Source organism: Amaricoccus sp., from assembly GCF_017993425.1.
Taxonomy (GTDB): domain Bacteria; phylum Pseudomonadota; class Alphaproteobacteria; order Rhodobacterales; family Rhodobacteraceae; genus Amaricoccus.
This window is the reverse complement of record NZ_JAGOMQ010000004.1, coordinates 112,527-168,083: the sequence shown is the minus strand read 5'-3', so window position 1 is coordinate 168,083 and position 55,557 is coordinate 112,527. Positions and strand designations below refer to the sequence as shown.

55 protein-coding genes, 2 tRNA genes and 1 pseudogene (2 of these 58 running past the window's edge) are annotated in these 55,557 nt (G+C 73.2%); 36 read left to right on the top strand and 22 right to left on the bottom strand.

Annotated features, from left to right (window positions below):
* Positions 1-1,222, top strand: partial view of a PhoX family phosphatase gene (locus KBB57_RS03560; RefSeq protein WP_290746889.1) — the 3' portion only. 773 nt of this gene lie to the left of the window's left edge; only the last 1,222 of its 1,995 coding nucleotides appear in the window; its start codon lies beyond the left edge, outside the window; the stop codon is at positions 1,220-1,222.
* Positions 1,223-1,585: 363 nt separating this feature from the next.
* Positions 1,586-2,731, top strand: coding sequence for a deoxyguanosinetriphosphate triphosphohydrolase (locus KBB57_RS03555; RefSeq protein WP_290746886.1), 1,146 nt, complete (start codon positions 1,586-1,588; stop codon positions 2,729-2,731).
* Between the two features lie 82 nt (positions 2,732-2,813).
* Here KBB57_RS03555 and aqpZ read toward each other — a convergent pair whose 3' ends face one another.
* Entirely contained in the window at positions 2,814-3,518 is a 705-nt protein-coding gene (gene aqpZ, locus KBB57_RS03550) for an aquaporin Z (protein WP_290746883.1), read from the bottom strand.
* 157 nt (positions 3,519-3,675) lie between these two features.
* On the opposite strand from aqpZ, the pseudogene KBB57_RS03545 reads away from it, so the two are divergent.
* Together KBB57_RS03545 and KBB57_RS03540 are read left to right on the top strand one after the other, a co-directional pair.
* Positions 3,676-4,873, top strand: a pseudogene (locus tag KBB57_RS03545) (ISAs1 family transposase).
* Positions 4,874-5,164: 291 nt separating this feature from the next.
* Entirely contained in the window at positions 5,165-7,459 is a 2,295-nt protein-coding gene (locus tag KBB57_RS03540; protein ID WP_290746880.1) for a xanthine dehydrogenase family protein molybdopterin-binding subunit, read from the top strand.
* A 290-nt stretch (positions 7,460-7,749) separates the two neighbouring features.
* Here KBB57_RS03540 and argF read toward each other — a convergent pair whose 3' ends face one another.
* From argF to KBB57_RS03525, 3 genes are all read right to left on the bottom strand, one after another.
* Positions 7,750-8,676: an ornithine carbamoyltransferase gene (gene argF, locus KBB57_RS03535; RefSeq protein ID WP_290746876.1), complete on the bottom strand. Its 927-nt coding sequence runs from the start codon at positions 8,674-8,676 to the stop codon at positions 7,750-7,752.
* A complete protein-coding gene (locus KBB57_RS03530; RefSeq protein WP_290746874.1) occupies positions 8,673-9,851 on the bottom strand; it encodes an aspartate aminotransferase family protein in 1,179 nt (392 codons plus the stop codon). Before KBB57_RS03530 ends, argF begins: the two co-directional genes overlap by 4 nt.
* Positions 9,852-10,260: 409 nt before the next feature.
* Positions 10,261-13,116, bottom strand: a complete 2,856-nt coding sequence (locus tag KBB57_RS03525; protein WP_290746872.1) for a M10 family metallopeptidase — start codon at positions 13,114-13,116, stop codon at positions 10,261-10,263.
* 165 nt (positions 13,117-13,281) lie between these two features.
* Here KBB57_RS03525 and KBB57_RS03520 point away from each other — a divergent pair, with 165 nt between their 5' ends.
* Complete coding sequence (locus KBB57_RS03520; protein ID WP_290746869.1) at positions 13,282-13,659, top strand: hypothetical protein; 378 nt, start codon at positions 13,282-13,284, stop codon at positions 13,657-13,659.
* A gap of 1 nt (position 13,660) precedes the next feature.
* Here KBB57_RS03520 and KBB57_RS03515 read toward each other — a convergent pair whose 3' ends face one another.
* A complete protein-coding gene (locus KBB57_RS03515) occupies positions 13,661-15,184 on the bottom strand; it encodes a Ppx/GppA family phosphatase (protein WP_290746866.1) in 1,524 nt (507 codons plus the stop codon).
* A 419-nt stretch (positions 15,185-15,603) separates the two neighbouring features.
* Between KBB57_RS03515 and KBB57_RS03510 the strand changes: the two genes are divergently transcribed.
* Positions 15,604-16,773 (top strand): fumarylacetoacetate hydrolase family protein, encoded by a 1,170-nt coding sequence (locus KBB57_RS03510; protein WP_290746901.1) that lies wholly within the window; start codon positions 15,604-15,606, stop codon positions 16,771-16,773.
* 168 nt (positions 16,774-16,941) lie between these two features.
* On the opposite strand, the gene KBB57_RS03505 is transcribed toward KBB57_RS03510, so the two are convergent.
* Positions 16,942-18,489 (bottom strand): winged helix-turn-helix domain-containing protein, encoded by a 1,548-nt coding sequence (locus tag KBB57_RS03505; RefSeq protein WP_290746863.1) that lies wholly within the window; start codon positions 18,487-18,489, stop codon positions 16,942-16,944.
* A 247-nt stretch (positions 18,490-18,736) separates the two neighbouring features.
* On the opposite strand from KBB57_RS03505, the gene KBB57_RS03500 reads away from it, so the two are divergent.
* On the top strand, positions 18,737-19,219 hold the full coding sequence (locus tag KBB57_RS03500; protein WP_290746858.1) for a hypothetical protein: 483 nt from the start codon (positions 18,737-18,739) through the stop codon (positions 19,217-19,219).
* A gap of 429 nt (positions 19,220-19,648) precedes the next feature.
* Here KBB57_RS03500 and KBB57_RS03495 read toward each other — a convergent pair whose 3' ends face one another.
* The gene (locus tag KBB57_RS03495) at positions 19,649-20,266 is read right to left on the bottom strand and encodes a riboflavin synthase (RefSeq protein WP_290746853.1); all 618 of its coding nucleotides are present in this window, start codon (positions 20,264-20,266) and stop codon (positions 19,649-19,651) included.
* 378 nt (positions 20,267-20,644) lie between these two features.
* Between KBB57_RS03495 and KBB57_RS03490 the strand changes: the two genes are divergently transcribed.
* Genes KBB57_RS03490 through KBB57_RS03475 form a run of 4 tightly spaced genes read left to right on the top strand, consistent with a single transcriptional unit; the run spans position 20,645 to position 23,481 of the window.
* A complete protein-coding gene (locus tag KBB57_RS03490) occupies positions 20,645-21,451 on the top strand; it encodes an NAD(P)-dependent oxidoreductase (protein WP_290746847.1) in 807 nt (268 codons plus the stop codon).
* A complete protein-coding gene (locus KBB57_RS03485) occupies positions 21,444-22,595 on the top strand; it encodes an FAD-binding oxidoreductase (RefSeq protein ID WP_290746844.1) in 1,152 nt (383 codons plus the stop codon). Before KBB57_RS03490 ends, KBB57_RS03485 begins: the two co-directional genes overlap by 8 nt.
* Positions 22,595-23,290, top strand: coding sequence for an N-acetyltransferase (locus KBB57_RS03480; protein ID WP_290746841.1), 696 nt, complete (start codon positions 22,595-22,597; stop codon positions 23,288-23,290). The genes KBB57_RS03485 and KBB57_RS03480 overlap by 1 nt, the downstream gene beginning before the upstream one ends.
* Before the next feature lie 17 nt (positions 23,291-23,307).
* A complete protein-coding gene (locus tag KBB57_RS03475) occupies positions 23,308-23,481 on the top strand; it encodes a hypothetical protein (RefSeq protein ID WP_290746838.1) in 174 nt (57 codons plus the stop codon).
* Positions 23,482-23,609: 128 nt separating this feature from the next.
* Here the strand turns inward: KBB57_RS03475 and mtaB are convergent, their stop codons facing one another.
* A complete protein-coding gene (gene mtaB / locus KBB57_RS03470) occupies positions 23,610-24,863 on the bottom strand; it encodes a tRNA (N(6)-L-threonylcarbamoyladenosine(37)-C(2))-methylthiotransferase MtaB (protein ID WP_290746835.1) in 1,254 nt (417 codons plus the stop codon).
* A gap of 413 nt (positions 24,864-25,276) precedes the next feature.
* Positions 25,277-26,125: a diaminopimelate epimerase gene (dapF, locus tag KBB57_RS03465; RefSeq protein WP_290746832.1), complete on the bottom strand. Its 849-nt coding sequence runs from the start codon at positions 26,123-26,125 to the stop codon at positions 25,277-25,279.
* Positions 26,126-26,232: 107 nt separating this feature from the next.
* Here dapF and KBB57_RS03460 point away from each other — a divergent pair.
* The 3 genes from KBB57_RS03460 to KBB57_RS03450 all read left to right on the top strand — a co-directional run bounded on the left by KBB57_RS03460 (position 26,233) and on the right by KBB57_RS03450 (position 27,008).
* A tRNA-Lys gene (locus KBB57_RS03460) sits at positions 26,233-26,308 on the top strand.
* 92 nt (positions 26,309-26,400) lie between these two features.
* Positions 26,401-26,475 (top strand) — tRNA-Lys (locus tag KBB57_RS03455).
* Positions 26,476-26,750: 275 nt separating this feature from the next.
* Positions 26,751-27,008 (top strand): PilZ domain-containing protein, encoded by a 258-nt coding sequence (locus KBB57_RS03450; RefSeq protein ID WP_290746829.1) that lies wholly within the window; start codon positions 26,751-26,753, stop codon positions 27,006-27,008.
* A 14-nt stretch (positions 27,009-27,022) separates the two neighbouring features.
* Here KBB57_RS03450 and KBB57_RS03445 read toward each other — a convergent pair whose 3' ends face one another.
* The 6 genes from KBB57_RS03445 to KBB57_RS03420 all read right to left on the bottom strand — a co-directional run bounded on the left by KBB57_RS03445 (position 27,023) and on the right by KBB57_RS03420 (position 31,852).
* Positions 27,023-27,541: a prepilin peptidase gene (locus tag KBB57_RS03445; RefSeq protein ID WP_290746827.1), complete on the bottom strand. Its 519-nt coding sequence runs from the start codon at positions 27,539-27,541 to the stop codon at positions 27,023-27,025.
* 163 nt (positions 27,542-27,704) lie between these two features.
* Positions 27,705-28,250, bottom strand: a complete 546-nt coding sequence (gene moaB, locus KBB57_RS03440) for a molybdenum cofactor biosynthesis protein B (RefSeq protein ID WP_290746824.1) — start codon at positions 28,248-28,250, stop codon at positions 27,705-27,707.
* On the bottom strand, positions 28,247-29,017 hold the full coding sequence (locus tag KBB57_RS03435; RefSeq protein ID WP_290746821.1) for a uracil-DNA glycosylase: 771 nt from the start codon (positions 29,015-29,017) through the stop codon (positions 28,247-28,249). The genes moaB and KBB57_RS03435 overlap by 4 nt, the downstream gene beginning before the upstream one ends.
* A 41-nt stretch (positions 29,018-29,058) precedes the next feature.
* Positions 29,059-29,640, bottom strand: coding sequence for a glycerol-3-phosphate 1-O-acyltransferase PlsY (plsY, locus tag KBB57_RS03430; protein ID WP_290746818.1), 582 nt, complete (start codon positions 29,638-29,640; stop codon positions 29,059-29,061).
* Positions 29,637-30,899 carry a dihydroorotase gene (gene pyrC, locus KBB57_RS03425; RefSeq protein ID WP_290746815.1) on the bottom strand — a complete coding sequence of 421 codons (1,263 nt, stop codon included), beginning with the start codon at positions 30,897-30,899 and terminating at the stop codon, positions 29,637-29,639. The genes plsY and pyrC overlap by 4 nt, the downstream gene beginning before the upstream one ends.
* Complete coding sequence (locus KBB57_RS03420) at positions 30,893-31,852, bottom strand: aspartate carbamoyltransferase catalytic subunit (protein WP_290746898.1); 960 nt, start codon at positions 31,850-31,852, stop codon at positions 30,893-30,895. The genes pyrC and KBB57_RS03420 overlap by 7 nt, the downstream gene beginning before the upstream one ends.
* 206 nt (positions 31,853-32,058) lie before the next feature.
* Here KBB57_RS03420 and KBB57_RS03415 point away from each other — a divergent pair, with 206 nt between their 5' ends.
* Both KBB57_RS03415 and KBB57_RS03410 read left to right on the top strand, forming a co-directional pair.
* The gene (locus tag KBB57_RS03415; RefSeq protein ID WP_290746812.1) at positions 32,059-32,304 is read left to right on the top strand and encodes a type II toxin-antitoxin system ParD family antitoxin; all 246 of its coding nucleotides are present in this window, start codon (positions 32,059-32,061) and stop codon (positions 32,302-32,304) included.
* Positions 32,304-32,636, top strand: a complete 333-nt coding sequence (locus KBB57_RS03410; RefSeq protein ID WP_290746809.1) for a type II toxin-antitoxin system RelE/ParE family toxin — start codon at positions 32,304-32,306, stop codon at positions 32,634-32,636. Before KBB57_RS03415 ends, KBB57_RS03410 begins: the two co-directional genes overlap by 1 nt.
* A gap of 143 nt (positions 32,637-32,779) precedes the next feature.
* On the opposite strand, the gene KBB57_RS03405 is transcribed toward KBB57_RS03410, so the two are convergent.
* The 3 genes from KBB57_RS03405 to KBB57_RS03395 form a co-directional block, all read right to left on the bottom strand.
* Positions 32,780-33,001, bottom strand: a complete 222-nt coding sequence (locus KBB57_RS03405; RefSeq protein WP_290746806.1) for a hypothetical protein — start codon at positions 32,999-33,001, stop codon at positions 32,780-32,782.
* A 128-nt stretch (positions 33,002-33,129) separates the two neighbouring features.
* Positions 33,130-34,074: a lipid kinase gene (locus KBB57_RS03400; protein ID WP_290746803.1), complete on the bottom strand. Its 945-nt coding sequence runs from the start codon at positions 34,072-34,074 to the stop codon at positions 33,130-33,132.
* Between the two features lie 67 nt (positions 34,075-34,141).
* On the bottom strand, positions 34,142-34,369 hold the full coding sequence (locus KBB57_RS03395; protein WP_290746800.1) for a hypothetical protein: 228 nt from the start codon (positions 34,367-34,369) through the stop codon (positions 34,142-34,144).
* Positions 34,370-34,515: 146 nt separating this feature from the next.
* On the opposite strand from KBB57_RS03395, the gene KBB57_RS03390 reads away from it, so the two are divergent.
* The 8 genes from KBB57_RS03390 (at position 34,516) to KBB57_RS03355 (ending at position 41,804) form a co-directional block, all read left to right on the top strand.
* Entirely contained in the window at positions 34,516-34,869 is a 354-nt protein-coding gene (locus tag KBB57_RS03390) for a CidA/LrgA family protein (RefSeq protein ID WP_290746797.1), read from the top strand.
* The gene (locus tag KBB57_RS03385; RefSeq protein ID WP_290746794.1) at positions 34,866-35,588 is read left to right on the top strand and encodes an LrgB family protein; all 723 of its coding nucleotides are present in this window, start codon (positions 34,866-34,868) and stop codon (positions 35,586-35,588) included. The genes KBB57_RS03390 and KBB57_RS03385 overlap by 4 nt, the downstream gene beginning before the upstream one ends.
* Entirely contained in the window at positions 35,588-36,316 is a 729-nt protein-coding gene (locus KBB57_RS03380) for a sulfotransferase family 2 domain-containing protein (protein ID WP_290746791.1), read from the top strand. The genes KBB57_RS03385 and KBB57_RS03380 overlap by 1 nt, the downstream gene beginning before the upstream one ends.
* 589 nt (positions 36,317-36,905) lie before the next feature.
* Complete coding sequence (locus tag KBB57_RS03375) at positions 36,906-37,328, top strand: globin domain-containing protein (RefSeq protein ID WP_290746788.1); 423 nt, start codon at positions 36,906-36,908, stop codon at positions 37,326-37,328.
* Positions 37,329-37,466: 138 nt separating this feature from the next.
* Positions 37,467-38,051 carry a lytic transglycosylase gene (locus KBB57_RS03370; RefSeq protein WP_290746785.1) on the top strand — a complete coding sequence of 195 codons (585 nt, stop codon included), beginning with the start codon at positions 37,467-37,469 and terminating at the stop codon, positions 38,049-38,051.
* Between the two features lie 37 nt (positions 38,052-38,088).
* Positions 38,089-38,994 (top strand): LysR family transcriptional regulator, encoded by a 906-nt coding sequence (locus KBB57_RS03365; RefSeq protein WP_290746782.1) that lies wholly within the window; start codon positions 38,089-38,091, stop codon positions 38,992-38,994.
* Positions 38,995-39,070: 76 nt separating this feature from the next.
* Positions 39,071-39,919: a type I methionyl aminopeptidase gene (gene map / locus KBB57_RS03360; protein ID WP_290746779.1), complete on the top strand. Its 849-nt coding sequence runs from the start codon at positions 39,071-39,073 to the stop codon at positions 39,917-39,919.
* A 124-nt stretch (positions 39,920-40,043) separates the two neighbouring features.
* Positions 40,044-41,804 (top strand): ATP-binding protein, encoded by a 1,761-nt coding sequence (locus tag KBB57_RS03355; protein ID WP_290746776.1) that lies wholly within the window; start codon positions 40,044-40,046, stop codon positions 41,802-41,804.
* Here KBB57_RS03355 and KBB57_RS03350 read toward each other — a convergent pair.
* Positions 41,786-42,370, bottom strand: coding sequence for a hypothetical protein (locus KBB57_RS03350; RefSeq protein ID WP_290746774.1), 585 nt, complete (start codon positions 42,368-42,370; stop codon positions 41,786-41,788). The genes KBB57_RS03355 and KBB57_RS03350 overlap by 19 nt on opposite strands.
* A gap of 103 nt (positions 42,371-42,473) precedes the next feature.
* Here KBB57_RS03350 and KBB57_RS03345 point away from each other — a divergent pair, with 103 nt between their 5' ends.
* The 11 genes from KBB57_RS03345 to KBB57_RS03295 all read left to right on the top strand — a co-directional run bounded on the left by KBB57_RS03345 (position 42,474) and on the right by KBB57_RS03295 (position 50,607).
* Positions 42,474-43,586 carry an ABC transporter ATP-binding protein gene (locus KBB57_RS03345; protein WP_290746895.1) on the top strand — a complete coding sequence of 371 codons (1,113 nt, stop codon included), beginning with the start codon at positions 42,474-42,476 and terminating at the stop codon, positions 43,584-43,586.
* Positions 43,587-43,717: 131 nt separating this feature from the next.
* Complete coding sequence (locus tag KBB57_RS03340) at positions 43,718-43,939, top strand: twin-arginine translocase TatA/TatE family subunit (protein ID WP_290746771.1); 222 nt, start codon at positions 43,718-43,720, stop codon at positions 43,937-43,939.
* A 23-nt stretch (positions 43,940-43,962) separates the two neighbouring features.
* A complete protein-coding gene (gene tatB, locus KBB57_RS03335; protein WP_290746768.1) occupies positions 43,963-44,469 on the top strand; it encodes a Sec-independent protein translocase protein TatB in 507 nt (168 codons plus the stop codon).
* A complete protein-coding gene (gene tatC, locus KBB57_RS03330; protein ID WP_290746765.1) occupies positions 44,466-45,314 on the top strand; it encodes a twin-arginine translocase subunit TatC in 849 nt (282 codons plus the stop codon). The genes tatB and tatC overlap by 4 nt, the downstream gene beginning before the upstream one ends.
* Positions 45,311-46,159, top strand: a complete 849-nt coding sequence (locus KBB57_RS03325) for an ATP-binding protein (protein ID WP_290746762.1) — start codon at positions 45,311-45,313, stop codon at positions 46,157-46,159. The genes tatC and KBB57_RS03325 overlap by 4 nt, the downstream gene beginning before the upstream one ends.
* Before the next feature lie 41 nt (positions 46,160-46,200).
* Positions 46,201-46,860 carry a sulfotransferase family 2 domain-containing protein gene (locus KBB57_RS03320; RefSeq protein WP_290746759.1) on the top strand — a complete coding sequence of 220 codons (660 nt, stop codon included), beginning with the start codon at positions 46,201-46,203 and terminating at the stop codon, positions 46,858-46,860.
* A 3-nt stretch (positions 46,861-46,863) separates the two neighbouring features.
* Positions 46,864-47,709 carry a D-glucuronyl C5-epimerase family protein gene (locus KBB57_RS03315; protein ID WP_290746756.1) on the top strand — a complete coding sequence of 282 codons (846 nt, stop codon included), beginning with the start codon at positions 46,864-46,866 and terminating at the stop codon, positions 47,707-47,709.
* A 98-nt stretch (positions 47,710-47,807) separates the two neighbouring features.
* Entirely contained in the window at positions 47,808-48,296 is a 489-nt protein-coding gene (locus KBB57_RS03310) for an acyloxyacyl hydrolase (RefSeq protein ID WP_290746753.1), read from the top strand.
* 532 nt (positions 48,297-48,828) lie between these two features.
* Positions 48,829-49,317: a pyridoxamine 5'-phosphate oxidase family protein gene (locus tag KBB57_RS03305; RefSeq protein ID WP_290746750.1), complete on the top strand. Its 489-nt coding sequence runs from the start codon at positions 48,829-48,831 to the stop codon at positions 49,315-49,317.
* A 76-nt stretch (positions 49,318-49,393) separates the two neighbouring features.
* Complete coding sequence (locus KBB57_RS03300) at positions 49,394-49,972, top strand: DUF4202 domain-containing protein (RefSeq protein WP_290746747.1); 579 nt, start codon at positions 49,394-49,396, stop codon at positions 49,970-49,972.
* Positions 49,969-50,607, top strand: coding sequence for an MT-A70 family methyltransferase (locus KBB57_RS03295; protein ID WP_290746744.1), 639 nt, complete (start codon positions 49,969-49,971; stop codon positions 50,605-50,607). The genes KBB57_RS03300 and KBB57_RS03295 overlap by 4 nt, the downstream gene beginning before the upstream one ends.
* 106 nt (positions 50,608-50,713) lie before the next feature.
* Here KBB57_RS03295 and aspS read toward each other — a convergent pair whose 3' ends face one another.
* The gene (gene aspS, locus KBB57_RS03290) at positions 50,714-52,495 is read right to left on the bottom strand and encodes an aspartate--tRNA ligase (protein ID WP_290746742.1); all 1,782 of its coding nucleotides are present in this window, start codon (positions 52,493-52,495) and stop codon (positions 50,714-50,716) included.
* A gap of 923 nt (positions 52,496-53,418) precedes the next feature.
* On the bottom strand, positions 53,419-54,657 hold the full coding sequence (locus KBB57_RS03285) for an SLC13 family permease (RefSeq protein WP_290746739.1): 1,239 nt from the start codon (positions 54,655-54,657) through the stop codon (positions 53,419-53,421).
* Positions 54,658-54,891: 234 nt separating this feature from the next.
* Here KBB57_RS03285 and KBB57_RS03280 point away from each other — a divergent pair, with 234 nt between their 5' ends.
* Positions 54,892-55,497, top strand: coding sequence for a glycoside hydrolase family 19 protein (locus KBB57_RS03280; protein ID WP_290746736.1), 606 nt, complete (start codon positions 54,892-54,894; stop codon positions 55,495-55,497).
* A gap of 4 nt (positions 55,498-55,501) precedes the next feature.
* Here KBB57_RS03280 and KBB57_RS03275 read toward each other — a convergent pair whose 3' ends face one another.
* A protein-coding gene (locus tag KBB57_RS03275) for a class I adenylate-forming enzyme family protein (protein WP_290746733.1) crosses the window boundary here: on the bottom strand, positions 55,502-55,557 show its 3' portion. The gene runs 1,690 nt beyond the window's last position; the window shows 56 of its 1,746 coding nt (coding positions 1,691-1,746); its start codon lies beyond the right edge, outside the window; it ends in the stop codon at positions 55,502-55,504.

Sequence of the window (55,557 nt, the reverse complement as noted above, 5' to 3'; positions counted from 1 at the left end):
CGGGGTGACGCCCTGGGGCACCTACGTGATGGCCGAGGAGAACATCCACGGCTACTTCATGGGCGCGCTGCCGGAGGGGAGCCCGGAGGCGGCGAACTACGAGAGGCTCGGCCTGCCGGAGGGAACCTACGAGTGGGGCGTCTTCCACCCGCGCTTCGACGTCGGCAAGGAGCCGAACGAGGCCAACCGCTTCGGCTGGGTGGTCGAGGTCGACGTGCTGGACCCGGCCTCGACGCCGAGGAAGCGCACCGCCCTCGGCCGCTTCAAGCACGAGGGCGCCGAGTCGGTCGTCGCCCCGGGCGGGCAGGTGGTCTTCTACCTCGGCGACGACGAGCGCTTCGACTACGTCTACAAGTTCGTCACCGCGGGCCGCCTCGACCCGGCGGACCGCGCCGCCAACATGGACCTGCTCGACGAAGGGAAGCTCTACGTCGCGCGCTTCGAGGCGGACGGCACGATGCGCTGGATGCCGCTCGTCCACGGCGAGGGGCCGCTGACCGAGGCGAACGGCTTCGCCGGGCAGGCCGACGTGCTGATCGAGACCCGCCGCGCCGCCGATCTCCTCGGCGCGACGCCGATGGACCGGCCGGAGGACATCGAGCCGAACCCGGTGAACGGCCACGTCTACGTCATGCTGACCAACAACAGCCGCCGCAAGGAGGACCAGGTCGACGCCGCCAACCCGCGGGCCGAGAACAGGTTCGGCCACATCATCGAGATCGCCGAGAAGGACGGGGACTTCGCCGCGACGGAGGGGACCTGGGAGGTGCTGCTGAAATGCGGCGACCCGGCCGTCGCCGAGGTGGGCGCGACCTTCTCGACCGCGACGACGGCCAACGGCTGGTTCGGGATGCCGGACAACTGCTCGGTCGACGCCGAGGGGCGGCTCTGGGTGGCCACCGACGGCAACTCCCCCTCCGCCACCGGCCGCACCGACGGCGTCTGGGCGGTCGACACCGGCCCGGCCGCCCGCGGCACGTCGCGGCTGTTCTTCCGGGTGCCGGTCGGGGCCGAGATGTGCGGGCCGCGGGTGCTCGCCGATCTCGAGACGATGTTCGTGGCGGTGCAGCACCCGGGCGACGGCGGCGACGACTGGGACGGCTTCGGCCGGCTCTCCTACTTCGAGGATCCCTCGACCCGCTGGCCGGACTTCGACGACGGGATGCCGCCCCGCCCCGCCGTGGTGGCGATCACCCGCCAGGGCGGCGGCCGCATCGGCTGACACGCTCTCGGGTTGACTTCCGCGCACGCCCCGCGTGCGCCCGGCCGCTGTCCCCCGGTCCGTCGGGCCTCGCCGAAGCGAGGCCCGAGAGGGGTTCAGATGTCCCGGACGCAGCAATCGCGCCGCGCCTGCCCGGCTGGCGCGCCCAGGCGCGTCTGCCCCGGGCGGGCAGGCGCGGCGCGATTTGTCGCTGGCCAGATCGCGCGGGGAAATCCGTGGGGGCGGCGCGCTGACCACGACACGAACGGATCAACCGGATTCGTATCGGGCGCCGCCCGGGGGCGGGGCGCTTTTCGTCCCGCCCGCGATGGTCTAAGCCTCGTCGCGACGCGCCAGCCCCGCGCGCCGCGACGAGGAGCCCGCATGACCGCCGCCTTCGCGACCCGGCCGGACGAGAGCCGCGGGCGGCTGTTTCCCGAGGAGGGCTCGACCCACCGCTCGCCGTTCCAGCGCGACCGCGACCGGATCATCCACTCCTCGGCCTTCCGCCGGCTGAAGCACAAGACCCAGGTCTTCGTCGAGCACGAGGGCGACTACTACCGCACCCGGCTCACCCACTCGATCGAGGTGGCGCAGGTCGCGCGCACGCTGGCGCGCACCCTCGACGTCAACGAGGAGCTGGCCGAGGCGGTGGCGCTCGCCCACGACCTCGGCCACCCGCCCTTCGGCCATACCGGCGAGGACGAGCTCGCGCGGCTGATGGAGCCCTTCGGCGGCTTCGACCACAACGCCCAGGCGATCAAGATCGTCACCCGGCTGGAGGCGCACTACGCCGACTTCGACGGGCTGAACCTGACCTGGGAGACGCTGGAGGGCCTCGCCAAGCATAACGGCCCGGTGACCGGCGACATCCCCTACGGCCTCGCGGAATACGTCGCCCGCCACGACCTCGAGCTCGGCACCCACGCGAGCGTCGAGGCGCAGGTGGCGGCGATCTCCGACGACATCGCCTACAACAACCACGACCTCGCCGACGGCCTGCGCGCCGGGCTCTTCACGCTCGACGACCTGCGCGCCCTGCCGCTGATCGGCCCCTGCGTGGCGGTGGTCGACGCCCGCTGGCCCGGGCTCGCCCCGGGGCGGCGCGAGCACGAGGCGCTGCGGCGGTTCTTCGGGCTCCTCGTCGAGGACGTGCTGGCGACGAGCCGCGCCCGCCTCGCCGAGGCCGTCCCGCGCTCGGCCGCCGAGGTGCGCCACGCCGGCCGGCCGATGGTGCGCTTCTCCGACGCGAGCTTCGCCGAGCTGAAGGAGATCCGCGCCTTCCTCTACGCGCGCATGTACCGGCACTGGACGGTGCAGCGGATGCGGCGCAAGGCCAAGCGGGTGGTGCGCGAGCTCTTCGAGACCTTCCTCGCGGCGCCCGAGCTGATGCCGGACGACTGGAACGCCTGCGCGGCGCTCGACGAGACCGGCCGCGCCCGGGTGGTCTCCGACTACATCGCCGGCATGACCGACCGCTTCGCGCTGCAGGAGCACGGCCGCCTGACCGACCCGCTGGTCAAGGGCTGAGGGCCCGCGGGCGCCGACCGGCGCGGCGGGCGTCCGCCCGGGCCGGCCGCGGGGGCCGGCCCGGGCAGGGCCCGGTCGGGGCTCAGTCGTTCTCGAGCAGGTTGTCCCAGATCAGCGCGCCGATGCCGGCGCCGACGAGGGGGGCGAGCCAGAACACCCAGAGCTGCGACAGGAAGGTCGGGTTGCCCTCGGGCGCCTGGGCGAAGAGCACCACCGCGGTGGCGCGGGCCGGGTTCACCGCGGTGTTGGTGACCGGGATGGCGATCAGGTGGATGAGCGTCAGCGCGAGGCCGATGGCGATCGGCGCGAAGCCCGCCGGGGCGCCGGGCCGGGTGACGCCGAGGATGACGACGAGGAAGAACGCCGTCAGCACCACCTCGATCGTGAAGGCCGGCACGAGGCCGTAGCCGCCCGGCGAGTTCGCGCCGAAGCCGTTCGCCGCGAAGCCGCCCGGGCCGGTCCAGCCCGCCTGGCCGGAGGCGATGACGTAGAGGATGACCGCGGCGACGACGCCGCCCGCCACCTGCGCCACCCAGTAGGGGATGACCTCGGACCACTCGAAGCGGTTGGCGACGGCGAGGCCGAGCGTCACCGCGGGGTTGAAATGGCCGCCCGAGATGCCGCCGACCGCATAGGCCATCGTCAGCACGGTGAGGCCGAAGGCGAGCGAGACGCCGACGAAGCCGATCCCGAGATCCGGGAAGCCCGCCGCGAGCACGGCGCTGCCGCAGCCGCCGAAGACGAGCACGAAGGTGCCGAGCGCCTCCGCGGTCAGTTTCTTGAACATGATGTCCCTCGATGATTCGCAACCAGCCGAAGTCTCTAGCGACTTCCCGGCGCGCGAAAAGCGCAATGCGCGCCCGAGCAGGGCTCCGAACTCATGTGACAGGTGACAGGGGCGGATTTCTCTGAATCGATGCGGCGCCGCTGAATCGGAGCCGCCCATGATCCTGTCCGCCGAAGGCCTGCCCCGGAAGTCGCGTCTCGCGGCGCTGCTCGCCCACTTCGCGGACGTGGAGGACCCCCGCGACGTGCGACGCATCCTGCATCCGCTGCCGGAGGTGCTGCTCCTCGTGGTCTGCGGCACGATCGCCGACTGCGACGACTACGAGGACATCGCCGGCTGGGGCGCCGCGCACCTCGACTTCCTCCGCCGGCATCTGCCCTACGCCAACGGCGTGCCGGGCGAGCGCTGGCTCACCATCCTGATGAACCGCATCGACCCGGGCCTCTTCTCCGCCGCCTTCGCCGCCTGGGTGCGCGAGAGCTGGCCGGAGAAGGCGTCCCTCGTCGCCATCGACGGCAAGACCTCGCGCCGCAGCCACGACCGGGCCGCCGGCGCCGGCCCCCTGCACCTCGTCTCGGCCTTCGCCACCACCGCCCGCCTGGTGCTGGCCCAGGAGGCCGTCCCCGACAAGGCGAGCGAGCTCGCCGCCATCCCGCCGCTCGCCGCTCCTCGAGCGCCTCGGCGCCGACGGCGGCCTCGAGGGCGCCCTCGTCTCGATCGACGCCGTCGCCACCAACCCCGGGATCGCCACCGCCATCGCCGCCCAGGGCGCCGACTGGCTGCTCGCGGTCAAGGCCAACCAGCCGACGCTGCGCGCCGAGGTCGAGGCCGCCTTCGCCGAGGCCGCGGCCCGGGCCGAGGCCGGCGCGGGCGCCGCCCTCGACACCCACCTCGACCTCGACAAGGGCCACGGCCGCGTCGAGGCGCGCCGGATCGCGGTCCTCCGCGAGATCGACTGGCTCGACGGCGCCCGCCGCTTCCCGGGCGAGCTCCGCCTGCCCGGCGCCGCCTGCCTCGTCCGCGCCGAGACCCGGGTCGAGAGCGGCGGCAGGACCCGCACCGAGACCCGGCTCTTCGTCTCCTCCCGCGCCCTCTCCGCCGCCGACGCAGCCGCCGCGATCCGCGGCCACTGGGCGATCGAGAACCGGCTGCACTGGGTGCTCGACGTCACCTTCGCCGACGACCAGTCCCGCCTGCGCAAGGGCCACGGAGCCCGGAACATGGCCACCGTCCGCCACTTCGCCCTCAACCTCGTCCGAACCCACGTCGACAAGCGGTCGATCAAGACCCGACGCAAGATCGCCGGGTGGGACCCGACCTACCTCGACGAAATCCTCGCGTCGCGGCAAGCGTGATTTGGATTCGGAGCCCTGCGCGCCCGAGGCGGCCAGGGCGGCCGCCCGAAGGCCCCGCATGTCGGCTCCCGCCGCGGCGCCGTCCCTCGATCCCCTTCGTCGTTCTGGCGGCGGGCGGGGGAGGGCGCGCGCGGGGAGAGCGGCTCCGGGCGCGCAAGGCGGCCCCGTCGCTGCCGCGGGACGGGTCAAGGCCTTCGGCCGACCGCCCCGGATCCCGCCCTTGCCGGCTCGACACCGGCGCCGAAAGCGCTACTCTCCCGCGCCAAAGACTGCCCAGGGAGGCTCGCAGCCATGCCGAAATTCGGCCTCAGCCAGTCCGTGCGCCGCAAGGAGGACAAGCGCTTCCTCACCGGCACGGGCGACTATCTCGACGACAACGCCCCCGAGGGCGCGCTCCACGCCATGTTCTTCCGCAGCCCCGTCGGGCATGGCCGCATCGCGGGCCTCGATGTCGCCGCCGCCCGCGCCGTGCCCGGGGTCGCGGCGGTCTACACCGCCGCCGACCTCGCCGGGAAGCTCGACAACGGCATGGACTTCGAGGTCGTGCCCAACCGCGACGGCAGCAAGGGCGCTTCCCCCCGCCGGCCCATCCTCGCCGAGGACGTCGTCCGCTACGCCGGCGAGGCGATCGCCGTCGTGGTCGCCGAGACCCGCGCCGCGGCGCTCGACGCCATCGACGCCATCGCCTGCGACTTCGAGGATCTGCCCGTCCATGTCGAGACGGCGGTCGGCGGCGAGACCATCCACCCGGAGGCCCCGGGCAATCTCGCCTACGACTGGGTCTTCGGCGACGAGGCGGCGACCGACGCCGCCTTCGCCGCGGCCGCCCACACCACCCGGCTCGAGCTCGTCAACAACCGCGTCATGGGCATGTCGCTGGAGCCGCGCGGGGCCTGGGCGGAATGGAACGGCACGCGCCTCCACGTCGCCTATTCCGGCCAGGGCGTCTGGATGCTGAAGGACGAGCTCGCCAAGCGCTTCGCCCTCCCCAAGGCCGACGTGCGCGTCACCACGCCCGACGTCGGCGGCGGCTTCGGCATCAAGACCTTCAACTACCCCGAATATTTCGCCGTCGCCTTCGCCGCCCGCGAGCTCGGCCGCCCCGTCCGCTGGGCCTCCGGCCGCGGCGAGGCGATGCTGACCGACAACGGCGGCCGCGACCACGTCACCACCGCCGAGGCCGCCTTCGACAAGGACCTGAAGCTCGTCGCCATGCGGGTGAACTGCGTCTCGAACCTCGGCGCCTACAATTCCTGCTTCGGGCAGTGGATCGCCTCGGACGTGGCGCTGAAGGTCATGCCGGGGGTCTACGACTTCCAGACCGCCTTCGTGAACGTCAAGGGCGTCTACACCAACACCACGCCCGTCGACGCCTATCGCGGCGCCGGCCGGCCGGAATCGATCTACACGATCGAGCGGCTGATGGACTGGTCCGCCCGCCAGCTCGGCGTCGACGCGCTGGAGCTGCGGCGCAAGAGCTTCATCCCGCGCAAGAGCTTCCCCTACCGCACCGTGGTCGGCGAGCTCTACGACGTCGGCGACTTCGAGCGCGTGCTCGACCGCGCCGTCGCCGAGGCCGACCTCGCCGGCTTCGCCGCCCGCAAGGCCGCCTCCGCCGCCGAGGGCCGGCTGCGCGGGCTCGGGCTCTGCTACTACATCGAGTCGATCCTCGGCGACGACCGCGAGGGCGCGACCATCGCCTTCGCCGAGGACGGCATGGTCGAGATCTACGCCGGCACCCAGTCGAACGGCCAGGGCCACGAGACGGTGTTCGCGCAGTTCCTGCACGAGCGGGCGGGCATCCCCTTCGACCGCATCCGCTACGTCCAGGGCGACAGCGACCGCATCGCCTGGGGCGGCGGCACCGGCGGCTCGCGCTCGGTGACGCTCCAGGGCAACGCCATCAACCAGGCGGCCGACGAGGTGATCGCCAAGTTCCGCCCGCTCGCCGAGGAGGAGCTGGAGGTCGCCCGCGCCGACCTCGTCTTCGAGGAGGGCGCCTTCCGCGTCGCCGGCACCGACCGCGCCGTCGGTCTCCTGGAGCTCGCCGGCACGGCGCGCGCCCGGGGGCTGACCGGCCTCCTCGTCACCGAGACGAAGTACAAGGTGCCCGGCCGCTCCTACCCGAACGGGGCGCATTTCGCCGAGGTCGAGGTCGACCCGGAGACCGGCCGCGTGCGGGTCGAGCGCTACACCGTGGTCGACGATTTCGGCTTCCTGGTGAACCCGATGCTCGCCGAGGGCCAGGTCCATGGCGGCGTGGCGCAGGGCTACGGCCAGGCGGTGGCGGAGCGGGTGGTCTACTCGCCCGAGGGCCAGCTCCTGTCGGGCTCGTTCATGGACTACGCCATGCCGCGCGCCGACGACCTGCCGAACATCGCCTTCTCGACCGAGCTTGTGCCCTCGACGGCCAACGAGACCGGCATGAAGGGCTGCGGCGAGGCCGGCACGGTGGGCGCGCTCGCCGCGATCACCAACGCCGCCCTCGACGCCCTCTGGCCCGCCGGCGTCCGCCATGTCGATATGCCGCTGACCCCCGGCCGCGTCTGGAGCTGGATCGACGGCGCCCGCCACGCCGCGGAGTAGCGCGCGGGCCCCGGGGGGCCTCGCCTCGGACGGCCGGCCCGCCCGGCCATCCCGTCGCCGCTCGCGGCCCGGCCCGGCGACATCTCAAGAGAGCATCGGCGGGGACAGGGGCGCCCGTGCGCCCGCCCTGCCGCGGAGCGGTCAGCCGGAGAGCGCCGGACTCCGCTCCGGGGCGCGAGCGCAGGGATCGCCTGCCCCGCGGCGCCGTTGCGAGGCGAGGCCTCGCCGCTGGTCGACCCTTGCCGCCTCCGTCGGCAGTGTGAGGAACCCCCGCCTCCGGCGGTCGGGGATCAGGCTCCGAGGCACCAGCGCATGATCGCCTTCTGGGCGTGCAGCCGGTTCTCCGCCTCGTCGAAGACCGCGGAGGCCGGGCCGTCCATCACCTCGCTCGTCACCTCCTCGCCGCGATGCGCCGGCAGGCAGTGCATGAAGAGCGCATCCGCCTTCGCCCGCCCCATCAGCCGCGCGTCGACCTGATAGGGCCGGAGCTGGTTGTGCCGCCGCTCGCGCGTCGAGACGGCGTCGTGCATCGAGACCCAGGTGTCCGTCACCACGAGATCCGCCCCCTCGACCGCCCGCCCCGGATCGCGCTCGATCGCCACCCTCGCCCCGCGCTCGCGGGCGAAGGCCAGCGCCGAGGGCGCGGGATCGAGCGTCGGCGGCCCGGCGAAGGTGAAGTCGAAGCCGAGCTGCCCCGCGGCGTGCAGGAACGAGGCGCAGACGTTGTTGCCGTCCCCGAGCCACACCACCTTGCGCCCGGCGATCGGCCCGCGCTTCTCCTCGAAGGTCATCACGTCCGCCATGATCTGGCAGGGATGGCTCGCGTCGGTCAGCCCGTTGATCACCGGCACCGTGGCGTGCTCGGCCAGCTCGACCAGCGAGGCCTCGTCGAAGGTGCGGATCATGATCAGGTCGACGTAGCGCGACAGCACCCGGGCGGTGTCGGCGATCGTCTCGCCGTGGCCGAGCTGCATCTCCTTGCCGGTCAGCACCAGCGTCTCGCCGCCCATCTGCCGGACGCCGACGTCGAAGCTCGCCCGCGTCCGCGTCGAGGGCTTCTCGAAGATCAGCGCGACGACGTGGTCCTTCAGCGGCTGCGCGTCGTCGCGCGCCCCCTTGGGCCGTCCCGCCCGCGCGGCCTTTATCGCGGCCGCCTGCGCGAGCATCCCGCGGATGTCCTCCGGCGCGGTGTCGCGCAGGTCGAGGAAGCTCCTCATGCCGCCGCTTCGAGCCGGCTCGCCGCCGCGTCGAGGCGCTTCAGCCCCTCGTCGATCTCGGCGTCGGTCAGGTTCAGCGGCGGCAGGAGCCGCACCACGTTGTCGGCCGCCGGCACCGCGATCACCCGCTCGGCATAGCCCGCCGCCACCACGTCGGCCGGGGCCTTGCGGCAGCGCAGCCCGAGCATCAGCCCCTCGCCGCGCACGCCCTCGAAGACGTCCGGATGCGCCGCGACCAGCCCCTCGAGCCCCTGGCGGAACCGCCCCGCCGCACGGCTCACCCCGTCGAGGAAGCCCGGCGCCGTCACCACGTCCATCACCGCCGCCCCGATCGCGCAGGCGAGCGGGTTGCCGCCATAGGTCGAGCCGTGCGTGCCGAGCCCCATGCCGGAGGCGGCCTTCTCCGTGGCGAGGCAGGCGCCGAGCGGGAAGCCCCCGCCGATCCCCTTCGCCACCGTCATGATGTCCGGCGTGATCCCCGCCCATTCGTGGTGGAAGAGCTTGCCGGTCCGGCCCATGCCGCACTGGATCTCGTCGAGGATCAGCAGCACGCCCGTCTCGTCGCAGAGCGCCCGCAGGCCGCGCAGGTCCTCGCGCGACAGCGCCCGGATGCCGCCCTCGCCCTGGATCGGCTCGACCAGCACCGCGGCCGTCTCCGGTCCGATGGCGGCGCGCACCTCGGCGAGGTCGAAGAACGGCAGGTGGTCGAAGCCCGGCACCACCGGCCCGAAGCCCTTGACCATCTTCTCCGACCCCGCCGCCGAGATCGCGCCGTAGCTGCGGCCGTGGAACGAGCCCTCGAAGGCGATGATCCGGGTGCGCTGCGGCTCGCCCTCGTGGTCGAAATGCTTGCGCGCCATCTTGATCGCGCACTCGATCGCCTCGGTGCCCGAGTTGGTCACGAACACCGTGTCGGCGAAGGTATGCGCCACCAGCCGCTCCGCCAGCGCCTCCTGCTGGGGGATGCGGTAGAGGTTCGAGGTGTGCCAGAGCTTGCGCCCCTGCGCCTCCAACGCCGCGACCAGCGCGGGATGGGCATGGCCGAGCAGCGTCACCGCGATGCCGGCGCCGAGGTCGAGATATCGCTCGCCGTCGTCCGCGACGAGCCACGGACCCGCGCCCTCGACGAAGGCCATCGGCGCGCGGTTGTAGGTCGGCAGGACAGGCGGGATCACGGGTGTCGCCCTCTCTCGCGCGGCCGTCTGAACGCGAAAGCCCCACCGGCGGCCGCGGCGGTGGGGCGGCTCCGTCTTAGCCGCAGCCCGCCGCGCAAGTCAATTCGGCCGCCATGCGCCAGCGGCGCCCGCGCGGGGGCGTTTCGGGCCGGAACCGGTCGCGCAAGTCCGGCGCCAAGCGGTGAATACGGTTGCACGAGCGACAAAATGCTGCATATGGTTCGGTCGCCGAAGAAGGGGACGGTGACAGGGGTGGCGACGCCGCGGCACGATGGCCGCGAAGCGAAGCCTTGACAACCCGTACTGAAGCCCCGCTGGCGCTGGCCCAAGTCTTGGGAGGAAACGGGAAGCGGTCTGCAAGCAGGCCGCTTCCCACTGCTGCCCCGGGGGCGTCCCCGGCCGCCCGTCGTCAGAGCACGAAGTCGCCCTGGAAGTAGTCGGCCGCGACGGTCGCGCCGTCGTGGATGTCGATGCGGAACTCGAAGCCGCTCGCGCCCGAGATGTTGCCGCGCACCCGGGTCACGTCGCCGACGTCGATCAGCGACAGGCCGCCCACCGCCGTCGAGTTCCAGACGAAGGCCTGGTTGCCGGCGACGTTGTCGTTCGCGTCCATCGTCGACAGGTCGATGACGTCGCCGCCGGCGACGCCCGCGCCCTGGAACGCGCTCGCCGCGCCGTCGGCGACGATGACGTCGAACGCCGTCCACGACGAATGCGCGGCGACGTTGAAGTCGAACCGGTCGGCGCCGAGCCCGCCGCGCAGCTCGTCCGCGCCGACGTCGCCGGCGAGGAAGTCGTTGCCGTCGAGTCCGCGCAGCACGTCCGACCCGCCGTAGCCGATCAGCGTGTTGTTCGAGGCGTTGCCGACCAGCTGGTTGGCGAGCGTGTTGCCGCGCCCGTCGATCGCCGTGCCGGTCAGCGTCAGGTTCTCGATGTTCGCGCCGAGCACGTGGTTGACCGAGGCGAGCACCCGGTCGACGCCGCCGCCGCCGGCCGCCTCGGCCGCCACGTCGCCGATCGCGTCGACGACATAGGTGTCGTTGCCCGTCCCGCCGTTCATCGAGTCGATGCCGGCGCCCCCGTCGAGATTGTCGGCCCCGCTGCCGCCGAGGAGCGTGTCGGCCCCGTCCTCGCCGCGCAGCTGGTCGTTGCCGCCGCCGCCGTTGATCACGTCGTTCCCGGCGCCGCCGCGGATGACGTTGGCCCCGGACGTGCCGGTCAGCGTGTCGTTGCCGACGCCGGAGATCAGGTTCTCCATGTTGAGGAAGGACTCGCCGATCCAGTTGGTCAGGCCGGTGGCGAGGTTCACCACGTAGTCGAAGCTGTAGTAGGCCGTGTCGAGCGTATCGACGCCGGAGCCGCCGTCGATGGTCTCCGGCGTCCCGAGCACGGCGTAGATGTAGTCGTCGCCGCCCTCGCCATAGGCGGCGTCCGAGCCGCCGCCGCCGTCGAGGACGTCGTTGCCGTCGCCGCCGACCAGCACGTCGTCGCCGTCGCCGCCGTTGAGGTAGTCGGCGCCCGCCTCGCCGTAGAGGGTGTCGTTCCCCGTGGCGCCGTAGATCGAATCGGCGCCGGAGTTGCCCTGCACCACGTCGTTGCCCGCGCCGGCATAGAGGTAGTTCGCCCCCGCTGTGCCGTAGAGCGTGTCGTTGCCGGCCCCGCAGACGATGTTCTCCATCTCGGTGAAGCTCTCGCCGGCGTAGTTGGTGGCGCCGGTGACGAGGTTGACGACGTAGTCGAAGCCCCAGCTCGTGGTGTCGAGCGTGTCGACGCCCGCGCCGCCGACGATGGTCTCGGGCGTGCCGACCGAGGCGTAGATGTAGTCGTTGCCGTTGCCGCCGTAGCAGGTGTCCGAGCCGCCGCCGCCGTTCAGCGTGTCGTCGCCGTCGCCGCCGGACAGGAAGTCGTTGCCGCCCGAGCCGCCCCACAGGTAGTCGTTGCCGGCGTTGCCGTAGAGCGCGTTGTTGGCGGCGTTGCCGTAGATGGTGTCGTGGCCGGAGCCGCCGATCGCCGCCTCGATCAGCGAGCGGGCGTCGCCGGCGTATTGCAGCGCGTTGAAGACGTTGCCGCGGGCGTAGACGCCGTCGCCGAGATAGGCGAGCTGCGCCGAGGAGAAGGTCGAGTTGCCGCCCGGCGACAGGTCGATCCTGAGGTTGGTGGCGTAGTTCGACAGGTCGTAGGTGTCGTAGCCGCCGCCGTCCCAGATCGTCGAGAAGATGCGGTTGCCGCCCGGGTCGATCGCCAGCGCGCCGTTGACGTAGGATTCGCCCGACGTCGCGCTCCAGGTGTAGGTGGTGTTGCCGGAGTTGATGCTGAAGTTCGCGCCGTAGATGTGCTGGAGCGCCGGGATGTCGAGCATCATGAAGCTCTGCGCGTAGCCCCAGGTCTCGTTGGTGTAGCCCGACAGCGCCGAGCCCACGTGCGAGCGGTAGGTCATGACCGAGAACTCCATCGAGTCCCAGTCGTAGGGCAGGGCGCCGTAGACCCCGGTCTCCTGCCCGTGCTTGAGCCCGAGCGCGTGGCCGAGCTCGTGGATCACCGTGTGGTAGTCGTAGTTGCCGGCGGTCGGGAAGCGTCCCGAGTTGCCGAAGAAGGCGTCGCCCCCCTGCGGCGAGGTCGACGGGTAATAGGCGTAGGCGGTGCCCGGGTTCGAGGTGTTGGCCACCCGGATCGTGCCGGCGCCGCTGCCCGAGCCCGCATAGTCGAGCGTCAGGTTGGTGAACCCCTCGACCGAGAAGCCCGCCCCGCCGATCGGCTGGCCATAGCTGACGCTGTTGAGCGCGGCGTGGACAGCGAGCATCTGCTGGGCCGAGACCTGCCCGAAGTTCGAGAAGGCCTCCGGGTGGTTCGACTGGTAGTCGAAGCGGCTGTCGGGGTCGGAATAGGTGATGTAGCCGCCGGACCAGCCGACGCCGGCGAGGATGCCGTCGATCGCTTGGTTGCCGGTGGCCCCGACCGAGAACGTGCCGGTCCCGCTGCCGTTCTCGACCGGCCCGGGATCGACGGCGACGGGCCCGTCCGCCGCGTCGGGCAACGCCGTCGCCGGCGCGGCGACACGCGTCGCGCCGGCCATCGCCGTCGCGGCCACGCCGGCGACGGCGGCGCGCGCCGCCTCCTCGTCCGGCGCGCCGAGGCCGAGGTCCAGCCCCGCCCCGTCGTCCTCCGCCTCGTCGTCGGCCTCGGCCGCGGCGATGGGCTGGTCGTCGGGAAGGGTGGGGTCGAGCGGATCGGGAAGGGAAGGTACGGACGTGTACTGCAAAGACATCGCACAAGCTCCTACTCGGGACATTTACGGACAGCCGAAGTCGTTCGCGAAACTTCGCGCCTCGGCATGTGGGTCACTGGGATCGCGCGAAATTGCGCCCGGCTAGTTCGAATCGGAAGTACGAATCGTCCTATGGGCGTTAACCATACCACAGCCGAATCGGTCTTGTCTCGCGCGGCGCGCGCCGCCCTGCGCCTCGGCCTCGCCGCGCTGGCGACGGCGGCCGCCGCGGAATCGGCGCCCCCGCCGCCCCCGGGCGCCGCGCTCGCCGAGGAGCTGGCGCTCGCCGAGGCGGCGGGGACCAGCGCCGCGCTGATCCTCTTCGTCGCCCGCCACCCCGACGAAGCCGACGCGGCCCGCGCCCGCCTCGCCGCCCGCCATGCGCCCGACCCCGCGCCGGCCGCCGGCCCCGACGCCGACATGATCGCCGCCTTCGACGCCGCGCGGCGGAGCGGCGATCCGGCGGCGCTCGCCGCCTTCGCCGCCCGCTACCCGGGACACCCCCTCGCCGCCGAGGCGCTGCGCCCGGAATGGTCGCGCTGAGCTATTCCTGGACGAGCGCCGGATCGAGCGCCAGGCGCGAGGCCAGCGCCGCCAGCCGCCGCTCCACCGCCTCGCCGGCGAAGTTCCGCGCGCTCGCCGCCAGCGTCAGCGTCAGCCGCCGCCCGACGATCGCCAGCCGCGCATGCTCGAGCACCCCCGGCACCGAGCCCGACAGCATCGCCCCGAGCCGCATCGCCCGCCCGAGCACCACCGCCTCGGCGATCCGCTCCGCGGAGAGCAGCCCCGCATAGCGCCCGAAATCCTCGTTCGTCGCCGACGCCTTGTAGCGGTGCAGCATCGCCACTCCGAGGAACACCCGCTCGGAATGGTTCACCCCGGCGGCGTTCGAATGCACCACCGCCTCGAAGGCCAACTCGCCGCGATAGTCGGGATGCGCCCGCCAGAAGGCGTCGTGCAGCAGGCAGGCGGCATGGACCAGCCGCCGCTCCTCGCGGGGCCGCTCCGGGTAGAGCGGCGCCAGCCACTCGAAGAGCGCGTCCCCGAAGCCCGGCCAGCGCGCCCCCTGCGCCTCCTGGTGCCGGCAGGCCTCGATCAGCGGGTCGAGCGCGCGCATCTCCTCCGGCATCTGCCGGTAGAGCATGCCCTCGCGCAGCCCGTAGCCGGAGATCGTCACCTTGCCCGGCTCGATCCGCCGCAGAAGCTCCGCCAGCACCTGCGAGGCGAGCGGCACGAGGCTCAGCCGCGCCGTCGAGGTCCCGGTCAGCGCCGACATCCGCGCCTGGTCCTGCTCGCGGATCCAGCCGAGCGTCTCGAGGAGCTGCGGCAGCGGCGGGGCATAGCCGTGCAGCACCCGGAGCGGATAGCCCACCCGCTCCATGTCGAGCTTGGCGATCGCCCGCCACGAGCCGCCGACGAGGAAGAGCCGCGGCGCCGGCCCCGGCACGGCCTTCCGCAGCGCCTTCACCTCCTGCTTGATCGTCTTGGCGAGCGCCTTCGGGTCGGCGATGTCGGCGATGGTCAGCGGCCCGAGCGGCGAGGTCGCGCAGTCGCCGATCTCGCCGCGCACGAGATGGGCGAGCTCCATCGAGGCGCCGCCCATGTCGCAGACGAGCCCGTCCGCCCGCGGCCAGCCGAGCAGCACGCCGTTCGCGGCGAGCCGCGCCTCCTCGCCGCCGCTCGCCACGTGCAGGATCAGCCCGGTCTCGCGCTGGACCTGCTCGCAGAACGCCGGCCCGTCGCGCGCCTCGCGCACCGCCGCCGTCGCCACCGCCACGAGGCCGGAGAGCTCCATCCGCCGCGCCAGCGTCACGAAGCGGTGCAGCGCGGCCAGCGCCCGCACCCATCCCTCGGGGCTCAGCCGCCCGGTCTCCGACAGGCCGGCCCCGAGCCCGGCCAGCACCTTCTCGTTGTAGAAATAGGCCGGGCTGCGCGCCATGCCGTCGAAGACCACCAGCCGGATCGAGTTCGATCCGACGTCGATCACCCCGATGCGCTTCAACCGCGCCTTGGCGAGCTCGCCGAGCTGGAACCGGGGAACCTTGCCGCTGCGCCTTGCCTCGCTCACGCTCCGCCCCCGCGCCGTGGTCGCGCACCCCGTGTCGCATCCCGCGCGCGCCCGCGTCAACCGTCGAGAGCGTCGCCGCGCCGCCGTCGGGTGGCGGTGGAGAGGGACGGCCCGCGGCGACGTCCCGCCTTGCGACGTCTCCCGCAGGTTGACATGCGCCCGTCAACCTGCTCGGCGCGGAGCGGTTCGGGCAGGGGAGGGCGCAAGCTCAAGTGAGTCGAGCGGCGCCGCGAAATGCGGCGCTGATGACTGCGCAGTGATCTTGTAATCAAGGTTTCTCGCCGCCGCAGGCCCGCATCCGCCACGCGCGGGGCCTGCGACCCGCCCCGAAGGGGTTTGCCTCGGCCCATCCGCGCCGGCTATCGTTCCGGGCAAGGAAGCCCGCCGGCCCGTGCGGGCGCGCGCCGAGGGAGGCGACCCTGAGCGATCCGCGACCGGCCCCGACGGGCCCGCTTCCCCACGCCGCCGACGCCGCCGGCCTCTGGCTCGGCCGCGCCTGGGACCCGGATTCCGGCGGCCCCTGCGTCGTCACCCTCCGCGGCGACATGGTCGTCGACGTCACCTCGCCCGCCGCGCCCACCGTGCGCGACGTCCTCGAGCACGACGACCCGGCCGCGCTCCTCGCCGCCCCCGGCCGGCCGCTCGGAACCCTCGCCGCCCTCGCCGAGGCCGCCCGCGCGGGACAGGGGGCCCGCCTCCTCGCCCCCTGCGACCTCCAGGCGCTCAAGGCCTGCGGCGTCACCTTCGCCCGCTCGATGGTCGAGCGCGTCATCGAGGAGCGCGCCGCCGGCGACCCCGCCCGCGCCGAGGCGATCCGCGCCCGCATCGCCGGGCTGATCGGCGCCTCCCTCCGCGACATCCGCCCCGGCGGCCCCGAGGCGGCCGGGGTCAAGGCCGCGCTCCAGGCCGAGGGCCTGTGGAGCCAGTATCTCGAGGTCGGCATCGGCCCCGACGCCGAGGTCTTCACCAAGGGCCAGCCGCTCTCCGCCGTCGGCTGGGGCGCCATGGTCGGCCTGCACCCGGTCTCGCGCTGGAACAACCCCGAGCCCGAGGTCGTCCTCGCCGTCGACAGCCGCGGCCGGATCCGCGGCGCCACGCTCGGCAACGACGTCAACCTCCGCGACGTCGAGGGCCGCTCGGCGCTCCTCCTCGGCAAGGCCAAGGACAACAACGCCGCCTGCGCCGTCGGCCCGTTCATCCGCCTCCTCGACGACGGCTTCACCCTCGACGATGTCCGCGCCACCGAGCTGACCCTGACCGTCACGGGCGCCGACGGCTTCCGCCTCGACGGCCGCTCCTCGATGCGCGAGATCAGCCGCGACCCGGCCGACCTCGTCGCCCAGACCATCGGCCGCCACCACCAGTATCCCGACGGGCTGATGCTGTTCCTCGGCACCATGTTCGCCCCGGTGCAGGACCGCGACGCCCCCGGCCAGGGCTTCACCCATCACCCGGGCGACGTCGTCACCATCGCCGCCCCCGGCCTCGGCGCCCTCGTCAACGTCGTCGGCCTCGCCACCGAGGCCCCGGAATGGACCTTCGGCGCCGCCGCCCTCATGCGCAACCTCGCCGCCCGCGGCCTGCTCTGAAGGCCGGTTTGCTCACCGGGGCAGGCGCCGGCGGCTGCCGTTCCTCGACCGGCGCAAGCGACGCGCCCCGGTGGCGCCGGCCGTCGCCCCGACGCGCGTCGCTTGCGCCGGTCGATTGGGCGCGGCGCCTTCCCGGAATGGCGCGGCGGCGACCGAACGCGATCCCGGCTAACCCGGCGCTTCGAGCCCGGCGCGCACGGCGCCTTCGCGCAGGCGGGCGGCGAAGGTCGGCTCCGGGGCCCAGCCATCGAGATATACGTCGAGGTCGAAGTCGGATGTGATGCGGCGCAACTCGGCGATGGCTGATTCCGCAAGCTTGGCGTCGCCTAGGTTGGCGGCGGCGGCCGCAATCATCACCCAGCCGTCCGTATAATCCTTGGGTCCCTGCTTCAGCGCGGCGATTGCGCCGGCGTCGTCGCCGGCGGCGAATGCGGCCTGGCCCTTTGCGGCCATGTACCAGTCCGGATGCCGCGGGTTGAGCGCCAGCGCCCGGTCGATCCAGCCCAGGGCCTCCACCGCGAGCGGCGCGCGCTCGGGCGCGGACCAGGCCGCGACGGCGAGGTTGTCGGCGTCGTTCGGCGCGCGCTCCACCGCCCGGCGCAACTTGCGCGCGGCCGCCTCCGGGTCGCCAGCCATCGCGTCCAGGCGGCTCCCCTCGATGAGCACGGCGGGATCGTCCGGGTCGGCGGCGACCGCGTGCTCGATGTAGCTGCGCTGCTCGGCCAATATGGACGCGAGCGCCTCCGGCGTCGTGGCGAGGGAGGAGAGGAAGCTCTGCACGATGGAGAGGCTGGCCCAGGCCTTGGCGAAGCCGGGGTCGAGCGCCACGGCCTGAAGGTAGTACTTCTTCGCCAGCTCGAGGTCGGCGGGCGTGAAGAGGTGCTTGTGCTCGGTGCCGATGAGATAGAGGTCGAAGGCCTCGAGGCTCGCGGTCTTGGCGTGCGCCCGCGCCCGGTCTGCGCGGGCGATGACGCCGGTGTACGAGCCGGCCAGCTCGGCGGTGAGGGCCTCGGCGGCGGCGGTCTGCAGAGCCAGAAGGTCGTCGGGCGGACCCTGCCAGTCCTCGGCCCAGACCTGCCGGCCGGTCTCGGCGTCGACGAGCGCCGCCGCGACGCGCGCGCGACCGGCCTCGCCCTGCACCGTGCCGGTGACGACATAGTCGGCGCCGAGCGCCGCATGCACCTGCTGCGGCGTGGCGGCGGCGAGCGGCGCGGTCGACGCCTTGGCGAAGACGCCGATCCATTCGTTGCGCCCGAGGTCGGCGATCATCTCGTCGGTGACGCCGGCCGCCAGCCGGTCCCAGCGCGCGCCGCCCGCGTTGGCGAAAGGCAGCACCGCGACCATCGGGCCCTTCGCGGGGCGAGGCGGGTGCAGCGTGGCCCAGGACCAGGCGGCGCCGATCGCCACGGCGACGCATGCGAGCGCCGCGAGGAGGAGGCGCCGCGCGCGCCGGCGGGAGAATGGCGCGACCTCTGGAGGCGTGGGTCTCGCCAGCTCCGGCTCCAGGCAATAGCCACGTCTCGGAACGGTCCGTATCGCGTCGCGGGCGGCGCCGAGGGCGCGGCGGATATCGCCGATGCACTGGACGAGGCTGTCCTCGGTCACGGCAATGTCGCCCCAGACCGCGGCGTGCAGCTCTTCCTTGCCGACGATCTGGCCGCGCCGCGAGGCGAGGACGGCGAGGACGCAAGCGGACTGGGCGCGAAGCTCGGTCACCGTGCCGTCCGGCGCGCGCACGCGACCGCGACCGCGGTCGAGATCGGCCTCGGCCCCGTGGATGTCGAGGCGTTTCGGAGAAATTTCGGCGTCGCTTCGGGACGGGGGCCCGTCGCCCCGGGAAGGCTTCGGGAAGGGCGAGACGTTCGCGCCTGCTGGTCGACTCCCTTGCATCGTCCGCCCCCCAACGCCGACGCCTCCGAGCATAACATGCCCGGCGGCGCGGAAGAACCGGAGGAGAGACAGCATGAACACGATCCCGCTCGCCGTCCTGGTCGTGGCGTTCGCCCTGCCTGTTCTGGCGGAGGACGCCAGGCCCATGGAGGGCGACATCAAGGCGGACTTCAGCTGGAGCAGCGTGGACCTCTCGAGCATCCCCGCGCCTGAAGGGGGCAGCGTCGTCGTCACCGAGGCGCATCTGGTGGTGACGAACGGCTCGGAGCCCTTCGACAAGCTGGCGGGACGGTGCCTGCTTCTGGGGCTGATGCAAGGCGAGGACTGGACGTCGACGGGCGCCTGCACGCTTGCGGACGCGGACGGCGACCTCCTGTTCGAGGACGTGACCGAGGAAGGAGGCGCGGGTCGAGGGAAGCTGACCGGAGGAACCGGCAAGTTCGCAGGCATCACCGGCGAGCATGCAATCACGACGACCTGGTTCTCCTCGATCCGCAGCGGCGAGAACCAGGGAATGGGGACGAAGACGGGGCGCTGGAAGCGGCAGGCGATGTAGCGACACCCTCTCCGCGGTCCGGGCGGCCGGGAGATTGGCCCAGGGGATGATCGGGCGGTCGCCGACAAGCACGGAGCCAGAAAGTCGAAAGGTCAGCCCCTGCCGTCGCGGAGGGGCGGAAGATCCCGCACCCGTGCGGCAAACGATGAAGCACAATCACGGGATGGAGCTGCCGGGGAGTTGTGCGCTCCGGCACGGGGAGCGCCCCGGCATCCAGGCCGGGCAGGTCCGCCCGCGCCTGACCGGCAGGCGCGGGCGGACTTGCCGATGGAAGATCCGCTAAGCCGGAAGGAAGCGGTGGAAACTGTGGGCAAGCCTGTACATAAGCCTGCGCATAAACTGTGGATACTCTGATTATCGCGCAATTTCAGTAGATTGACCGGCGTCGCGCTGTGGGGCATTCTGCCGCCCCCGCGGCGGCGCCGAACCTCACGCCGCGGCGCTCTCCTCCAGCCGGGCGACGTAGCGGGCCAGCGTGTCCACCTCGAGGTTGACGAGGTCGCCCGCGGAGACCTCGCCCCAGGTGGTCACCGCCCGGGTATGCGGGATCACGTTGATCCCGAACTCCGTCCCCGCCACCTCGTTCACCGTCAGCGAGGTGCCGTTCAGCGCGACCGACCCCTTCGGCGCGATGAACCGCGCCAGCCCCGCCGGCGCCCGCAGGCGGATGCGGGCGCTGTCGCCCTCCGGCGTCAGCCCCAGCACCTCGGCCAGCCCGTCGACATGCCCCGAGACGATGTGCCCGCCGAGCTCGTCGCCGACCCGGAGCGCCCGCTCGAGGTTCACCCGCCGCCCCGCCGCCCAGGGCGCCCGGCCGGCCCGGATGTTGGTCCTCGACACCGTCTCCGCCGAGACGTCGACGTCGAACCAGCCGCCCATCGGCCCCGGGCCCCGGTCCACCACCGTCAGGCACACCCCGTCGCAGGCGATCGACGCCCCGATCGCGATCGTCTCCGGCGCATAGGCGCAGCCGATCCGCGCCCGCAGGTCGCCCCGGTCCTCGATCCGCTCGACCCGCCCCACCGCGGTGACGATCCCGGTGAACATGCCCGCCTCTCCCTCCGGCCTCGCCGGGGTGGTATCCCGCGCCGCCCCGCGCTTCAAGCGCGCCCGCCGCGAACCGGGACGCCCGTCCCCCGGCCCGTCCCCCGGCGATCCCGCCGGACCCGGCGTGATCCGCCGGCCCGCGCTTCGGGAGCCCCGCGGGGGAGAGGCCCGGCCCGCTCCTGCGAACCCGCCAGACCCTGGCGCGTGATCCAGGCGCCGCGGCGTCTCCCCGCAGGCGCGCCGCCCGCGGGGAGAGGCCGTCCCCCGGCCCGCTCCCGCGATCCCCCCCCGGGCCTCGACGCAAGCCGCCCCCGAGCCCCCTACCATCGCCCCGCGGTTTGTGGTGCTCTGCGCGCTGCCGCCAGCGGAGGCCGACCCATGCCCGACTTCGAGCGCATCCTGATCACCGGCGCCGCCGGCAGCCTCGGCGCCCACCTGCGCCGCGGCCTCGCGCCGCTCGCCCGCCGCCTCCGCCTCATCGACGTCAGGGACCTCGGCGCCGCCGCCCCCCACGAGGAGCTCCTCCGCCTCGACCTCGCCGACCGCGACGCGGCCATCGAGGCCACCCGCGACTGCGACGCCATCGTCCACTTCGCCGGCCACCCCCGCGAGATCGGCTTCGACGAGCTGATGACCGACGTCCTGCCCGGGGCCTACCACATGTACGAGGGCGCCCGCCTCCACGGCGCCCGCCGCGTCGTCTACGCGAGCTCGATCCACGCCGTCGGCTTCGCCCCCGTCGAGGACGTCCCCGACACCCGCGTCCTCCACCGCCCGGACACCTTCTACGGCCTCTCCAAGACCTTCGTGGAGGACCTCGCCAGCCTCTACTGGGACAAGTTCGGGGTGGAGAGCGTCTGCCTGCGCATCTGCTCCTGCTTCGACGCGCCCCGCGACCGCCGGATGCTGTGGTCCTGGCTCTCCTTCGCCGATTGCGTCCGCCTGACCACGGCGGCGCTGACCGCGCCCCGGGTCGGCTTCTCGATCATCTACGGAACCTCCGACAACGCCGCCCGCGCCGTCTCGAACGCCCATGCCGGCCATATCGGCTTCCGCCCGCAGGACAGCGCCGACCCCCATATCGCCGAGGTTCTCGCCGGCGTCCCCCGCCCCGACCCGCGCGCCGTCGCGACCCGCGTCGTCGGCGGCTCCTTCGCCGCCACCGGCCACCCCGACGATGGCTGAGCGCGCCGCCGACGTCCTCATCGCCGGCGGCGCCGTCGTCGGCAGCTCGGTCGCGGCCCATCTCGTCGCGCTCGGCTTCCCCGGCCGCGTCGTCGTGGTCGAGCCCGACCCGAGCTTCGCCCGCGCCGCCACCGCCCTCTCGGCGAGCGGCATCCGCCGGCAATTCTCCAACCCGCTCAACGTCGCGATCTCCGCCTACGGCCTCGCCCAGATCCGCGCCAGCGGCCTCGACTTCCACGAGAACGGCTACCTCCACCTTGCCGCCACCGAGGCCGGGGAGGCCACGCTCCGCCGCCGCCACGCCGCCCAGGCCGGCGGCGGCGCCGAGATCGCCCTCCTCGACCCCCACGCCCTCGCCGCCCGCTTCCCCTCCCTCGCCACCTCGGACCTCCGCCTCGGCGCCCTCGGTCGCGCGGGCGAGGGCTGGTTCGACGGCATGGGCCTCCTCGCCGCCTACCGCGCCGAGGCGAGGGCCGGCGGCGTCGAGACCCTGCGCGACGCCGTCGCCGGCCTCGACCTCCGCGGCGGCCGCGTCGTCGCCGCCCGCCTTGCCGGCGGCGCGACCATTCCCTGCGGGGCCTTCGTCAACGCCACGGGCGGCCGCGGGGCGGACGTCGCCGCCATGGCCGGCCTCGCCCTGCCGGTCGAGCGGCGCAAGCGCACCGTCTTCGCCTTCGCCGCCGCCGCGCCGCCCCCCGAGCGGCTGCCGCTGACCATCGACCCGAGCGGCGTCTGGTTCCGCCCCGAGGGCGCCTGCTTCATCGCCGGCGGCGTCCCCGACCCGGACCCCGAGGTCGCCCCCGACGACTTCGAGCCCCGCCACGCCGAGTGGGAGGACACCCTCTGGCCGACGCTCGCCGCCCGGGTCCCCGCCTTCGAGGCGGCGAAGCTCACCGGGTTCTGGGCCGGCCACTACGACATGTGCCTCCTCGACGCCAACGCGGTGGTCGGCCCGCACCCGGAGGTCGCCAACTTCCACTTCGCCAACGGCTTCTCCGGCCACGGCCTCCAGCAGGCCCCGGCGATCGGCCGCGGCCTCGCCGAGCTGGTCGCCTGCGGCGGCTACCGCAGCCTCGACCTCTCCCCGCTCGGCTACGCCCGCGTGGCGGCGGCGCAGCCCTTCCCCGAGGAGGCCGTCATCTGATGGATCCCTTCGACGCCCTCGCCCACACTTGGCCCGCCGCGGAGACCCGCCGCGTCGGCCCCTGGCTCGCCCGCCGCGGCGAGGGCGGCGGCAAGCGGGTGTCCTGCGCGACGCTCGACGGACCCTTCGACGGGACCGCCGCGCTCGCCGCGGTCATGCGCGACTGGGGCCAGCCCTGCCTCGTCATGGTCCGCGCCGGCGAGGACGAGCTCGACGCCGCGCTGGCCGCCGAGGGCTACGCCGTCGCCGACCCCTCGCTGATGCTGGTCGGCCCGGCCGAAGCGATCGCCGGCGGCCCGGCGCCGGAGGAGGCGATCGACTGCCAGGCGCCGCTCGCCTGCATGGCCGCGCTCTGGCAGGAGGCGGGCATCGGCCCCGGCCGCCGCGCCGTGATGGACCGCGCGCGGTCTCCCAAGGCCTGGCTCCTCGGCCGCAGCGACCAGACGCTCGGCGCCGCGGCCTTCGTCGGCCTCCACGGCGGCGTCGTGATGATCCACGCGCTGGCCGTGCTGCCGGCCTGCCGCCGCCGCGGGCTCGGCGCGATCCTCACCCGCGCCGCCGCGGCCTGGGGCGCCGAGCGCGGCGCCTCCACGCTCGCCCTCGCCGTCGCCGGCGACAACGCCCCGGCCCGCGCGCTTTACGCCGGGCTTGGGATGCGCGAGGCGGCGCGCTACCACTACCGCATCGACCGCTGAGCCCCGAGGAGCCGCCCGTGAAACCATCCGCTCCCGCCACCGCCCGCGCGCCCGGCGCCGCCCGGCTCCGTCTCGCGCTCGGCGTCGTCGCGCTGGCGCTGGCGGCCGCCTGCTCCTCCGGCCCGGACGACGGCGCGCACTGCGACGACGGCGGCTCCGGCGGCCGCGTCGTTCACGGGGTCTGCCTCTGACGCCATCAACCTTCGTGACCAAAGGGTTGACAGCTCAGAAATAGCGCAACTGTTTCAATGCCTTGGCCTCGCTAACACGCGTGTTAGCCGGGTGAGGCGCCCGCGCTCGCGCGGCAGGCGCGCCCCGCTCAGGCGGCGCGCGCCAGCAGCGCCCCCGCCTCGGCCCCGACGATCCGGGCCTCGACGATCGTCCCCGGCCGCGCCGGCGCCGCGAGCCGCGCCGGCGCGAAACCCTCCGTCCGCCCCAGGTCCGGCCGCTCCATCAGCAGCCGCACCCGCGCCCCGCGCAGGCCCTCCAGATGCGCCGCCGCCCGCGCCGCCCCGACCGCCCGCAGCCGCTCGGCCCGCTCCCGGGCCACCGCAGGCGCCACCTGCGGCATCCGCGCCGCCGGAACCCCGGCCCGCGGGCTGAACGGGAAGACGTGCAGCCAGGTCAGCCCGCATTCCTCGACCAGCCGCAGCGTGTTCTCGAACGCCGCCTCGGTCTCCGTCGGGAACCCGGCGATCAGGTCCGCCCCGAACACCACGTCCGGCCGCGCCGCCCGCGCCTCGGCGCAGAAGGCGATGGCGTGGTCGCGCAAGTGCCGGCGCTTCATCCGCTTCAGGATCAGGTCGTCCCCCGCCTGCAACGACAGGTGCAGGTGCGGCATCAGCCGCTTCTCGCCGGCGATCGCCTCCATCAGCCGCGGGTCGACCTCGACCGAGTCGATCGACGACAGCCGCAGCCGCGGCAAGTCCGGCGCCGCCCGCAAGACCGCCGCCACCAGGTCCCCGAGCCGCGGCGCGCCGTCGAGGTCGGCCCCCCAGCTCGTCAGGTCCACCCCGGTCAGCACCACCTCGTTGAACCCGCGCCCGACCAGCCGGACCACCTGCTCGACGACCGTCGCCGCCGGCACGCTCCGCGAGTTGCCCCGCCCGTAGGGGATCACGCAGAACGTGCAGCGATGGTCGCAGCCGTTCTGCACCTGCACATAGGCCCGCGCCCGCGTCCCCAGCCCGTCGACCAGCGGCGCCGGCGCCGCGCGCTCGGCCATCACGTCGCCGACCTCGACCCGCGCCCCCGCGCCCGCCGCCAGCCGCGCCCAGACCTCCGGCCGCAGCTTCTCGGCGTTGCCGAGCACGCCGTCGACCTCCGGCATCGCCGCGAACGTCCCCGGCTCGGTCTGCGCCGCACAGCCGGTGACGAGGATCCGCGCCTCCGGCCGCTCCCGCCGCAGCCGCCGGATGCGCTGGCGCGCCTGCCGCACCGCCTCCGCGGTCACGGCGCAGGTGTTGACCACCACCGCCTCGCCGAGCCCCGCCCGCTCCGCAAGGCCGCGCATCGCCTCGCTCTCGTAGGCGTTGAGCCGGCAGCCGAACGTCTCGACCTTCGCCGCGCCCATGCCGGCGCCTGGAGCCGCGACGGCGGTCCCGCCCGGCGCAGCCCCTGCGCCGACGCCCCGGTCAGGCCCGGCGGTCCCGACCGGCGCGGCGCCCACGCCGGCGCCTCGGACGGGGCCGGTCCCCACCTCCGCAGCGCCCACGCCGGCGCTTCGGACGGGGCCGGTCCCCACCTCCGCAGCGCCCACGCCGGCGCCCCGGACAGGACCGGTTCCGCCCTCCGCCGCGCGCACGCCGGCGCTCCGGACAGCGCCTGCGACACCGACCTCCGCGGCGCCCACGCCGACGCCCCGGTCAGGCCCGGCGGTCCGGACCTCCCCTGCGCCCGCGCCCCGGACCGGACCGGCGTTCCCGGCCTCAGCCGGGCTCATGCCGGCGCCCCGGACAGGGCCGGCGGCCCCGATCTCCGCCGCGCTCATGCCGGCGCCGCCATCAGCTCCGGCGCGACCCGGCCCTCGTAGACCAGCGCCGCCGGCCCGGTCATCCACACGCCGTCCTCGCGCCAGTCGATCCCGAGATCGCCCCCGTCGAGCCGCACATTCACCCGCCGCCCGGTCAGCCCCCGCCGCGCCGTCACCACCGCCGCGGCGCAGGCCCCCGAGCCGCAGGCCTGGGTGATCATCCCGCCGCGCTCCCAGACCCGCATCCGCACCGTCTCGCGGTCGATCACCTGCACGAACTCGACATTGGTCCGCTCCGGGAACAGCGGATCATGCTCCACGCGCGGCCCCAGCCCCGCGAGGTCCACCGCCTCCGCGTCCGCCACCACGAAGACGCAATGCGGGTTGCCCATCCCCACCGCCGAGGGCGGCGCCCCCGGCACGACGTCGAGCGGCAGCGCGTCGAGCTCCACCGCCCGCGCCAGCGGGATCTCGTCCCAGGCCTCCTGCGGCGCGCCCATGTTGACCCGGATCAGCCCGCCGCCCGCCGCCTCGGCGAGCAGGAGCCCGCGCCCGGTCCGCAGCCGCAGCGCCTCGGCCCCGCTCTCCGCCATCAGGAGCCGCGCCACGCAGCGCGTGGCGTTGCCGCAGGCCGCCGCCCGCGAGCCGTCGGCGTTCCAGAAGTCGATTTCCGCGTCCGCCCCGTCGCCCGCGTCGCGGATTACCGCGAGCTGGTCGAAGCCCACGCCGCGCCGCCGGTCGCCGAGCGCCCGCGCCAGCGCCGGCGTCACCGGGTCGGCGCGCCCGCGCGCGTCGACGACCACGAAGTCGTTGCCGAGCCCGTGCATCTTCAGGAACCGCAGGTCGCGAGAATCGCCGTCCATCGCCGCTATATACGGAGCGCCTCCCGCCCCGTCCAAGGGCGCGCCGCCTCCGGGCCGCCGAAACCGGCTTGACCGGTCGGAACTGCGACCCTAACACCGCACGGGTCGGGCCCGTAGCTCAGTCGGTAGAGCAACTGACTTTTAATCAGTGGGTCACAGGTTCGAATCCTGTCGGGCTCACCAACCTCCCGACCCCCCTTCGCGATCCCGGGTTGACAGCGTCCGGCCCTTGCCATACCCGCAGCGCCGTGCCCTCGCGGGCGTCCGACGGTCCTGGGCCAGTAGCTCAGTGGTAGAGCAGCTGACTCTTAATCAGTAGGTCCGGGGTTCGAATCCCCGCTGGCCCACCAGGACCCCGAAAGCTCGTGCGGAAAGCATGGGGCAGGGCGTCGGACGTAGTAGGGGGAGGTCCGGCGATCGCCCGGAGGCCTCGTCCGCCTCCGCCCTGCCTGACCTGAACGATGCCCCTTCCCCGCAGCCGCCACAAGCCCGCGACGCCCGTATCTTCCACCCCGAGCTGAACCCGCCCTTAACCCCTTAACCGCCGCGCGATTGCGCCCGCGCGACGGCGGCGTAGCATGTCCTCCCGTGGCGCGTGGCGCGCCGTGGTTTCGGGATCGCGGGGATGGGCGAGGAGCGGCGGCAGGCGGAGCGGCGGCGGATGCTGCGGCGGGGACGGATCGTGTTCCGCAAGGGGCACGGCGTGATCGATTGCGTGGTGCTCGACATCTCGTCCGGCGGCGCGCGGCTGCGCGCGCCCGCGGCGCTGATGATCCCCGACCGCTTCCAGCTGCGCATCGACGACGGCTCGAGCTACGAGGTGGCCGTCTGCCACCGCGGCGAGGGCATCGCCGGCGTCCGCTTCCTCGACCGGGCCGCCTGAGGCCGCGCCGCCGGTCAACCGAGGTGCAGCGTCGCCGCGAGCCCGCCGGCGGCGAGCGCCACGCCGTAGGGAAGCGTCGGGGCAGGGCGCCCTGCCCGGCGGCCCAGGACGCCGAGGCCGAGATAGGCCGCCGCGAGGACGCCGCCCGCCAGCGCGCTGAACGCGAGAAACGTCCCCACCGCCCCCGCCCCGAGCCACAGCGCCGCCGCCGCCGCGAGCTTCACGTCGCCGCCGCCGATCGCGCCCGCCGCGAACCCGGCCGCCCCGAGCGCGAGCACCGCCCCCGCCGCCGCGAGGTCGAGCGCCGGGTCGGCCCAGCCGCCCCCGGCCGCGAGCCCCGCCGCGAGGCGCGCCACGCCGACGAGCGCCAGCGCCGCGGTCAGCCGGTTCGGGATGCGCCGCGTCGCCACGTCGCTCGCCGCGGCACACAGCAAGAGCCCGATCGCCGCCGCCATCAGCCAGAGCATCGCCGCCTCGCCCGCCGCCGCGGCCCGCGCGGCCGCGCCCGGACTGTCGCGGGCGAGCCTTGCCAAAGCGTAACCGCCACCGCCGCCGTCGCCCGTTCGTCACCGCCCGTTAAAAACCGGCAAGCCGGATTCCAGCCGGGTTCCAGCCGCCTTCCAGCACCGTTTTTTCGGGAGGTTCCAGAAGGATACCCGCCTCCGCCGCCGAAGGGGCCATTTTCGCGCCGCGCGCTCACTTGCGCCGCCGGTGCTCCTCCAGCCGCGGCAGGATCTCCACGAAGTTGCAGGGCCGGTGCCGGTAGTCGAGCTGCGCCGCGAGTATCCCGTCCCAGGCGTCCCGGCACGCCCCCGGCGACCCCGGCAGCGCGAACAGGTAGGTGCCTCCCGCCACCCCGGCGCAGGCCCGGCTCTGGATCGCCGACGTGCCGATTTTCGCGTGCGAAATCAACGTGAAGAGCGTCCCGAACGCCGGTATCGCCTTCTCGTAGACCGCCTCGTGCGCCTCGACGGTGACGTCCCTTCCCGTCAGTCCGGTCCCCCCGGTCGAGATCACCACGTCCACCCCCGGGTCGGCGATCCACCCCCGCAGCCGCGCCTCGATCTCCGCCTGCTCGTCGCGCACCAGCGCCCGCCCCGCCAGCCGGTGCCCGGCCGCCTCCAGCCGCTCGACGAGCGTATCCCCCGACCGGTCCTCCTCAGGCCCCCGCGTGTCCGACACCGTCAGCACCGCGATCCTTACCGGGATAAACTCCCGTGTTACCTCGGTTTTTTCGCTCATGACCCCAGCCGCTCCCGCAGCGTCAGCAGGTCCCCCCAGGCCTCCCGCTTGCGCTCCGGGGCCCGCAACAGCGCCGCCGGATGCAGCATCGGCAGCACCGGGATGCCGCCCAGATCCGCCCAGATCCCATGCAGCCGGTTGATCCCCGTCGCCGTCGCCAGCACCGTCCGCGTCGCCGGCGAGCCGAGCGTCACCAGCACCTTCGGCGCCTTCAGCGCGATATGCCGCATCAGGAACGGCCGCATCATCGCCACCTCGTCCGACGAGGGCTCGCGATTTGCGGGCGGCCGCCATGGCAAAACGTTGGTGATATAGACGCTTGTCGCCGGATCCTCGCCCTTCCGCGTCAGGCCGATCGCCGCCAGCATCCGGTCGAGGAGCTGCCCCGACCGCCCCACGAAGGGCAGCCCGGCCATGTCCTCCTCCCGCCCCGGCGCCTCGCCGACAAGCATCACCCGCGCCCGCGGATCGCCGTCCGCAAAGACGAGGCTCCGCGCCCCCCGCTTCAGCGCGCAGCCCTCGAACGCCGCCATCGCCGCCCGCAACGCCGGCAAGTCCTCGCAAGCCGCGGCAATCCCGGCAGAATCCTCCGCCGGCACCGCCGGGGGCCGCGGGGCAGGGGCCGGCACGACGGCGACGGGGGCAGGGGTCGGCGCCGCCTCGAAGCGGTCGACCGGCGTCTCGCCGATCGCCTCGTCCGCGCCCATCTCGACCTGCCACGCAAGCGCGGCGAGATCGTCGTCGAAGGAGTCGGGAAGGCCGGCCATGCGCCGATGCTAGGCCGCCGGGCGCGCCGCCGCCAGCCCGGTCACTTCCGCCCGATCCGCGGCTCCGTCCCGTCGCGCAGCCGCGCAATGTTGGCCGAATGCCGGACGAACACGAGGATCGCCATCCCGAGCCCCGCCCATGCCGCCCCCGGCGGCCCGAAGACAGCGAGCCAGACCGGCGCCGTCGCCGCCGCGACCAGCGCCGACAGCGAGGAGATACGGAACACCGCCGCGACGGCCGCCCAGGTGGCGCAGGCGATCAACCCGACCGGCCAGGCGACCGCGAGCAGGATGCCGAGGAACGTCGCCACGCCCTTGCCGCCGCGAAAGCCCAGCCAGACCGGGAAGCAATGCCCGAGGAACGCCGCGAATCCCGCGACGAGCCCGGCCGTCTCGCCGGCGAAGCTCCGCGCGAGCAGCACCGCGGCTGCGCCCTTCGCCCCGTCCAGAAGCAGCGTCGCCAGCGCCGCGCCCTTGTTGCCGGTCCGGAGCACGTTGGTCGCGCCGATATTGCCCGACCCGATCGAGCGCAGATCGCCGAGCCCCATCGCGCGGGTGATCAGCACCCCGAACGGGATCGAGCCGAGCAGATAGCCGAAGGCGGCGGCGAGGATCAGCGTCATTCCGCCTCCCGCGCGAAGACCTCGCGCCCGGCCACCCACGTCCGCAGCACCCGGCCCTGCATCCTCGCGAGGTCGAAGGGCGTGTTCTTCGACTTCGAGCGCAGCGTGGCGCGGTCGAGCACGAAGGGCGCGTCGGGATCGAAGAGCACCAGATCCGCCGGCGCCCCCGCGGCGAGCCGCCCGCAGCCGAGGCCGAGCAGCCGCGCCGGGTTCAGCGCCAGCGCCCGCCACAGCGCCGGCAGGCCGAGATGGCGGTCATGGACGAGCCGCAGCGCCGCCGGCAGCAGCGTCTCCAGCCCGACGGCGCCCGGGGCCGCCTCCTCGAAGGGAAGCCGCTTCTCCTCCTCGTCCTGCGGCGTGTGGAAGGAGCCGACCACGTCGATCAGCCCCTCGGCCAGCGCCTCGACCAGCGCCATGCGGTCGTCCTCCGAGCGCAGCGGCGGGGTCAGCTTGAAGAAGGTGCGGTACTCGCCGACGTCGAGCTCGTTCAGCGTCAGGTGGTGGATCGAGGCTCCCGCCGTCACAGCCAGCCCCGCCTCCCGCGCCCGCCGCAGCGCAGGCAGGGCGGCGGCGACCGAGAGCTGGTCGGCGTGGTAGCGCGCGCCGGTCGCCTCGACGAGCGCGAGGTCGCGCTCGAGCCCGATCCGCTCGGCGACCGGCGAGACCCCGGGCAGGCCCAGCATGCTGGCGAACTGGCCGGTGGTCATGCAGGCGCCCGCGCTCAGCGCCGGCTCCTGCGGATGGCCGACGATCAGCGCGCCGAGCCCCGCGGCGTAGGTCAGGCAGCGCTGGAACACCCGCGCGTCCGCCACCGTGCGCGCGTCCGTGAAGGCGACGGCGCCCGCGTCCATCAGGAAGCCGATTTCGGTCATCTCGCGGCCGTCGCGGCCCTTGGTCAGCGCCGCCATCGGCAGCACGTTGACCGGGCTCGCCCCCACCGCCCGGCGGCTCTGGAACTCCAGCGCCTCCGGCGTGTCGATGGCCGGCCGGGTGTCGGGGCGGGTCACCATCGTGGTGACCCCGCCGGCCGCGGCCGCCGCGCCGGCGGTGCGGAAGCTCTCCTTGTGGCGCTCGCCCGGCTCGCCGACCTTGACGCCCACGTCGACAATGCCGGGCGCGAGGCAGCGGTCGCCGCAGTCGATGCCCGGCCGCGCGTCCGCAAAGACCTCGACGATGCGGCCGTCCTCGACCGCGACGCCGCCGGCGAAGACGCGGTCCCCCTCCGGGTCGACGAGCCGGGCGTTGACGAGGGTCAGCACGCCGCCGCCCCGCGCGGCGCGTTCCGCGAGCGGAGGTTGCGGGCGAGCAGGTCCATCGCCGCCATGCGCACCGCCACGCCCATCTCGACCTGCTCCTGGATCACGCTGACGTTGATGTCGTCGGCGAGGAGCCCGTCGATCTCCACGCCGCGGTTCATCGGCCCGGGATGCATGACGATGGCGTCGGGACGCGCCGCCCCCAGCTTCTCGGCGTCGAGGCCGAAGCGGTGGTAGTACTCGCGCATCGACGGCACCAGCGCCCCGTCCATGCGCTCCTTCTGCAGCCGCAGCATCATCACCACGTCGGCCCCGTCGATCCCCTGGCGGAGGTCCTGGAAGACCTCGACGCCCATCCGCTCGACGCCCGCGGGCATCAGCGTCGGCGGGCCGATGAGCCGGATGCGGTTCTCCATGATCCCGAGGAGCAGGATGTTCGAGCGCGCCACCCGGCTGTGGGCGATGTCGCCGCAGATGGCGACGGTCAGCCGCGACAGCCGCCCCTTGCGGCGGCGGATGGTCAGCGCGTCGAGGAGCGCCTGCGTCGGGTGCTCGTGCCGCCCGTCGCCGGCGTTCAGCACCGCGCAGTTGACCTTGGAGGCGAGGAGGTTGACCGCGCCCGAGGCGGGGTGGCGCACCACCAGCAGGTCCGGGTGCATGGCGTTCAGCGTCATCGCGGTGTCGATGAGCGTCTCGCCCTTCTTCACCGAGGACTGCGCCACCGACATGTTCATCACCGTGGCTCCGAGCCGCTTGCCGGCAAGCTCGAAGCTCGCCTGGGTGCGGGTGGAGGCCTCGAAGAACATGTTGATCTGGGTGAGCCCGCGCAGCGCCCCGCCGAGGTCGGCCGGGCCGGCGCGGTTCAGCGCCGCGTAGTGCTCGGCAAGGTCGAGGATCGTCTCGATCTCGCCGCGCGACAGCCCGGCGATCCCGAGCAGGTGGCGGTGCGGGAACAACTGCGCCTCCGGATGGACCGATCCCCGCCCCCCGTAGCGCAGCCCCCGCGTCGCCGGCAAGCGCCCTCGCGCGGGATCGGATTGGTCGCGTCGGGCAGAGCTGCGCCCTCCGCGTTGGAGCCTGCCGGCGCCGGACCGATTCTGAAGAAGCGATAGCAGAATATACGCTATATGTGTTATTGCGGCCGGGGTGAAGGAGGCTGACGGTGAACGTGTCGATCGGCAAGCGCTGGGAGGATTTCGTCGAGGGCGTCGTGCAGGAAGGCCGCTACGGCTCGGCGAGCGAGGTGGTGCGCGAAGGCCTCCGCCTGGTCGAGGAGCGCGAGGCGAAGCTGAAGGCGCTGCGGCAGACGATCGACGCGTCGATCGCCGAGGGCGGCGCGCGGAGCCAGGACGAGGTGAGCGCCGTCCTCGCCGGGAAGGCCAGGGATCTCGCCCGCGAAGGGTTCTAGTGCGCCGCCTCGTCTACCTCGCTGCGGCGGAGCGCGATCTCATTTCGATCCTCGACTATGTCACGCGCGAGAGCGGCAGCGCCGCGATCGGCCTGGCCTTCACTAAGCGTCTTCAGGCTCGGTGCGCCAGGCTGGCCGCGCTGCCCGGCACGCTCGGCCGCGCCCGTCCGGAGCTTTGGCCGGACCTCCGCAGCTTTCCGGTCGGAAACTACGTGATCTTCTTCCGCTACCGCGACGACGTTCTGGAGGTCGTCAACGTGCTGGAGGGTCATCGCGACATCGACGCCTTCTTCAGCGGCAGCGCGCCGCCGGAAGCGGAGGCCTCCCGGTGATTCGCCGCCGCGCGCGTGATCCCGCCGGCGCCCGGCGCGTGCGCATCGGGCGATGCGACGCACAGGCGTTCCGCTGGCGGGGGGAGCAGGCCTGCGTCCCGCGACGCGCCCGCAGGGCGCGTCAAGCGAGGGCGGCCCGGAGGTCAGTGCGTCGGGGTGCCGGCGTAGCGGGCGCAGATGCGGCTCATCCGGTCGCCCCAGCCCGGCAGCGCCCGCGCCAGCCGCTCCTCGGCGGCCGTCCGGGCGCCTTCCACCGCGAGCCGGAGCTCGGCGAGGAAGCAGGCCTCGTCGAGGGCGGCGTCGGCGGAATGCGCCGTCGCGCCGCGGACGCGGCGGGTTGAAGGATGCGGGTCGTTGCGGGACATCGCCTTGCTCCGTCGGGCGTTTACCGCCCAATCTTTCATGATCCCACGTTACCTCATCGTTATTCCCGCGTGACCCCGCTCCGATAAATTGAGGTTAACGTGTCGCCGCAGCAACGCTCACGAAGACGTCACCGCGCCGCGCTCTCCGGCGGCTCCGGGGCGTAGACGCGGACCGCGGCGGGCAGGACGCGGAAATGCGCCGGGGTCGAGGTGACGATCTCGCCGTCGGCGTTGACCGGCATCGGGCGCCGGGTCTCGATGTCGAACTCCACCCCGCGGGCGGTCTCGACGTCGGTCCAGGCGCCATGCGCGCCGGAGCGGAAGGTCCGGATGCCGAGGGCGAGCTTCCAGACGTTGCGCATCCCGAGGCTGTAGAGGTCGAGATGGCCGTCGTCGATCTCGGCGGTCTCCTCGACCACCGCGCCGCCGCCGTAGTGCCGGCCGTTGCCGACGGCGATCTGCAGCGTCTTCGTCCGCATCCGCGAATCGCCCTCGTGGATCCAGGCCGAGAAGCGGCGGGCGCGGGCCAGCACCCGCATCCCGGCGAGCGCGTAGCCGAGCCGGCCCCAGCGCCGCTTCAGGTCGGAGGTGAGCTCGCGCGTCAGGTCGACCGAGAGCCCGATCGAGGCGACGTTGAAGAAGAGGTGGTCGTTGACCGAGCCGAGGTCCACGGCGCGCAGCCGGCCATGGGCGATCGCCTCGGCGGCGGCGGCGAGGTCGTCGGGGATGTGCAGCGTGCGGGCGAGGTCGTTCGCGGTGCCCATCGGCAGGATGCCGAGCGGCAGGCCGCATTCCATCATCGCGGGCGCGGCGCGCATCAGCGTGCCGTCGCCGCCGCAGACGACGATCGCGTCGACCTCGCCGGCGCGGCGCAGGATGTCGGAGGAGATCTCGTCCGGGCCGGAGAAGGTCTCGACGACCGTGTCGATCCCGACGGCGCCGAGGCGCTCCAGCGCCGGCTCGACGCCCTCCGATCCGCGCCGGGCGCGCGGGTTCACCAGGATCAGGGCGCGCCTGGGGGGCGCGAGCGCGGCGGGTGCGGGCCGCGGGGCGGCGGAGGAAGCGGCGGACATGGCCGCAAAGGTGAGGCCGCGTCGCCCGCCTTCAAGGGGCGCCCGCGCAGATGCGATGCGGGCCGGCTCAGTCGACGTAGCGGGCGTAGAGCCGGCACAGGCGGTCGGCGCCGCCGGTCCCATAGCGATGGCGCAGGCGCTCCATCGGGCTCTCGCCGGCGACGATGGCGGCGCGGAGCTGGGCGAGGAAGTATTCCTCGTCGCTGATCGGATCCTCGGGCGCCGCGCCCTCCGAGCGGGCGATCAGCTCGAGCACGACGGGTCGGGAGGGAATGCGGCGGGAGTGGAATGTCATGTCTGCCTCCTGGGGTCGCGTCGAGCCTAGGCAGAGGAAGGTTACCCGAGCGTGAGCGTGGCGTGACGCGAGGCCCCCGGCGGCCCCTTGCGCAGGGCGCGCGGCGCGGCCAGAGTGCGGCCCGCGCAACAAGCCGGCGAGCCGCCATGGTCCGGGGCCTCACCCTGCTCTTCCTGTGCCAGCTCGCCGGAGAGGTGATCGTGCGGGGCTTCGGCATCGCCTTTCCCGGGCCGGTCCTCGGCATGGCGATCCTGCTCGGCGGCATGGCGGCGTTCCGGCGGACCGGGCCGGCGCTCGACGAGGCCGCGGACGGCATCCTGCGGAACCTCTCGCTCCTCTTCGTGCCGGCGGCGGTGGGGGTGGCGCAGCAGGCGGGGCTGATCGCCGCCCACTGGGTCGCCATCGCCGCGGCGCTGGTCGTCTCGACGGTGCTGACGCTCGTCGTCACGGTCCTCACCTTCCGCGCGGTGGCGCGGCTCCAGGCGCGGAGGCGGCCGTGAACGACAGCGGGAACATCTACCGGATCTGGGTCTACCTCTCCGAGACGCCGCTCCTGTGGCTGACCGCCACGCTCGTCGCCTATGTCGCGGGGGACATGATCGCCGCCGCCTGCCGGCGGCATCCGCTGGCGAACCCGGTGATGATCGCGGCCGCGATCCTGATCGCGGTGCTGACGCTGACCGGCACGCCCTACCAGACCTATTTCGAGGGCGCGCAGTTCGTGCATTTCCTGCTCGGCCCCGCCACGGTGGCGCTCGCCGTGCCGCTGTGGCGGAACCGGACCCGGGTGGCGGCGAACCTCGTGCCGATGGCGGCGGCGCTCCTCGCCGGGTCGCTGACGGCGATCGTCACGGCGGGCGGCATCGGCTGGATGCTGGGGGCGCCGCGGCCGGTGGTGGCCTCGCTCGTCACCAAGTCGACGACGGCCCCGATCGCGATGGCGCTCGCGGAGAGCCTCGGGGGCATCCCGGCGCTCGCCGCGGTGCTGGTGGTGCTGACGGGGGTGCTCGGGGCGGTGATCGTCACCCCGCTGATGAACGCGCTCGGGGTGCGGGACTATGCGGCGCGGGGCTTCGCCGTGGGCGTCGCCTCGCACGGGATCGGCACGGCGCGGGCCTTCCAGGTCAGCGAGGAGGCCGGCGTCTTCGCCGGGGTCGCGATGGGGCTGAACGGCGCGCTGACGGCGGCGGCGTTCCTGGTCCTGCCGCTCCTCTTCTGATGATCTCGCACGCCTGGCGCTGCATCTTCGTCCACCAGAGGAAGAGCGCGGGAACCTCGGTCAAGGCGATGTTCCCGGACGCGACCGGCGCCGACCGGAGCCGGTTCAACCAGGGGATCCTCGCCCCCTGCTGGGACGAGGACGACCCCACGATCCGCGACTACCTGAAGTTCACGGTGATCCGGAACCCGTGGGACCGCTTCATCTCGGGCTGGAGGCATTGCCGCTCCACCAGGCACCGGAGCGTGCTCGACGTGCTGGAGAACCTGCCGCGGGAGAGCCTGCTCGCCAACGTCGTCGATCCCGGGGCGAGCTGGCCGGCGCGCTGGCACTACGGGCGGGAGATCCTGCGGCAGGCCAAGGACCGGGCCAAGTTCGCGGCCCGGACGGCGCTCGGGCGCGAGGACGAGCCGCCGCAGCGGGCGGGTCACGAGCATCGGCACGTGACCCGGCAGCAGGTGGAGACGGTGGTCCATCCCGACGGGCGGCTGGCGATGGACCGGGTGGTGTTCTTCGAGGACCTCGACGCCGGCCTCGCCGAGGTCTGCCGGGCGCTCGGCAAGCCGTGGTCGCCGCCGCCGGCGCTGCGGGTGAAGCGGGCCGGGGACGACTATCGGCGCCATTTCGACGACCGATCGCGCGCGGCCTTCGCCCGGGCGTTCCGGCGCGACATCGAGTACTGGGGCTATGACTTCGACACCGGATTGCCGTCCTGGCCGCGGACATGAGCCGCGGCGTTCACGCGTGAAAATTCGCTAAGCCATTGATTTGTGGCAGAGGTAAATGAGATCCTTACGCCGGTTCCCCACGTGGACGAGTAGCACACTGCACGACAGTGGAGAGGAAGCCCGGCCCGAAGCAGGTCGCAACGCCGAAGCCAGACGGATTTGACCCGTGGCAAATCCGTCCGCGATCGCCCCTGCGGGGGGCGAGCGCGATTCCGCGCTCGCCGGGGCGCTCACGGACGGATGGCGCGCTCCCGGAGAAATCTGCGCCCCTCACGGCTTCCGCGCCAACGCGCTCCAGCCGTCGGCGCGGCGAAAGCCAGGCTTTCGCTTGTCGCGCCGCAGCCTCGCGGGCGAAGCCCGCTTCGGTCGCTCCGCGCTCGCGCGCGCCCCGTGGATCCAGCAGGGCAGACAGGTGTCGTGCAGTGTGCCAGTAGTTTGTTATATTATAACGAACTTATATAAATCAATGGCTTGACTAATTTTCACGCGTGAACACCCGGCGCCTGACCCCGCCCCTGTTTGCGCAGGATCAAAGCGGCCGACCTTCGCGGGTGCTCTCCTCGCCCCATCCACAGCGCAGGAGGGCGGCATGGCCATCGGTCCGGACGACGTGGCGCGGGTGCGGGCGAGCCTGCCGCTGATCCGCGAGCGCTTCGAGCCCGCCTCGTCGCGCTTCTACGACAACCTCTTCGCCATCGCCCCGGAGATGCGGCTGCTCTTCCGCGGCGACATGGACGACCAGGGGATGCGCTTCATGTCCACCCTCGTCGCCATCGCCGACATGATCGACGACCCCGACGCGCTCGCCGCCGAGGTCGCCGGCCTCGCCGTCGCCCATGCCCGGATCGGCATCCGCGCCGAGCACTTCCCGCCGCTCGGCCACGCGCTCCTCGTCACGCTCGGCGAGACCCTCGGCTCCGCCTTCACCCCGGAGCTGCAATCCGCCTGGCGCGCCGCCTACGCGGCGATCGCCGAGGCGATGGCCCGGCAGGGCGCCCGCGCCTCGGCCTGAACCCGCGCCCTCCTGGGGCCGCCGCGCCACGCCCCCGCGCAAGACGGCGCCGCCGGGGTTGATTTTCGCGCCGGTTCCGGCATTCTGGCCCGCGACGTGCGCCAAGACACGCGAGCAGTATCCCAGAGGCTACCCCAGGTGCGACTCCGTCGCCTCGTCACCGTTGCCGCGCTGGCGGCGCTCGGCGCCTGCTCCGGCGTCGAGCGGCCCCCGAGCACCACCATCGACGCCTGCCGCATGCAGACGGAGCGGCCGCACTGGTTCAAGGCCATGCGCAAGACCGAGGCGAGGTGGGGCGTGCCCGTCTCCGTCCAGCTCGCCACCATCTCGCGGGAATCGAGCTTCGTCGGCGACGCCCGCCCGACCACCAAGGTGAAGGGCCTGTTCTTCACCCGCGAGGTGCAGCGCTCGTCGGCCTACGGCTACGCGCAGGCGATCGACGGCACCTGGGACTGGTACATGCGCGACACCGGCCGCCGCGGCGCCGACCGCGACGACTTCGCCGACGCCTCGGACTTCATCGGCTGGTACATGAACCTGAACCAGCGGCTGAACGGCGTCTCGACCCGCGACGCCTACAACCAGTACCTCGCCTATCACGAGGGCAAGGCCGGCTACGCGCGCGGCAGCTACCGCAACAAGCCCTGGCTGCCGCCGGTGGCGCGCGACGTCCAGGCCTGGGCCGACCGCTACGAGGCGCAGCTGCAGGCCTGCGCGCGCTGACGCCGCGCCCGCGCCGGGGCAGGAGGCCGCGACGAGGATGGACCGCCTGACCGAGATGGAGGCCTTCGTGCGCGTCGTGGACCACGGCGGCTTCACCGAGGCCGCGCGCAAGATGGGCCTCTCCAAGTCGGCGGTCTCCAAGCACGTCGCCGCGCTCGAGGCCCGCCTCGCCGTGCGCCTCCTCAACCGCACCACGCGGCGCGTCAGCCCGACCGAGCTCGGCCTCGCCTACTACGACCGCGCCCGCGGCGTCCTCGCCGGCGCCCTCGAGGCCGACGCCATGGTCACCTCGATGCAGGACGCGCCCCGCGGCTCGCTCCGCGTCTCGGTCCCGGTCAGCTTCGGCATCGCCCGGCTCGCGACGGCCGTGCCGCTCTTCCTGCGCGCCTGCCCCGAGGTCGACGTCAACCTCGTGCTCGACGACCGCTTCGTCGAGGTGATCGCCGAGGGCTTCGACCTCGCCGTCCGCATCGGGGCGCTCGAGGATTCCTCGCTCAAGGCCCGCAAGCTCGCCGAGGCCCGCCGCGTGCTGGTCGCCGCCCCGGACTACGTCGCCGGCATGGGCGCGCCGAAATCCCTCGACGACCTCGGCGAGCACCGGCTCCTGCATTCCTCGAACCTCGCCACCGGCAACTTCTGGCGCCTCCGCGGCGCCGGCGGCGAGGAGCGCCACATCCGCGTCGGCGGCCGGCTCACCGCCAACAACGCCGACGTCCTGCTGCACGCCGCCGAGGCGGGCCTCGGCATCGCGCTCCTGCCCTCCTTCATCCTCGGCGACGCGCTGGAGGCGGGGCGCCTCGTCGAGATCCTGCCCGGGCGCGCCCCCGACCTGATGGGCGTCTGGGCGCTCTACCCGCCGGGCCGCTATCCCCAGCCGAAGCTCCGCGCCTTCGTCGACTTCCTCGCCGAGCATTTCCGCGGCCGCGGTCCCGACCGCTGGTGACGCGCGCCCCCGGGGGTTTGAATCCCGGACCGGAATGGCTTAGATTCGACCCTCGCATCGCGAGGAGCGCCGCGCCTTGGAAAGCCCGTCCAGCGGCCGTCTCAACCGGGACGGCATCAAGATCCACGATCCGGCGGACTTCGCCGGGATGCGGGCGGCCGGCCGCGTCGTCGCCGACGTCCTCGACCGCATCGGCCCGCTGGTCGTGCCGGGCGTCGAGACCGCCATGCTCGATTCCGAGATCCACCGCATGGTGCGCGAGGCCGGGGCCACTTCGGCGACCGTCGGCTACAAGGGCTACCGCCACGCCTCCTGCATCAGCGTCAACCACGTCGTCTGCCACGGCATCCCGGGCAACAAGATCCCCGGCCGCTCCAGCGACGCGCTGCGCGACGAGGACATCGTCAACATCGACGTCACGGTGATCGTCGACGGCTGGTACGGCGACTCGAGCCGGATGTACGTGGCGGGCACGGCCAGCCGCAAGGCGGAGCGGCTGGTCGACATCACCCACGACGCCCTGATGGAGGGCATCGCGCAGGTCCGCCCCGGCGCCACCTTCGGCGACATCGGCGCCGCCATCCAGCGCTTCGCCGAGGCGCATCGCTGCTCGGTGGTGCGCGACTTCTGCGGCCACGGGCTCGGGCGGGTGTTCCACGCCGCGCCGAACGTGCTGCACTACGGCCGCTGGGGCGCCGGCCCGATCCTCGAGCCGGGGATGTTCTTCACCATCGAGCCGATGATCAACCTCGGGCGTCCGGAGACGCGCATCCTCGACGACGACTGGACCGCGGTCACCCGCGACCGCTCGCTCTCGGCGCAGTTCGAGCACTCGGTCGGCGTCACCGAGACCGGCGTCGAGATCTTCACCGCCTCGCCGGCCGGCCTCTTCCACCCGACCTCGGCCCCCACCCCGCGCGGCTGACGCATCGGCGGCTTTGCGCCGGTCCGCCCCGCCGCCCATGCGGCGCGGGGCGAATGTCGTATCCCGCCATGATTGTGTCGTCAGCGAGGTTGACAACCCTCGCGATCGGCCGCAGGCGGGGCCGGTGCATCAGGCCGAGCCCGCCACGGCGCCGTGCGCCCCGAAAGCCGCCGCCGGCGTTCCGGAGGCTGCGCCAGCGACGCGCCGCGCCGGAGACGCCGCCGGCTTCGGCCCGGAGCTCCTGATCCTCGCCGCCACCTTCGCGACCGCGCTCGCCTGCCGCGCCCTCGGCTTCGGCGAGGGGGCGCTCCTCGGCGCCACCCCGGCCTCGGGCGTCGCGCTCTTCGCCGCGGTGATCCGGCGACGGCGGGGCGCGGCCGCCGCGGCCGCCGGCTTCTGGCTCGCCGGGCTCGCCGGCGGGCTCGCGCCGGCGCCCGCGGCGATCGACGCCGCCGCCCACGGCATCGCCGCCCTCGCCGGGGCCGCGACGATGCGCAGCCTCGCGCGGCGGCGGGCGGAGCGCAGCCGCACCAGCGACTGGCTGATCCTCCTCGCCGGCGTCGGTGTCTTCTCCGCGACCGTCGCGGCGGCGTTCCTCGCGGCCGGCCTCGCCGGCGCGCCGGTCGCGCCGCCGACGGCCTGGAAGACGGCGTTCCTCGCGCTGGTCTTCGAGCCTCTCGGCCTGCTGATCGCCGGGGCGGCGATCGCCAGCCTCGGCGAGGCCCATCTGGTGCGCGGCGACCTGCGCCCGGCGCTGGTCACCGCGGCGCTGGGGCTCGCGCTCCTCGGCGGCTTCCGGCTCCTCCTCGACGCGCCGCTCCCGGGGCCGAGCCCGAGCGGCGTCCTGCTCGCCAGCGCCATCCCGTTCTGCGTCTGGATCGCCATGCAGAAGCGCAGCCTCGACGGGGCGGCGCTGTCGTTCTTCATGGCGCTCGCGGCGCTGGTGATGCTGCTCGCGCGGGTCGGCACGGTGGCGGGACCGGACTTCGTGACCGCGGTCATCTACCTGACGGTGCTGGTGGCGGTCTGCCAGCTCGTCCACGCCGTCAACCGCGACCGGCTCGCCGCGCTCGCCGAGGTGGAGGCGCGCAAGCGCGACCTCGAGGCGCGGGTGGCGGAGCGCACCGCCCGGCTCGCCGCGATGACCGAGCGCGCGCTGGCGGCCGACGCCGCCAAGACCCGCTTCCTCGCCACCGTGTCGCACGAGGTGCGCACGCCGCTGAACGGCATCCTCGGGATGGCGAGCGTCGTGCTGGCCGAGCCCGGCCTCGAGCCGAGCCTGCGCAACTCGGTCGCGACCATCCGCACCTCCGGCGTCCACCTCCTCGACGTCATCACCCGGCTCCTCGACTTCACCCGGCTGGAGAGCCGCCGGGGCGAGACGGAGGCCGAGAGCTTCGATCTCGGCGCGCTCGTCGAGGAGGTGCTGGTCGAGGCGCGCTTCCTCCCCTACGCCGGGGGGCTCCGGCTCGCCGCCGACATCGCCCCCGGACTGCCCCGCCGCCGCGTCGGCCAGCGCCTCGGGCTGCGGCAGGTGCTGACCAACCTCGTCGGCAACGCCGCCAAGTTCACCGAGGCCGGATCCGTCACCGTCGTGGTCCGCCCGCTCGCCGGCGACGGCCTGCGCATCGAGGTGCGCGACACCGGCGAGGGCGTGCCGGCCGAGGCGCGCGAGCGGATCTTCCTGCCCTACGAGCAGGCGCCCTCGGGGCGCCATGTCGGCGGCTCGGGGCTCGGCCTCGCGATCTGCGCCGAGGTGGTGCGACGGATGGGCGGCCGCATCGGCGTCGAGGACGCCCCCGGCGGCGGCTCGACGTTCTGGATCGAGGTGGCGCTCCGCCTCGCCGCGCCCGCCGAGCCGGCGGGTCAGCCGATCAGGTCGTAGCGCCCGGCGATCAGCGCGAGCTCGCTCAGCAGCGCCGCCGCGAGCACGCAGGCGTCGACGCGCCGGTCCCGCGCCCGGGCCGCCGCCAGCGCCGCCGCCGCGAGCCCGATCTGCCGCAGCGGATAGAGCGGCCCCAGCCACGCGAAATGCGCCTCCCCCTTCAGCCGCGTGTCGATCAGGTCGCAGAGCAGCAGCGCCGCGAGCAGGCAATAGAACCACGCCCGCCGCGCGTCGAACCACGCGTCGAGCCGCGCGAAATCGTCGATCGCGTCCGGCGTCAGCACCGCGCAGGTGAAGAAGTAGAGCGCCGCATAGAGCACCGTGAACGCATAGATCTCGAACCGCCACGTCACCGTGGCCAGCCCGAACTCGAACCACCAGAGATGCAGCGTCGCGATCAGCAGGAAGAGCGCCCAGCCGAGCCAGATCGCCGACAGCCGCGCATGGCCCGGATGCTGCACCAGCCGCGCCAGCGACAGGAGGAGCCGCGTCAGCGTCAGCCCGACCACGACGCCGACCAGCACCCGGACATGCAGGAAGGCCTCGTGCTGGCTCGGTCCGTCCATCGCCCCTCTCCGGCAAGCGCCCGCCGTGATGCCAGCCCGCCCGCCCGCTGGCAACCTCGCTTGCGCCGGCGGCCGCGGGGCGCTAAGCGCAAACTCGATGGAAATGGTCGGAATAGGGGCGGGACGACGCGACCCGGCGCCGGACGGCACGGTCCGCCTGGCGCTCGCCGGCGTGTCGCACGGCTACGACGGCGTCGACGTGGTGAGCGACGTCTCGCTCGAGCTCGAGGCCGGCGAGGTCGTCTGCCTGCTCGGCCCCTCCGGCTGCGGCAAGTCGACGCTCCTCAAGATCGCCGCCGGGGTCGAGCGCCAGCGTGCCGGCACGGTCGCGCTCGACGGCCGCATCGTCTCCGACGCCGCCCGCCACCTGCCGCCCGAGGCGCGCGGCGTCGGGCTGGTCTTCCAGGACTTCGCCCTCTTTCCCCACCTGCGCGTCCTCGACAACGTCGCCTTCGGCCTGCGCGGCCCCCGCCCCGAGCGCGAGCGCCGCGCGCTGGCGCTCATCGACCGGGTCGGCCTCGCCGGGCACGCGGCGAAATACCCCCACCAGCTCTCCGGCGGCGAGCAGCAGCGCGTGGCGCTGGCCCGCGCGCTCGCCCCGCAGCCGCGCATCCTCCTGATGGACGAGCCCTTCTCCGGCCTCGACGACCGCCTGCGCGACGAGGTGCGCGACGAGACGCTCGACCTCCTCAAGGAGGAGGGGGCGGCGGTGCTCATGGTCACCCACGAGCCCGAGGAGGCGATGCGCATGGCCGACCGCATCGCGCTGATGCGCGCGGGCCGCATCGTGCAGCAGGCCCCGCCCTTCGAGATCTACAACGCCCCGGCCGACAAGGCGGCGGCGCTGTTCTTCTCCGACCTCAACGTGCTCCCCGGCGTCGTCCGCGACGGCGCGGTCGAGACGGCGTTCGGCAGCTTCCCCGGCGAGGGCCGCCCCGAGGGCGCCGCGGTCGAGGTGGCGATCCGCCCCCAGCACCTGCGCATGGACTTCGACCGCAACGGCGGCGGGCCGAGGCCGACCGCCCGCGACGGCGCCCCGGCGCGCAGCCGCGTCGTCCGCGCCCGCTTCGTCGGCGACCAGTCGATCGTCGAGCTCCAGGTCGAGAACGGCGGCCCCCTCCTCAAGGCGAAGGTCCCCGGCGTCTTCCTGCCGCGCCCCGGCACCCCGCTCTGGCTCTCCGCCCCCCGCGAGCGCTGCTTCGTGTTCCCGCGTTGATCGACCCCTCCCGCGCCGGCTCGCGTTCGCGCGAGCGGGCGGTTTGGGGTTTGATCATCCCCCCGAGGCGGCATATGTGAAGAGGCGAGCGCGCCCGCCCCCGGGGAAGGCGCGCCGCAAGGGAGAGAGACATGCTGAACAACATCGGCCCGGCAGGTCTGCTGCTCATCGCCATCGTCGTCCTCGTCCTGTTCGGGCGGGGCAAGATCGCCGGCTTGATGGGCGAGGTCGGCAAGGGCATCACCAGCTTCAAGCGCGGCATCAAGGAAGGCGCCGACGAGATCGAGCACGAGCGCCGCAACGCCGCCGCCGACGCGGCCCGCGACGTGACGCCCGAGAAGGAGAAGGTGTGACCCGCTAGGGGTCGCGCTGCGCCATGTTCGACATCGGCTGGGGCGAGCTGTTCCTGATCGGCGTCGTCGCGCTGATCGTGGTGGGCCCGAAGGATCTGCCGGGGCTGTTCCGCACGGCCGGGCAGTTCATGGGCCGCGCCCGCGCCATGGCGCGGGACTTCCAGCGCTCGATGGAGGCCGCCGCCGACGAGAGCGGCCTCAAGGACGCCACCCAGCAGCTGAAGGCCCTCGACCGCCTGAACTACTCGGCGACCGCCTCCGCGCGCAAATACGCCGAGAGCGTGGTCAAGGACATCGACAAGACCGTCGAGGGCCCAGCCCCGGCCGCCACGGCGACGGCCGCCGCGACCGCCGCCGCCCCGGCCTCCGCCGATGCGGCGCCGGCGACGCCTTCGGCTCCAACCTCCGCCTCTGCCGCCCCTGCCTCCGCGGCTGCGGCGGCCGCCGCGCCCGCCTCCGTCGCAGCCCCGTCGACTCCCGCGCCGGCTCCGGCGCCTGAGGCCGCCCCCGCCGACGGCGGCAAGCCATGACGGACGCCAAGGACGAGATCGACGACTCCACCGCGCCGCTCATCGAGCACCTCGCCGAGCTGCGCACCCGGCTCATCTACTCCGTCGTCGCCTTCGCCGTGGCCATGGTCGCCTGCTTCACCGTCGCCGGCCCGATCTTCGACTTCCTCGCCGCGCCGATCGCCGGCCTGCTCATCGACCACGGCCAGGAGCCGCAGCTGATCTTCACCGGGCTCCAGCAGGGCTTCATGACCCAGGTGCGGATCTCGGTCTTCGGCGGCTTCGTCGTCGCCTTCCCGATCATCGGCTACCAGCTCTGGCGCTTCGTCGCCCCGGGCCTCTACCGCAGCGAGAAGCGGGCCTTCCTGCCGTTCATGATCGCCTCGCCGCTCCTGTTCCTGCTCGGCTGCGCCTTCGCCTTCTACGTGGTGATCCCGCTCGCCTACGACTTCTTCCTCGGCTTCCAGCAGTTCGGCGCCGGCGCCCCCGTCGAGGGCCAGGACGTCGAGATCCAGTTCCTCGGTACGATCAACGAGTACCTCTCGCTGACCATGAAGTTCATGATCGCCTTCGGCGTCTGCTTCCAGCTGCCCGTGGCGCTCACCCTGATGGGCATGGCCGGCCTCGTATCGGCCAAGGGCCTCTCGAAGTTCCGCCGCTACGCCATCGTGCTGATGCTGATCACCGCCGCCATGGTCACGCCGGGGCCGGACGTCCTGTCCCAGCTTATCCTCTTCGCGGCGATCTACCCGCTCTACGAGATCTCCATCCTGCTCGTCCGCTCCGTCGAGCGGAAGCGCGAGGCCGAGCTGCGCGCCGCCGGCCTCTGGGACGAGGAGCTCGAAGGCGCGAGCGACGGGACGTGACGGGCGGCGAGGACGCGCTCGCGCGGATCGCCGCCGCGCTCGAGCGCCTGAGCCCGCCGCCGGCCCCGCCGCCCGACCTCGACGCGGCCGCGGCCTTCGTCTGGCGCCCCGACCCCGACCGCCTCGACCCGGTGCCGAAGGTCTCGCGCGTCGAGCTCGCGCTCCTCGTCGGCGTCGACCGCGCCCGCGACACGCTCCTCGCCAACACCCGGCAGTTCGCCCGCGGCTATCCCGCCAACAACGTCCTGCTCTGGGGCGCCCGCGGCATGGGCAAGTCCTCGCTCGTCAAGGCCGCCCACGCCGCCGCCGCCGCCGAGAGCCCGGGCCTGAAGCTCGTCGAGCTGCACCGCGAGGACCTGCCGACCATCGGCCGCCTCCTCGGCCTCCTGCGCGGCGCCCCCCAGCGCTTCCTGCTCTTCTGCGACGACCTCTCCTTCGAGAAGGACGACGCCCACTACAAGAGCCTCAAGGCGGTGCTCGACGGCGGCGTCGAGGGCCGCCCCGAGAACGTCGTCCTCTACGCCACCTCGAACCGCCGCCACCTGATGCCGCGCGACATGATCGAGAACGAGCGCCAGACCGGGGTGAACCCCTCCGAGGCGGTCGAGGAGAAGGTCTCGCTCTCCGACCGCTTCGGCCTGTGGCTCGGCTTCCACAACTGCTCGCAGGACGACTTCCTCGCGATGATCCGCGGCTATTGCGACGCCTACGGCATCGCGATCCCCGACGACGAGCTGCGCGCCGGCGCGATCGAATGGAGCCAGACCCGCGGCGGCCGCTCCGGCCGCGTCGCCTGGCAATACGTCACCGACCTCGCCGGCCGCCGCGGCGTGCGGTTGGGCTAGACCCGCCGCCACGGGGTCGGAGCTGCGCGGAGTCCCGGGTCATGTCGATCGTCTCGCATCGCCACCGGATGATCTTCCTCAAGACCCGCAAGACCGCGGGCTCCTCGCTCGAGATCTGGCTCGCCTCCCGCCTCGACCCGGAGACGGACCTCGCCGCGCTGACCGCCGACCTGCGCGATCATCGACCCGACCTGGCCGCGGCGCTTAAGCCGAGAGGCCTCGCGCCCCCCGCCACCGCCGCGCAGGTGCGCGCGCTGGTGGGCGACGCGGTCTGGCGCAGCTACTTCAAATTCGCCGTCGAGCGAAATCCCTGGGATCGGCTGATCTCGCTCTGGCGCTGGCGCCAAAGCCACCGCCATGCTCCCATCTCGCTGGAGGCCTTCCTCGACGCCATCGCCGAAGGCTCCCCCTCCCGCCTGAAATCCGCGAACGCCGACGGTTGGTCGAACTGGCCGATCTACAGCATCGACGACCAGATCGCCGTCGATCGCGTGGTCCTCTACGAGGAGCTGGAGACGGGCCTGACCGAGGCGCTGGCGCAGGTCGGCATCGCCTATGACGGGGCGCTTCCCCGGGCAAAGTCGGGCGCCCGCTCGAAGGGCGACACCATCAGGTTGCTTTCGGAGGGCCAGCGCGCGCTCATCGCAGATCTTTGCCGCAAGGAGATCGGCGCCTTCGGTTTCTCGCTCGGGGAAGGCTAGGCAGTGGCGTTCAGGATGTTCGTGGACGCCGACGGCGTTCCCTACAGCGATTACGGGGTCTATCGCGGCCTATCCATCGGCCGCCAGCGCAGCATCCTCGCCGCCGCCGAGCGCGGCCTCTGGTACTGGAACCAGTTCTTCCGCCGGGACGAGGCGCCGGTCCTTCTGAGCTACGACTGGACGAAATGGCCGGCGAACTTCGACGAGTTCCGGCCATCCGGCCAGGCGGAGGCGCGACGGATGCTGCTCTGCTGCGCCGACTGGCTGCTCGCCAACGTCGAGCGCCGCGACGGCTTCAGGGTCTGGGTCTATACCTACCCCTTCTCCTACGACACCGGGCCGGGGTGGCGGTCGGCCCACGCGCAGGCGGTCGGCGCGCAGCTCCTCGCCCGGGCCGCCGAGGTGAGCGGCGACGCCGCCTATGCCGCCCCGCTCGACGATCTCCTCGCGGCCTTCCCGGTAGACGTCGCCTCCGGGGGGCTGTCCACACGAACCGCCGCAGGCAACCTGTGGTTCGAGAAGATGGCGGACCCGGGCAATCAGCAGCCGAAGGTGCTGAACGGACTGCTCTTCGCCGTCCTCGGACTGCTCGACGTCGGCACGCGCGCCGCGTCTCCCGTCGCGGCGGAGCTCGCGGCGAGCGGGATGGCGGCGGCGCTGGAGCTGATGCCGAGGTTCGACCTCGGCGACTGGTCGGCCTACGACATCCATGGCCGGCGGGCGTCGCGGCACTACCACGCCATCCACGTCCGGCAGCTGGCGATCCTGTCCCGCGTCGATCCGGCGTTCGCCCCGTGGCGCGCCCGCTTCGAAGCGCAGGCGCAGCCTGCGCCGGACGCCGGCGGGTGATCGGAACCACTTTGGGCTATGGCCGTCTTGCGCGCGTCCGGGAAGTCTGCGCCTAATTCGGCGCCGGCCGCGGAGCCGGGGTCTTGGGACGGAACGCCTTGAAAACCACGGGCTTCGCCCGCGCGCTTGTCCTTGTGGCGCTGCTCGCCTCCCCGCGGGCGGGCGCCTTCGAGTTCGCCGCCGCCGTCGGCATGGACAACCTCCGCGGCAACGGCGTTCCCGACTACGCCGTCGAGGCGCGCACCGGCCCGCTCTGGACTCGCCCCCGCTTCGAGCTCGCCCTCGGCGCGGCGGTGGAGGCCGACGACAGCGACCTCTGGGCCGGCGCCGGGCCGGTGCTGTTCTTCCCCCTCGGCGACCGCCTGCGGCTCGAGGCGAGCGTCATGCTCGGCGGCTACGGCGAGGGCGAATGGGGCAACGACCTCGGGACCGAGTTCCCGATGTTCCGCTCGCAGCTCGGCTTCAGCGTCGCGGTGGCCGAGAACTGGTGGCTCGGCCTGATGGCCAACCACAAGTCCAACGCCTCGACCGCCGTCGACAATCCCGGCATCGAGAGCGTCCTCCTCGTCGTCGCCCACCGTTTCTGACCTTCGGGCTAACGCAACGTGAAAGAGTGGCAAGCCGGATTCCAGCCGCGCACACTACACGACACCTGTCTGCTCTGCTGGATCCACGGGGCGCGCGCGACCGACCGACCGACCGAAGCGGGCTTGCCCGCGAGGCCCGGCGCGACAGGCGAAAGCACGGCTTTCGCCTGTCGCGCCGACGGCTGGAGCGCGTTGGCGCGGAAGCCGTGAGGGGCGCCGATTTCTCCGGGAGCGCGCCATCCGTCCGTGGTCGCCCCGGCGAGCGCGGCGACGCGCTCGCCCCCCGCAGGGGCGATCGCGGACGGATTTGCCGCGGGTCAAATCCGTCTGGCGTCAGCGTCGCGGCCAGCCTCGGGCCGGGCTTCCTCTCCACTGTCGTGCAGTGTGCCAGCCGCGTTCCGGCCCCGATTTTTTCAGCCGGCCCAAAGGCTTTTGCCCCCCGGAGCGACGGCCGTGAAAAACCGACCCGCGGGCGCCGCGGAACCTCGCGGCGGCGCCCCCGTTGATGGCGGCATCAGCAAGGAGGACCGCGATGCCCACCCCCGAGGAGCTGACCGCAAAATTCTGGAAGGCCCTGCGCTCGGACATGACCGTCATGCTTGGCCTCCCCGGCCGCGACCACGGCCATTCCCGCCCGATGACCGCCCAGCTGGAGGGCGAGGACGAGGGCCCGATCTGGTTCTTCACCTCCACCGACGCCGATCTCGTCCGCGAGCTGAAGGCCGGCGACCACGCCGTGATGACCTTCGCCGACAAGGGCCACGACGTTTTTGCCTGCGTTCACGGCAGCTTGCGCATCGACAACGACCGGGCCACGATCGACCGGCTGTGGAACCGCTACGTCGCCGCCTGGTTCGAGGGCGGCAAGGACGACCTCAGGCTCGCCCTGCTGCGGCTCGACCCGAAGGAGGCCGAGATCTGGGAGAACGCCGCCAGCCTCTTCGCCGGCGTCCGCCTCCTCCTCGGCGCCGACCCCAAGGAGGACTACAAGGACAAGGTCGCCAAGGTGAGCCTCGCCTGACGCCTCCGGCCCGTCCGGGGACTTGCCTGCGCCCGCCAGCCCGGCGAAGCTCGCGGTCCCCGGAGGAGCCCCGCCGATGCCAGCCCCAACGCCCCAAGACCGCCTCGCGGCGACCCTCGCCGCCATCGACGCCGCCAACGCCGCCGACCCCACCTCCGACCCGACCGGCCGCCCCGCCGCCCTCGTCTACGGCGAGCGGATGAGCGCGGAGCTGGCGCGCCTCTTCCCGGAAGCCTCTGAAAACCTTCAGATCGCCGCCCGCGGGCAGCATATCGAGCGCTGGAGGCTGCCCCGCGACGCCTATCCCGACGACCGCCCCGGCTACCTCGCCTGGCGCGTCGAGCAGGGCCGCCGCCACGCCGCCCGGGTCGAGGCCCTGATGGCCGAGGCCGGCTATGGCGAGGCCGACCGCGCCCGCGTCGGGGCGATGCTCCGCAAGGAGGGCCTGAAGCGCGACCCCGAGACGCAGGCGCTGGAGGACGTGATCTGCTTCGTCTTCCTGCGCTGGCACTTCGCCGAATTCGCCCCGCAACATCCCGACGACATCGTGCGGATCGTCGCGAAGACCGCCCGCAAGATGTCGCCCGAAGCCCGGAGCCGGGCGGTGGCGGAGTTTGACCTGCCGCCCGAGCTCGCCGCCGCGATGGCCGGATGAGCGCCGCCCCCGAAGTCGCCCGCGACCTCGCTCGCGACCTCGCCGGCCGCCGCTTCGCGACCGTGCTGGCCGACCCGCCCTGGCGTTTCGCCAACCGGACCGGAAAGGTGGCCCCCGAGCACCGCCGCCTCGGCCGCTATCCGACGCTGACGCTTGCGGAAATCTGCGCGCTGCCGGTCGCGGACCACCTGGAGGCGACGGCGCATTGCTATCTCTGGACCCCCAACGCGCTCCTGCCCGAGGGGCTGGAGACGCTGCGGGCCTGGGGGTTCGACTACAAGGCGAACCTCATCTGGCACAAGGTGCGCAGGGACGGCGGGTCGGACGGGCGCGGCGTGGGATTCTACTTCCGCAACGTCACCGAGATCCTGCTCTTCGGGGTGCGGGGCCGCAACGCCCGCACCCGGGCGGCGGGGCGGCGCCAGGTGAACCTGATCGCCAGCCGCAAGCGCGAGCACTCGCGCAAGCCGGACGAGCAATACCCGCTGATCGAGGCCTGCTCCCCCGGCCCCTACCTCGAGCTCTTCGGCCGCGGCCTGCGCGACGGCTGGACGGTCTGGGGGAACCAGGCGACCGAGGCCTACCGGCCGGGCTGGGACACCTACGCCTACAATTCCGGGACCGCAGCGGAGTAGGCGCGGACCTGCGCCGCCGTTCACGCGTGAAAATTCGTCAAGCCGTTGGTTTCATGGAAGCGCACCCTGTGAACCCGCGCGTGTCGCGCGGGCTCCGGGGTTCCGCTCACGCCTTGGCGGCCAGCCGCAGGCCGAGGTCGCGGAGCTGCTCGTTGGTGGGGACGGAGGGGGCGCCCATCATCAGGTCCTCGGCGCGCTGGTTCATCGGGAACATGATGACCTCGCGGATGTTCTCGGCGCCGGCGAGCAGCATGACGATGCGGTCCACCCCCGGCGCGATGCCGGCATGGGGCGGCGCGCCGGTGCGGAAGGCCGACAGCATGCCGCCGAAATGCTCGTCGACGAAGGCGCGGTCGTGGCCGACGATCTCGAAGGCCTTGTACATCAGCTCGGGCTTGTGGTTCCGCACCGCGCCCGAGGAGAGCTCCACGCCGTTGCAGACGATGTCGTACTGGTAGCCGAGGACGTCGAGCGGGTCCTGCGTCGTGAGCGCCTCCAGCCCGCCCTGCGGCATCGAGAAGGGGTTGTGGCTGAAGTCGAGCTTTCCGCTGTCCGGGTCGCGCTCGTACATCGGGAAGTCGACGATCCAGGCGAAGTCGAACCGGTCCTCCACCGTCAGCCCCAGCTCGCGGCCGATGACGTTGCGGGCCTTGCCGGCCACCGCCTCGAACTTCGCCGGGAGGCCGCCGAGGAAGAACACCGCGTCGCCGGTCCCGACGCCCATCTGCTGCCGGATCGCCTCGGTGCGCTCGGGGCCGAGGGCCTTGGCGACCGGGCCGGCGGCCTCGACGCCCTCGCCCGCCTCCCGCCAGAAGATGTAGCCCATGCCGGGCAGGCCCTCGCTCTGGGCGTAGGCGTTCATGCGGTCGCAGAAGGCGCGGGAGCCGCCGCCGGGGGCGGGGATGGCGCGGACCTCCGTGCCCGGCTGTTCGAGGATCGAGGCGAAGACCTTGAAGCCCGAGCCGCGGAAGTGCTCGCTCACCACCTGCATCCGGATCGGGTTGCGCAGGTCGGGCTTGTCGGAGCCGTACCAGAGCATCGCGTCGCGATAGGCGATGCGCGGGAAGTCAGGGGTGACTGGTTTTCCCGCGCCAAAAGTTTCGAAGACCCCGCGCATCACCGGCTCGATCGCCTGGAAGACGTCCTCCTGCGTCGCGAAGCTCATCTCCATGTCGAGCTGGTAGAACTCGCCGGGGGAGCGGTCGGCGCGGGGGTCCTCGTCGCGGAAGCACGGCGCGATCTGGAAGTAGCGGTCGAAGCCCGCCACCATGATCAGCTGCTTGAACTGCTGCGGGGCCTGGGGCAGCGCGTAGAACTTGCCCGGGTGGAGGCGCGAGGGGACAAGGAAGTCGCGGGCGCCCTCGGGCGAGGAGGCGGTCAGGATCGGGGTCTGGAACTCGGTGAAGCCCTGGCCGTGCATCGCCTCGCGCAGGTGGCGGATCACCTTCGAGCGCAGCATGATCGTGTGGTGCAGGCTGTCGCGGCGGAGGTCGAGGAAGCGGTACTTGAGCCGGGTCTCCTCGGGATACTCGGCGTCGCCGAAGACCTGCAGCGGCAGGTCGCCCTCGACGGCGGAGAGGACCTCGACGTCGCGGATGAAGACCTCGATCTCGCCGGTCGGGATCTTCGGGTTGACGAGGGCGGCGTCGCGGGCCTTCACCTCGCCGTCGATGCGGACCACCCACTCGGCGCGGAGCTTCTCGGCCTCGCGGAAGGCCGGGCTGTCGCCGTCGCAGAGCACCTGGGTCACGCCGTAATGGTCGCGCAGGTCGATGAAGAGGACGCCGCCGTGGTCGCGCACCCGGTGGACCCAGCCGGAGAGCCGCACGGTCTCGCCGACGTCGGCGAGGCGCAGGTCGGCGCAGGTATGGGTGCGATAGGCGTGCATCGGCGGCCTCGTCGGGATGGGGAAAGGCCGGCCGGACATACCGGGGGGCCGCCCGCTAGGCAATAGCCGGGCGGCGCCGGGCCGGCGGCGGGGGCGAGGCGCGCACGGGTGTTCACGCGTGAAAATTCGACAAGTCATTGATCTTGCTTATTTAGTTATAATGTAACATTTAAATCCCAGACTACACGACAGTGGAGAGAAACCCCGGTCGGGAGAGTGCGGGACGGTGACGGCAGACGGATTTGACCCGTGGCAAATCCGTCCGCGATCGCCCCTCGGGGGGCGAGCGCGATTCCGCGCTCGCCGGGGCGATCACGGACGGATTGCGCGCGACGGAGAAATCTGGACCCCTGACGGCTTCCGCGCAACCGCGCTCCAGCCGTCGGCGCGGCGAAAGCCCTGCTTTCGCTTGTCGCGCCGCAGCCTCGCGGGCAGAGCCCGCTTCGGTCGGGGGGAGCGACGCGGCCTCGGGCGGCGACCGGCTCCTGTCGTGTAGTGTGTTTAAATCCCCCGCGACACGACGGAGGCTGTGTCCGGTCCGGCAAGGGGTCGACCAGCGGCGAGGCCGCGTCCCGCGACGGCTCCCGCTGGGTGACATGCGCATGTCAACCTGCTCGGGGCGGAGCGGTTCTGCTCGGGCTCGTCCAGCAGCAGGCGGGCGCCGCCAAGGCGTCAGGCGCGGCGGGATGCGCCGCGGCGGAGGGCGGCGAGGCAGGCTGCGCCGGCGGCGAGGAGCCAGCCGGTGGCGGGGGCCGGGACCGGGGCGACCGTGACGGAGTCGATGATCGAGTAGGCGGCGTGGCCGAGCAGGGTCTCGCCGACGTCGCCGGGGGAAACCTGCGCGACAGGACGGGGGAGCGCGGCGCGGCGCGGGGGAGCCGAGGGGATGGACTTGGGAACGGCGCTGCGGTCGCGCCGTGCGGTCAGCGGGTGAGGAGGGCGATCCAGGCGGCGCCGAGGGCGAGGCAGGCGAGGGAGACGGGGACGCCGGCGCGGCAGAACTCGCCGAAGCCGATCCGCACGCCGCGCCGCGCCGCCTGCTCGACCACGATGATGCCGGCGAGGCTGCCGAAGACCACGAGGTTCGAGGAGAAGCCGGTGCCGAGCGCGATGGCGGCGCCGAGCGCGTCGGCTTCCGCGCCGCGGTCGAGGAACGGGGCGAGCAGCATCACGGCCGGGTTGTTGCCGACGACGTTGGAAAGGACCGCGGCGACGCCGTAGAGCGGCATGGGCTCGGAGAGGTCGAGGCCGACGTCGCGCAACCCGGCGAGCAGGCGCTGCGGCAGGCCGGTGGCGGCCAGCGCCGCGTTGACGACGAAGAGCCCCATCAGCATCAGGATCAGGTTGCCGTCGACGTTGCGCAGGAGATCGCCCGAGGCGACCTGGCGGTTGACGAGCAGGACCGCGGCGGCCCCGAGCGCGACGAGGTCGCGGGGCCAGTCGGTGAGGACGAAGGCGAGCACCACGGCGACGGCGACCGCCGCCGCCTTGAGGGTCTCGAGCCGGTTCGGGGCCGGCGGGGCGGCGACGGCGACGGGGCCGGCGGGCGCGGCGTGCGGCAGGGTCCAGCGGCCGCGATAGAGCAGGGCGACCACGCCCCAGACGATGGCGAGCGACAGGACCGCCGGGACGGCGGCGAGCCGCAGGAAGCCGGTGAAGGAGAGGTGCAGCGCCTCGGCGGCGATCATGTTCTGCGGGCTGCCGATCAGCGTCCCGGCGGAGCCGGCGTTGGCGGCGAAGCAGAAGCCGAGCAGGAAGGGCGTCGGGTTCAGGCCGCGGGCGAGGGTGATCGAGACGAGGAGCGGGGTCATCGCCACGACGACCACGTCGTTGGTGAGCACCGCCGAGAGCGCGCCGCCGACCGCGACGAGGAGGGCGAGGAGCGCGGGCGGGGCCGCGTCGCGGCTGGCGATCCTGCCGGCCGCCCAGGCGTAGAAGCCGGAGACGACGAAGGCGGCGGAGACGACCATCAGCCCGAACAGGAGCCCGATGGTGTGGTAGTCGATCGCCGCCCAGGCGACGTCGGCGGCGATGCGGCCGGCGGCGATCAGCACGAGCGCGCCCACGACGGCCGCGCCGGTGCGGTCGACCTTGAAGCCCGGCAGGTGCCCGAGCCCCATCGCGAGGTAGACGAGCAGGAAGACGGCGACGGTCAGGTCCAAGCCGGGTCTCCGGGGCTGCGGGGCCGGCCATCGGCGCCCTTCCCAGGCAGGCGGGTTTGGCGTAGGATGCCCGCATTGCGCCTGAACCGTCCATGGCGGTCCCGCCCCTTTTTCCGACGGGGTCGCGCCTTTCGCATTCGTGCCGACCCGTCCCGATCCCCGACCGATCGCCGCGGCGTCGCGGTCCGTCGCGTGCTCGTGGCCGGCGGCGCGGCTTCATTGGAGGTCGAATACGTGATCAACCGGAAATCCTTCTACGAGACCGCCCGCCTCTCGCTGTTCGGCGGGACGATGAGCAAGAGCCAGGTCGAGGGGATCGAGGGCATCCTCGACGTCTGGGAGAAGGAGCACGGGAAGGAGGACGACCGCTGGCTCGCCTACATGCTGGCGACCGTGCATCACGAGACCGACCGCACGATGCGGCCGATCAAGGAGTACGGCGGGCCGAGCTGGTACAAGAAGATGTACGACATCACCGGGATGCGGCCGACGCTCGCGAAGAAGATGGGCAACACGGCGCCGGGGGACGGGCTGAAGTATTTCGGCAGGGGCTACGTCCAGCTGACGTGGAAGTGCAATTACGAGGCGATGAGCAAGATCTGCGGCGTCGATCTGGTGGCGAATCCGGACCGGGCGCTGGAGGTGGGGGTCGCGACCAGGGTGATGTTCCACGGCATGATCAAGGGGACGTTCACCGGCAAGAAGCTCGGGGACTACTTCGCCGGCAAGACCCAGGACTGGGCGAACGCGCGGCGGATCATCAACGGGACCGACAAGGCCAACGTGATCGCCGAGCACGGGCGGCGCTACTACGCGGCGATCTCCTACACCACGGGCTGAGCCGTCAGGGGAGCAGGCCGGCGAGGGCGGCGCGGCGGAGCTTGCCGTTCGCCGTGCGGG

Bases quoted from the DNA above. Each gene is read 5' to 3' on its own strand.
- KBB57_RS03390 (WP_290746797.1), top strand. From the start codon at position 34,516: ATGGTCCGGGGCCTCACCCTGCTCTTCCTGTGCCAGCTCGCCGGAGAG.
- KBB57_RS03555 (WP_290746886.1), top strand. From the start codon at position 1,586: ATGACCGCCGCCTTCGCGACCCGGCCGGACGAGAGCCGCGGGCGGCTG.
- KBB57_RS03345 (WP_290746895.1), top strand. From the start codon at position 42,474: ATGGTCGGAATAGGGGCGGGACGACGCGACCCGGCGCCGGACGGCACG.
- KBB57_RS03500 (WP_290746858.1), top strand. From the start codon at position 18,737: ATGAACACGATCCCGCTCGCCGTCCTGGTCGTGGCGTTCGCCCTGCCT.
- aqpZ (WP_290746883.1), bottom strand. From the start codon at position 3,518: ATGTTCAAGAAACTGACCGCGGAGGCGCTCGGCACCTTCGTGCTCGTC.
- mtaB (WP_290746835.1), bottom strand. From the start codon at position 24,863: ATGGGCGCGGCGAAGGTCGAGACGTTCGGCTGCCGGCTCAACGCCTAC.
- aspS (WP_290746742.1), bottom strand. From the start codon at position 52,495: ATGCACGCCTATCGCACCCATACCTGCGCCGACCTGCGCCTCGCCGAC.
- moaB (WP_290746824.1), bottom strand. From the start codon at position 28,250: ATGAGCGAAAAAACCGAGGTAACACGGGAGTTTATCCCGGTAAGGATC.
- KBB57_RS03300 (WP_290746747.1), top strand. From the start codon at position 49,394: ATGCCAGCCCCAACGCCCCAAGACCGCCTCGCGGCGACCCTCGCCGCC.
- KBB57_RS03480 (WP_290746841.1), top strand. From the start codon at position 22,595: ATGGATCCCTTCGACGCCCTCGCCCACACTTGGCCCGCCGCGGAGACC.
- plsY (WP_290746818.1), bottom strand. From the start codon at position 29,640: ATGACGCTGATCCTCGCCGCCGCCTTCGGCTATCTGCTCGGCTCGATC.
- argF (WP_290746876.1), bottom strand. From the start codon at position 8,676: ATGAGGAGCTTCCTCGACCTGCGCGACACCGCGCCGGAGGACATCCGC.
- KBB57_RS03405 (WP_290746806.1), bottom strand. From the start codon at position 33,001: ATGTCCCGCAACGACCCGCATCCTTCAACCCGCCGCGTCCGCGGCGCG.
- KBB57_RS03525 (WP_290746872.1), bottom strand. From the start codon at position 13,116: ATGTCTTTGCAGTACACGTCCGTACCTTCCCTTCCCGATCCGCTCGAC.
- KBB57_RS03485 (WP_290746844.1), top strand. From the start codon at position 21,444: ATGGCTGAGCGCGCCGCCGACGTCCTCATCGCCGGCGGCGCCGTCGTC.
- KBB57_RS03380 (WP_290746791.1), top strand. From the start codon at position 35,588: ATGATCTCGCACGCCTGGCGCTGCATCTTCGTCCACCAGAGGAAGAGC.
- KBB57_RS03295 (WP_290746744.1), top strand. From the start codon at position 49,969: ATGAGCGCCGCCCCCGAAGTCGCCCGCGACCTCGCTCGCGACCTCGCC.
- KBB57_RS03340 (WP_290746771.1), top strand. From the start codon at position 43,718: ATGCTGAACAACATCGGCCCGGCAGGTCTGCTGCTCATCGCCATCGTC.
- KBB57_RS03320 (WP_290746759.1), top strand. From the start codon at position 46,201: ATGTCGATCGTCTCGCATCGCCACCGGATGATCTTCCTCAAGACCCGC.
- KBB57_RS03305 (WP_290746750.1), top strand. From the start codon at position 48,829: ATGCCCACCCCCGAGGAGCTGACCGCAAAATTCTGGAAGGCCCTGCGC.
- KBB57_RS03375 (WP_290746788.1), top strand. From the start codon at position 36,906: ATGGCCATCGGTCCGGACGACGTGGCGCGGGTGCGGGCGAGCCTGCCG.
- KBB57_RS03495 (WP_290746853.1), bottom strand. From the start codon at position 20,266: ATGTTCACCGGGATCGTCACCGCGGTGGGGCGGGTCGAGCGGATCGAG.
- dapF (WP_290746832.1), bottom strand. From the start codon at position 26,125: ATGGACGGCGATTCTCGCGACCTGCGGTTCCTGAAGATGCACGGGCTC.
- KBB57_RS03395 (WP_290746800.1), bottom strand. From the start codon at position 34,369: ATGACATTCCACTCCCGCCGCATTCCCTCCCGACCCGTCGTGCTCGAG.
- tatC (WP_290746765.1), top strand. From the start codon at position 44,466: ATGACGGACGCCAAGGACGAGATCGACGACTCCACCGCGCCGCTCATC.
- tatB (WP_290746768.1), top strand. From the start codon at position 43,963: ATGTTCGACATCGGCTGGGGCGAGCTGTTCCTGATCGGCGTCGTCGCG.
- KBB57_RS03400 (WP_290746803.1), bottom strand. From the start codon at position 34,074: ATGTCCGCCGCTTCCTCCGCCGCCCCGCGGCCCGCACCCGCCGCGCTC.
- KBB57_RS03435 (WP_290746821.1), bottom strand. From the start codon at position 29,017: ATGGCCGGCCTTCCCGACTCCTTCGACGACGATCTCGCCGCGCTTGCG.
- KBB57_RS03540 (WP_290746880.1), top strand. From the start codon at position 5,165: ATGCCGAAATTCGGCCTCAGCCAGTCCGTGCGCCGCAAGGAGGACAAG.
- KBB57_RS03490 (WP_290746847.1), top strand. From the start codon at position 20,645: ATGCCCGACTTCGAGCGCATCCTGATCACCGGCGCCGCCGGCAGCCTC.
- KBB57_RS03450 (WP_290746829.1), top strand. From the start codon at position 26,751: ATGGGCGAGGAGCGGCGGCAGGCGGAGCGGCGGCGGATGCTGCGGCGG.
- KBB57_RS03365 (WP_290746782.1), top strand. From the start codon at position 38,089: ATGGACCGCCTGACCGAGATGGAGGCCTTCGTGCGCGTCGTGGACCAC.
- KBB57_RS03350 (WP_290746774.1), bottom strand. From the start codon at position 42,370: ATGGACGGACCGAGCCAGCACGAGGCCTTCCTGCATGTCCGGGTGCTG.